Genomic DNA, 55,945 nt, shown 5'->3' with positions numbered 1-55,945 from the left:
GCTGGTGCCGCTCATCATCAAGGCGACCGGACGGTCGGATTTCTACTACACCCTTACTTCCGTAGCCCTTCTCTCCGTCGGTGCCGCCGGTGTCTGGCTGACGTTCTATATCGGCCGCATCAATATCGGCCAGGGCGCCTATGCGCTGGTGGGCGGCTATGTCTCGACCATCCTCGTCACGCAGGCCGGTGTCTCGTTCTGGCTGACATTGCCGCTGGCCGGCCTGTTCTGCGCGCTGATCTCGGTCCTGATCGGCCTGCCGATCCTGCGCCTGCGCGGCGTCTACTTCGCCATGGTGACGCTGGTGCTGACAGAAGTCGCGCGGCTCACGGCGCTTGCTCTGCCGATCACCAATGGCGCCAAGGGCATCACGTCCATTCCGCTGCCGGGCGAGTTCTCGCTCTTCGGCATCACGATCATCCCGGCCTTCGGCTCGCTCGCCAATCCGCGTTTCGGCTTCTACATCATGGCCGTCGTGCTGATGATCGTCACCTATCTGGTGCTCTGGCGCATCGTGAACTCCAGGCTTGGCCACCTCTGCCGCAGCCTCCAGCAGAATGAGGAACTTTCGGCGTCCATCGGCGTCAACACGGCCTATCTTCGGGTGCTCGCCTATGCGATCTCCTCGTTCTTCGGCGGCATCGCGGGCGCCATGTTCGCCTCCATCGCCCAGTCCATCTACCCGTCGTCCTTCGTGGTCGCGGACAGCGTGAACTTCATGCTCTACTGCTTCCTCGGCGGCCTCGGTTATGTCTTCGGCCCGATGCTTGGAACGCTGCTGCTCTATTTCGGCTGGGACCTGCTGTCGATCGCCCGCGAATACCAGCTTCTCATCTATTCCGGCATCATGATCCTGCTCATGCTGGTCCTGCCGAACGGTGTCCTCAGCCTTCTCGACAAGAAGGAGGGCCGCGCATGAGCCCGATCCTGCAAATCCGCAACATCACCAAGCGCTACGGCGGCCTGACGGCGGTCAACGACGTCTCCTTCGACGTCAACAAGGGCGAGATCCTCTCGGTGATCGGCCCGAACGGTGCCGGCAAGTCGACGCTGTTCAAGCTGATCTCCTCGTTCGTGCCTGCGACATCGGGCGAGGTCATCTTCAACGGGGAGCGCATATCGAGCCTCGCCCCGCACAAGGTGGCCCGCATGGGCGTCGTGCGGACCTTCCAGGAAACGACGATCTTCCGCTCGATGACGGTGCGCGAAAACATCATCGTTTCCCACCACTTGCGTTCGAAGGCGAGCCTCCTCGGCTTCTTCCTCGGCACGAAACAGGCGAAGGAGGACGAGGACGCCTTCGCGGCCTCGGCCGACGATATCGTCGACTTTCTCGGCCTTCAGGCCATCCGCAACGAACTCGCCTCCAACCTGCCGCAGGGGCATCTGCGTGCACTCGGCATGGCCATCGGCCTTGCCACCGATCCGAAGGTCATCCTGCTGGATGAACCCTTCGCCGGCATGAACCACGACGAGACCATGAAGATGGTCGCGCTCGTGCGGCGCCTGCGCGACGAACGCGGCGTCACCGTGCTGCTCGTGGAGCACGACATGCCTGCGGTCATGAAGATCAGCGACCGGATCGTGTGCATCAATTTCGGCCAGAAGATCGCCGAAGGCACGCCCCAGGAAATCCGGGAGAACGAGCAGGTCATCGAGGCCTATCTCGGCTCCGAAGATGCAGCGATCGGGATGTAAGCCATGACGAACATATTGAGCGTTGAGAACATCGAACTCTATTACGATCACATCTATGCGCTGAAGGGCGTTTCCATCGATGTGGCCGAAGGCGAGACCGTCGCGCTGATCGGCGCGAACGGTGCGGGCAAGTCCTCGATCCTGCGGGCAATCACCGGGCTTCGGCCCCTCAAGTCCGGGCGGATCCTCTATCAGGGCGAACGGCTCGATGGCGCATCGGCGTCGGATATCGTCCGCCGGGGCATTTCCATGGTGCCGGAAGGCCGTCGCGCCTTTCCGCTGATGTCGGTGAAGGACAATCTCCTGATGGGCGCCTTCACCCGCACCGACAAGGCCGAGATCGAACAGACCCTGGAAAGCGTGCTGACGCGGTTTCCGCGGTTGCGCGAACGGTATCACCAGCAGGCCAGCACCATGTCCGGCGGCGAACAGCAGATGATGGTGATCGGTCGCGCCCTGATGGCCCGCCCCAAGCTCCTGCTTCTGGACGAACCGTCGCTCGGTATCGCCCCGAAGCTCGTGCAGGATATCGCGCGCGCCATCGTCGCGATCAGCCGCGACGAGAAGGTTTCCATCCTCCTCGTCGAGCAGAACAGCCGCATGGCGCTGTCCATCTCCAATCGCGCCTACGCGCTTTCCACCGGATCCATCGCGCTGTCAGGCAATTCCAGGGAACTGATGAACGACGACCGCATCAAGGCTGCCTACCTGGGAGGCGAACTCTGACATGAAAATTCTCGTCATCAATCCCAACACGACCGCTTCGATGACGGCGCATATCGGGAAGGCGGCGCGTGCCGCCGCCTCTCCCGGCACGCAGGTGACCGCGATCAATCCCGTTCACGGCCCCGTTTCGATCGAAGGCTATTTCGATGAGGCGATGAGCCTGGCCGGCCTGCTCGACGCGATCCGACGCAACCCGGATTGCGATGCGATCGTCATCGCCTGTTTCGACGACACCGGCCTCGACGCCGCCCGCTGCCTGACCGACAAGCCGGTGATCGGCATCGGCGAGGCCGCCTATCATTTCGCGTCGATGATCTCGAACAAGTTCACCGTCGTGACCACGCTGGCCCGCTCGGTGCCGGCGCTGGAACACAATCTCGCCCGCTACGGACTCGATGTGCGTTGCGCCCGCGTGCGCTCCTCGGAAGTCGCCGTGCTGGAGCTCGAACAGCCCGGCTCCAACGCCCGCCAGAAGATCAGCGCCGAGATCGGGCTGGCCATCGGCGAAGACCGTGCAGAGGCGATCGTGCTCGGCTGCGCCGGCATGGCGAGCCTCGCGGCGGACCTTGCCGCCGAACATGGGCTTCCCGTCCTCGACGGCGTGTCCTGCGCGGTGAAGCTGGCCGAAGCGATGGCCGGCCTCAATATCCGCACATCCCGCCTCGGCGGTTATGCCCCGCCGCCGCCCGCCAAGCTGGCGGGTGTTTTCCCCACCGTGGCCAGCTAGGCGTCATCCCGCCACGCATCCCCGAAATCGCCGAAGGCGGTCCAACCGCCATCCACCGGCAGGACGGCGCCGGTAATGCCCGACGCTGCCGGCGACGCGAGAAAGGCCACGGCCGCCGCCACTTCCTGCGCGGCGATCAACCGGCCGATCGGCGTGCGTCGGCGCAGCGTCGGCAGGTCGATGCGCCCCGCATCGGCGAGCGTGCGGACAAGCGCCGTTTCCACGAAGGCCGGCGCGACCGCATTGACCCGCACGCCCCTGCCCGCCCATTCGCAGGCCATGGCCCGTGTCATGGCGACGATGCCGGCCTTGGCGGCGCCATAGGCGTTGCGCTTCGGCAGTCCGGTGATCCCTGCGATGGAGGACAGGTTGACGATGGCGCCCGATCCTCGCGCAACCATGCCCCTGCCGACCTCGCGCGACATCAGGAAGGTGCCCGCCAGATGCACGTCGAGCACCTTGCGGAAGGTGTCGATGCCCTGCTCCAGCGTCGGCAGGTGGCTGTCGCCGATGCCCGCATTGTTGACGAGAACGTCGAAGGGTGCGGCGGACGCCGCCGCAATCGCATGCGCCTCGTCGGTGATGTCGCAGGCAAGGCCCCGATGCCCCTCACCCAGCGCGAGTGCCCGCGCCGCCGCCTTCTCACCGTCGAGATCGGCGATGGTGACGCGATAGCCGGCATCCGCCAGCGCCTGTACTATGGCAAGCCCGATGCCATCGGCGCCGCCGGTGACGAGCGCGTGTTTTTCCTCACGCATAGCCGGGCCTCGGCACCAGCCCCATCAGCGTCTGCGACAGTCCCCCATCGACCACAATGTCCTGCCCGGTGACATAGGAGGCACGCGGCGAGGCGAGGAACAGGGCGACATCCGCCATGTCCTTCGGCTCGGCGATCCGCCCGAGCGGCACCATGGCCTCCCGCTTCGCCTTCACCTCCGCATCGCGATAGAAGGGTTCGGAGAGGGGCGTTCGCACGAGGCCGGGGCTGACGGTGTTGGAACGGATCCCATTCGGACCCCATTCATAGGCAAGTTGGCGCGACAGCATCAGGATCGCCGCCTTGGAGGCCGAATAGGCGCCGCTCGCCGGCTGCGGATGCGTGCCGGCAATGCTCGCCACATGGACAAGCGTGCCGCTGCCGCGCGCGATCATGCGCCTGCCGAAGGCTTGCGCGGCCGCGAGATAGCCATTGAGATTGACCGAAAGCATGGCCGACCAGTCGGCCTCGCTCACGCTTTCGAGCGGGCCCGGCCGCAGGATGCCGGCATTGTTGACGAGAATGTCGGCCCCGCCTTCCGCCTCCACCGCCTCCGCAGCGGCGGCGATCTCGTCGCCTTTGGAGAGGTCGCAGGACAGCACGAAAGCGCCGTTGCCGAGTTCGTCCGCAAGCTCCCGGATGCGCTCCTCGGTGCGGTCGAGCAGCACGACACGCACGCCCTCGGCCGCAAAGGCCCGCGTCAGAGCCTGGCCGATCCCGCCTCCCGCGCCGGTGATGACGGCGGTCTTTCCATCCAGTCCAAGCCAGCTCATGCGGCTTCCTCCCTGTTCGTCGCATCGGGCGCGATGCCCGCAAGGTAGCGGCCGGTGATCCAGCCGAAGGTCATGGCCGGGCCGAGCGTGATGCCGGCGCCGGGATAGTTGCCGCCCATGATCGACGCGCGGTCGTTGCCGACGGCGAATAGGCCGGGGATGACGGCCCCCGCGCGATCCAGCACTTCGCCGGGCACGGTGGTCTTCAGGCCATCGAAGGTGCCGAGATCGCCCATCTCCAGCTTCACCGCATAGAACGGCCCCCGTTCCACGGGCGCAACGCAGGGGTTCGGCTTGTTTTCGGGATCGGCGAGATAGCGGTTGAACGCGGTCTCGCCGCGATGGAACGCCTCGTCGCGCCCCTCCCGGGCACCGCGGTTGAAGTCGGCCACCGTCGCCTCCAACGCGGCGGGCTCGATGCCGCAGGCCTGCGCGAGCTCTGCCAGCGTGCGGCCCTTCTTGAGATAGCCGGAGCGCAGCCAGAGGGAGAGCGGCATCGGCGCGGGCTTGGCATGGCCGAGGCCGTATTTTCGGATCGTACGGTGATCGCAAATCAACCAGGCGGCGGCCTCACCCGAGGCGATCATCGCAGCCCCCACATCGTGATAGCTCTCGCTCTCGTTGGTAAAGCGCTTGCCGTTGGAAAGCACGGCGATCATGCCCGGTTTGTAGCGATCGAGCAGATGCGGAAAGACACCCTTTCCCGGCACGCGGCTGACCGGCATCCAGGCTGCGGGTTGGGGAAATTCCGCATCGAAGGCGCCGCCCGCCGCCTCGCCAAGACGGATGCCATCCCCGGCATTGCCCTCCGGCACCGGCGAATAATGCCCCGCCTGGCTGGACCTCAGATGGGCATAGACATCGGCCCGCCGGGCGAGATCCTGCGCATAGCCGCCGCAGGCCAGCACGACGCCACGCCGGGCGGTAATGGTGCCAGGCTCGGCGCCACCCACCTCCGCGCCCGTCACGCGATCGCCTTCCTTGACGAGACGAAGAGCCGGCGTTTCCGTCAGAATCGGGATACCGAGATCGAAGCAGCTCTTGGCAAGCCGGGCGGCGAGCGCATTGCCGCTCGTCACCTGCACGCCACGTCCATAGCGCGCCACCTCCCCCGCATGGGCGGCAAGCCGCTTCAGCACATAGGTGAACGACGTCAGTGATTTCGTGGCATTGAAGAAATGCTTGATGTCCGCATTGGACGAATTGAACATCATGCCCATGAAGGTGATGGTCGAGAGCGGCGGGCGCAGGCGCTTCAGGTTGTCACCAAGCGCGCTCGTGTCGAAGGGTTCTGCAAGCACGGAGCGCCCGACATCAGCGCCGCCATCCACCGTCGGATGGTAATCCGGGTAGAGCGTCGGCACGAATTTGACTGTGGTCTGCCTCTCAAACCAGTCGAGCATCTTCGGCCCGGCATCGAGGAAGGCATCGACGGCGCCCTCATCGAACCAGTTTCCCGTCTCCGCCTTCATGTAGCGGCGTGCGGCCTCGCGTGTGTCGGCGGGATTGTTGACCTTGCCGTGGCGATTGCCGGGTATCCAGAGAACGCCACCGGAGAAAGCGGTGGTTCCGCCGAACACCGGCTCCTTCTCGATGACGATGACGGAGAGACCATGTTTCTTCGCGACGATGGCCGTGGCGAGACCGCCGGCACCCGAGCCTATGACCAGCACGTCGCAGACGCGCCCCCTCTCCTCAAGCCGCTCCATCGGTTCCTCCCTGTCATGAATGGCAGGACATCTTGCTACGCTGCGGCCCGGGCAGAACCAATGGACGCACCCGTGGAATTGTTGCACAATTCAATCGGGAGAAACCGGGGAGGAGAAATGGCGAACGGCACCGGGCGCAGCATTCCGCACTATTATCTCTATGGCGATCAAGGCGCGGACGTCGAACTCGACTTCCTGCACGTCGAGCCGATCCGCGACCGCAGCGGCCCCAACGATTGGAGAATTCGTCCGCATTCCCACCCCGATCACATGCAGGTTCTGCTGGTGAAAAGCGGCGGCGGCTCCATCCGCATGGAAGAACAGGTGCTGTCGATCCCCGCCCCCGGCATCCTCGTCGTGCCGGCGGGGATCGTGCACCAGATCGACTTCAACCCCGGCACCGACGGCTTCGTCGTCACCGCCGCGCTCGGCTGCCTCAAGGCCGCCTCGGCATCGGATGCGCGCCTGGCGCACGCATCGGAACGGCCGGCCGTCTATCCGCTGGAGGGCACCGGCGTTTCCATACCCGCCGTCATGGAAACCTTCGAATGGATGCACCGCGAGTTCATCTGGTCGGCACCCGGCCGACGCACGGCCATCATGGCGCAGTTCATGCGCGTGCTCGTCGTGGTGCTGCGGCTGAATGTCTCCCATGACGATCCGGGCATTGCCGCACCCGACCGCGACTACGACCTCCTCGTTCGCTATCGGGGCCTGCTTGAGGAGCATTTCCGCAACGAACGCTCGCTGGCCTTCTATGCCGGCGATCTCGCCGTCACGCCGGCGCGCCTGAACGCGGCCTGCAAGGCCAGGGCCGGCAAGACGGCCTCCGACCTCCTCTATGAGCGCATCGTGATCGAGGCGAAACGTTACCTCGTCTATACCGAAAGCAGCGTAGCGCAGGTGGCGCATCTCACGGGCTTCGACGATCCCGCCTATTTCAACCGCTTCTTCACCCAGCGCGTCGGCCTTTCGCCCGGCGCCTTCCGCAAACAGGCGCTGCATCACGACAGCTGACGGCCGACCGGGTATCGTCCAATCTTTCCGACGCTCCGTCCATTTCCCAAATCGGTCCCCATGGTCAGTTTGCGCACCATGGGAGACAGACATGATCCATGAGTGGCGAAGCTATCGCCTGAAGCCGGGCGCGGCGGGCGATTATCTTGCACTGCTGGCCGACGAGGGACTGCCGCTGGTCACGCGGCACCTGCCGCTTGCCGGCTACTGGCTGGGCGAGACCGGTCCGCTCAACACCATCCACCACCTCTGGTCCTATGCCGACTGGGCCGAACGCGAGACCTGCCGCGCGTCGCTCGCCACCGAGGCGGCCTGGATTGAAGGCTTCATTCCCAAGGCCTTCGCGCTGGTAGAGGAGCAGGAAAACCGCTTCCTTCAAACGGTCGCATCCTCCGCTGCCTTCGAGGCTGTCGTTGCGGATAGGCGAAAGCCGCATCCGGCGCGGGCAGCGGGCGCGCCGCTCTTTACGCCGGCCTGCGCCGCGCTCGTTTCCGGCGAGCCGATCGACGGCGCGGTTGCGACATGGACGGTGCTTTCCGGCCGGGCGGCGGGATCCCTCTCGCTTCTGCCCCGCAGCCCCGATCCCGTTCCGTCCATCCCTCTGGCGGGGGGCAGCAGCCATATCGTGCTGCGCCCGCTTGCCTTTTCACCGCTGTAATTTCGGGAGCGAACGCACCATGCGTCATCAGGTCGTCATCATCGGCGGCGGGCCTTCGGGCCTGTTGTTGTCTCTTCTTCTGCGTCGCAAGGGGGTGGATGCCGTCGTACTGGAACAGCGCACCCGCGCCTATGTGCTCGCCCGCATCCGGGCGGGCGTGCTGGAGCAGGGCCTCTGCGACCTGCTGCGCGAGGCCGGTGTCGGCAAGCGGCTGGATGCCGAGGGCTTCGTGCACGGCGGGACGCTTCTTGCTGCCCATGGCAAGCAGGTCCATATCGATTTCAAGGCCCTGACCGGCAATTCCGTGACGATCTACGGCCAGACGGAAGTCACGCGCGACCTCTATGACGAACTGGACCGCACTGATGCGCCGATCTACCACGAGGCGGAAGGCGTGGAGATTCACGGTGCCGATAGCGACGCGCCCTATGTGACCTTCACCCATGGCGGAACGAGCCATCGCATCGACTGTGATTACATTGCCGGCTGCGACGGCTTCCACGGCGTCAGCCGCAGGACGATCCCCGAGACGACGCGCCGCGACTATGAGCACATCTATCCCTTCGGCTGGCTCGGCATTCTCTCCGAAACGAGACCGCTGCAGCACGAACTGGTCTATGCCGGCTCGGACCGCGGTTTTGCGCTATGTTCCATGCGCAATGCCCATCTCAGCCGCCACTACCTGCAAGTGCCGCTGACGGACAAGCCGGACGACTGGAGCGACGACGCCTTCTGGGCGGAACTGCGCCGCCGCCTGCCGGCGGACCTGGCGGAAAGCCTGGAAACCGGCCCCTCGATCGAAAAATCCATCGCGCCGCTCAGAAGCTTCATCTCGGAGCCGATGAGCTGGGGAAGGCTGTATCTGGCCGGCGATGCCGCCCATATCGTGCCGCCGACCGGCGCCAAGGGCCTGAACCTTGCCGCCTCCGATGTCTATTACCTGTCGCGGGCGCTGATCGCCCACTATGCCGGCGACGATGATCATCTCACATCCTATTCCGCCACGGCGCTCGCCCGCGTCTGGAAGGCCTCCCGGTTCTCCTGGGCGATGACGCGGATGCTGCATGTCTTCCCGGACGAAGGCGAATTCCTTCGCCGCATGCAGGGGGCGGAAATGGACTATCTCGCAGGCTCGCAGGCCGCCCAGACGGCGCTCGCCGAGAACTATGTCGGCCTGCCCTACTGATCAGGCCAGCATCGATGCAAGTTCGGCCTGCCGCTTCAAGAGCGCCGGCAGGTAGCGCTCGACGATGGCCGCCATCGGCTCCGCGGTCGCGGCAAGGCCGACATTGAGCGCGGCGATCGTTTTGCCGCGCGACGTGCGCAACGGCACGGCGATGGAGCGCAGGCCGGTTTCCACCTCCTGATCGATGGACGCGAAGCCGAGCCGGCGCACATCCTCCAGCGCCGCCATCAGCGCGGACATGTCCGTCACCGTGCGCTCGGTCCGGGCCACGCGCGGCGAGGCCTCCAGCAGCGCCCGCGCCTCTTCCTCTGCGCGCGCAGCCAGCAGCACGCGCCCCATCGACGTGCAATAGGCCGGCAGTCTCGAACCCGGCATCAGCGCGATGGACATCACCCGCTGTTGGGCGGCGCGGGCCACATAGACGATTTCCCATTCGTCGAGGATCGATACCGACGTGCTCTGGCCGATCTCCTCCGACAGACGGTCGAGCGTCGGCTGGACGATGCGCGGCAACGGCATGGTGGCAAGACAGCCCGTGCCGAGGCGCAGGATACGCGGGGTGACCGTGAAGAACTTGCCGTCATAGGCGGCATAGCCGAGTTCGGAAAGCGTCAGCAGACAGCGCCGCGTGGTGGCGCGGTCGAGCCCGGCGATGTCGGCCGCTTCGGCAATGGAAAGGCGCGGGCGCTCGGCGCTGAAAGCTTCGATCACCTTCAGCCCCTTGGCGAGGCCGCCCATCATGTCCCGTTCCTTCACCGTCATCAGGAGCGCCCCACTCGTGCGATATTCGAACAAAAGTCATATAACGCACAAATTGATTGCCGTCGAACGCTTTTGCGCCTTTAGTCCCACGCGAAAACGATGGCTCATCGACCAGCCGTCGCATGGAGGTTTTAGACATGGACAAGACAATTGCGAGTGCGGCCGAGGCCGTCGCCGGGATCGGCGATGGCGCAACCGTCATGATCGGCGGCTTCGGCGGCTCGGGCGCGCCGATCGAGTTGATCCACGCCCTGATCGACAAGGGCCCGAAGGATCTGACCGTCATCAACAACAATGCGGGCAACGGCCGTATCGGCATTGCCGCGATGATCGATGCCGGTCTGGTGAAGAAGATGATCTGCTCCTTCCCGCGCTCGTCTGACCCCCGTGCCTTCACGGAAGCCTATCTCGCCGGCAAGGTGGAATTGGAGCTCGTACCGCAAGGCACGCTCGCCGAGCGCATCCGCGCCGGCGGCGCAGGTATTCCCGCCTTCTACACGCCAACCGGCTACGGAACGGAACTGGCCGAAGGCAAGGTCATCGCCGAATTCGATGGCCGCGCCTATGTGCAGGAGCGCTGGCTCAAGGCGGACTTCGCCATCGTGAAGGCGCATGTCGGCGACATCCACGGCAACCTCACCTACAACAAGGCCGCGCGCAATTTCAATCCGCTCATGTGCATGGCCGCGGCCAAGACCATTGCGCAGGTCTCGAAGATCGTTCCGCTCGGCGGCATCGACCCGGAGCATGTGGTGACACCGGGCATCTTCGTCGACGGCGTCGTCGAAATCGCCAATCCGCAACAGGAAGAAGTCCTCATCCGGACGGGAGCCGTCTACGCATGACCGTCGAAACCACCGAAGACCTCAAGCTTTCCAACGCCCAGATCGCCTGGCGCGCGGCGCAGGACATCCGCGACGGCGCCTATGTCAATCTCGGCATCGGCTTTCCCGAAATGGTCGCGCGCTACCAGCCGCCCGGCCGGCAGGCCATTTTCCACACGGAGAACGGCATCCTCGATTTCGGCGAACCGCCGGCCGAGGGTGAAGAGGACTGGGACCTGATCAATGCAGGCAAGAAGGCCGTGACGCTGAAGCCCGGCGCCGCCTTCTTCCATCACGCCGACAGTTTCGCCATGGTGCGCGGCGGCCATCTCGACGTCGCCATTCTCGGCGCCTACCAGGTCGCGCAGAACGGTGACCTCGCCAACTGGCGCGTCGGCTCCAAGGGCGTGCCCGCCGTCGGCGGCGCCATGGACCTCGTGCACGGCGCAAAGCAGGTCTTCGTCATCACCGAACACGTCACCAAGGACGGCAAGCCCAAGCTGGTGGAAGCCTGCACCTTCCCGCTGACCGGCGTCGGCTGCATCACGCGCGTCTATACCAGCCTCGCCGTGATCGACATCGTGGACGGCCGCTTTGTGCTGCGCGAAAAGCTGCCGGGCCTCTCCTTTGAGGATCTCCAGGCCAAGACCGGCGCAAAGCTGCACACCGATGGCCCCGTCGCCGACCTCGTCGCCCCGGAACTGTGAGGATATCTAGATCATGACCGACGTCTTCATCTGCGATTACATCCGCACCCCCATCGGCCGTTTCGGCGGTGCGCTGTCCTCCGTGCGCGCCGACGATCTCGGCGCCCTCCCGCTCAAGGCCCTGCAGGAACGCAACACGTCCGTCGACTGGGAAGCCGTCGACGACGTGATTTTCGGCTGCGCCAACCAGGCGGGCGAGGACAACCGCAACGTCGCGCGCATGTCGCTGCTTCTGGCGGGCCTGCCGGTCTCGGTGACCGGCACGACCGTCAACCGCCTGTGCGGCTCGGGCATGGATGCGGTCATCATCGCCGCGCGTGCGATCAAGGCCGGAGAAGCCGATCTGATGATCGCCGGCGGCGTGGAAAGCATGAGCCGGGCCCCCTTCGTCATGCCCAAGGCCGATAGCGCCTTTTCCCGCAAGGCCGAGATCCATGACACGACCATTGGCTGGCGCTTCGTCAATCCTGTCATGAAGGCGCTCTATGGCGTCGATTCCATGCCGGAGACCGGCGACAATGTCGCCATCGACTACAAGGTCTCGCGCGAGGATCAGGACGCCTTCGCCGTCCGCAGTCAGGAAAAGGCGGCCGCCGCACAGGCCAACGGCCGTCTCGACAGGGAAATCGTGCCCGTCAGCATTCCCCAGAAGAAGGGGGATCCGCTGACCGTGGCGCAGGACGAACATCCGCGCGCCACCAGCCTGGAGGCGCTCTCCAAGCTGAAGCCGGTGAACCGCATGGACGGCGCGACCGTCACCGCCGGCAATGCCTCCGGCGTCAATGACGGCGCAGCCGCCCTCATCATCGCCTCGGCGGCGGCCGCGAAGAAATACGGCCTCACCCCGATCGCCCGTATCGTCGGCGGCGCGACGGCGGGTGTTCCACCCCGCATCATGGGCATCGGCCCGGCACCGGCCTCGCAGAAGCTGCTGAACCGCATCAACTGGACGGCGGGCGATCTCGACGTCATCGAACTCAACGAAGCCTTTGCCTCCCAGGGCCTTGCAACGCTCCGCCAGCTCGGGATCGCCGATGACGATCCGCGCGCCAACCCGAACGGCGGAGCGATTGCGCTGGGGCACCCGCTCGGCATGTCCGGCGCGCGCATTGCCGGCACGGCCGCTCTCGAACTCTCGCTTACCGGAAAGTCGAAGGCGCTGGCGACGATGTGCATCGGCGTCGGCCAGGGCATTGCCATCGCCCTCGAAAGGGGCTGACGACCCGTTTTCAAGTCCGTTCCATTGATCGCCGCACGCGGTTTCCGCGTGCGGCCTTTTCGTACCTGCTTGCCGTGAGGAAAGACCTTGACTGCACAGCGCGCAAGGTCAAAATGGAATAACAATCCATATTGGAACGCGCATGAGCACGCTTGAAAAATCCCTGAACATCATAGAGCTTTTGGCTGCCAAGCCGGGTGGGCTTTCTGTTTCCGCCATCGCAGGCAAGGTCAACCAGCCTGCAAGCGGGGTGCACCGCACGCTCAACGAGCTGATACGGCTCGGCTATGTCCGCCAGGTGCAGGATCAGGGCGATTATGCGCTGACCATGAAGCTTGCAGCCCTCGGCGTTGGGTTCCTCGGCAGGACCGGTGTTGGCGATGTCGCGCAGCCCATTCTCGACCGGCTCGCCCAGGCCAGCGGCGAACTCATTCGTCTTTCCGTGATCGACGGCGACGACCTCATCTGGGTGGCTGTGGCGCAGGGTGCGACAGGCGGCCTGCGCTATGACCCGGGCCAGGAACAGGGCGTGGTGGTGCATCTCGCCTCCAGCGCGGGTGGGCAGGCCTGGCTGTCGGCGATGAGCGACGAGGAAGCGCTGGAAAGGGTTTCGCGACAGGGGCTGATCGATTCCTCCAAGCCCACGGGACCGGGCGCACCGAAGACGATCGCGGAGCTGCTGACCGTTCTCGCCGAAACCCGCAAACGCGGCTACGCGGTATCGATCGACAGCTATATCGTCGGCATGGCGGCCATGGCCGTGCCGGTCTTCGGCAACGACCGGGTGATCAGCTGCCTGTCGATTGCCGGTCCCGCCGTGCGCATGACGCCGGAGCGCATGAAAGAGCTGGCGCCGCATCTCGAACAGGCCGCACGCGAAATCGGCATGTCCGCCACCGGCTCGCGCTACTTCCCCGGACTGCACAAGCGGGCCTGACGCCGCAACGAAAACGCCCCCTCCATCCGGAAGGGGCGCTTTTATTGGTATCAGATCCTTATTTCAGCGGCGAGTTTGCCGTCGGGAAGGCGATGGTGGACTGCATGTCCGTCGTCAGCCACTCCGGTCCGCCCTTTGGCGGCCACACACCCTGCGTAACGGAATCCGCACGCACCTGCCCGCGCTCGTTGACCGAGGCGAAGGGCCAGATATGCGTCATGCGCGGCTTACCGTCGATGCCGTACATGCAGATCGTCAGTTTCGACAGTTCGGTGCGCGCCGGCACCGCCGCTTCCCACGCCCGGATCGTCGGCTCCAGGCCACCGGTCTTCAGGACATAGGTGCGGAACTCGTAGGCCGGGCCGAAGCGACCGGTCTCGACCGGCGGCAGGAACGGAAAGGGCGCGTATCCTTCCAGCGTGAGCCCCGTCAGCCATTCGGCGGAACCAAACGGGTTGGAAGCCTTGAGCGTGCGCTCGCGCTCTCCGTCATAATCCGCCACCGTGTCGAAGCCGCGCAGCACGAGCACGCGGTTGAGCACGCCGATATCGGCATAGAAGATGCCGAGCAGCCTGCCGTTGCCCTCATCGGCAAAGGCTTCGATGGCCGGCGCGGCCTTGGCCGCAGCGCCCATGGTGGTCGAGAGTGTCGCGATTTCATAGCGTTGCATTCTGTTTCCTTTCATCCGTCATTGCGCCGGCACTGTCGGCCAGCGCGCCGGCGGCGTGCTTGGCCACACGCCAGCCGAAAACCAGGGCCGGGCCGAGCGTCGTGCCCGGGCCGGGATAGGTGCCCCGGAAGATCGAGGCGAGATCGTTGCCGCAGGCATAGAGGCCGGTGATCGGCTCGCCGTCCTCATCGAGCACCCGGCCGAATTCGTCGCCCGAGAGGCCTGCACTGGAGGCGAGATCGGCCGGACGCACCGCCATGGCGTAATAGGGTCCCGCGCCCACCGGGCCGAGGCAGGGATTCTTGCCGCCCGACGCCGCGTCGCCATTGAAGCGGTTCACGACGCTCGATCCGCGCCCGAAGTCTTCATCGACACCCGAGGCGGCAGCGCGGTTGTAGCTTTCGACAGTGGCGGCCAACGCCGCGGGGTCGCACTGGATCCTGCCGGCAAGCTCCGTAAGCGTTTTCGCCTCGATGACATAACCGGCCTTCACCATCGCCATGAGGTTTCTCGCGCCGGGCAGGATCATGCCCATGCCGTAGCGGCGCATGAACGCGGCGTCACAGACGAGATGCGCCGGAACGGCGCCCGTGGCGATCTGGCCCATGGCGAAGTCATGATAGGAGTTGGCCTCGTTGACGAAGCGCCGGCCCTTGCCATCGACGGCGAACAGTCCGGGCTTGGCGCGATCGAGGATGATATGCGGCCAGACGGCCAGCGTTCCATCGGGCCGGCGATAGGACGAGCAGGGCATCCAGAGGGCGGGGCTGTCGCCGCCATCCTCGAAGCGCGCGCCGATGGCCATCGCTACATCGGCGCCGTCGCCGGTATTCGTGACCGGGCCGAGCGCATAATCGCGCGTCCCCTGCGGAAACAGCCGCGCGCGGAGGGCCTTGTTCCAGCACACGCCGCCGGTGGCCAGCACTACCCCTTTGCGCGCGCGAATGCGGCGCGGGCCCGAGGCTCCCTCCAGAACGGCGCCGACGACGCGTCCGTCCTCGACGATCAACTCTTTCACGCCCGTCTCGAACAGGATTGGAACCTTCGCCTTGCGGAGGCTGAACAGCAACCGGGCCACCAGCGCATTTCCCATGAGCAGCCGCGTACCGCGCCTGTATCGCAGCCGGTCGAGCATGTAGCCGCCGACGATGGCGATGGTGGTGCGAAGATTGGCGATGGATGCGAAGGGCGCAAGCAGGGCGCCAACCTCGGCACGTCCCACCATCATGCCGCCCAGCCCCAGGAATTCGCCGCGCGGCGGACGCACGCGCTCGAAATCCTCCCGGCTGAGCAGACGGCCGTCGAAATTGATCGGGCCAAGCGCCCGGCCGCCATAAGCGGCACCGGGACCGTCGAGATAATCGGGGTGGGCCGCCGCGGCGGCGAATTTCACGTCGGTCCTGCGGTCGAGCTCCTCGATTGCCGCGCGGCCGGATGTGAGGAAGGCTTCGCGCAGCCGCGCGCCGCCACGATTTGCGACGACGGACTCCAGGAAGGCCCGCGCGTCGTCCACACTGTCGGGAACACCGGCAAGCTCGGAAAGATGCGTACCGGGCACCCATGTCGTGCCGCCGGATGTCGAGGTCGTGCCGCCGACCTGCGCGGTCTTCTCCGCGAGGACGACATCCAGCCCTTCCAGCCGTGCGACGAGAGCGGCCGTCATGCCGCCGGCCCCGGCGCCGCAGACGAGAAGATCGACCTCCTCCAGACCGTCAGGATTGCGATTGGACGGCATCTTGCTCTCCTTCATGCCTTGCCTCTTGCGCCGCATCGCCCGCGGCAATGGTCTCGGCGGCCAGGAAACCGAATGTCATGGCCGGCCCGAGGGTGATGCCGCCGCTTGGATAATGGCCGCCCATGATGCTGTTCATGTCGTTGCCGGCTGCATAGAGCCCCGGCACCGGCCGCCCTGCCCCGTCCAGCACCCGCGCCTTCGCGTCCGTTTCGATGCCGGCGAAGGTGCCGAGGCTGCCGGGCACGATCTTCACGGCGTAGAACGGCGCCTTGACGATGGGCGCGAGACAGGGGTTCGGGCGATGATCGGGGTCGCCCTGCGCCCGCTGGTACGGCGTCGTCCCGCGATGAAACTCGGGATCTTCCCCTCGCGCCGCGTTGCGGTTGAAAGCCTCGACGGTCGCGGCAAGCCCGGCCGGATCGATCCCGCAGCGTTCCGCGAGTTCCGCGATGGTCGGCGCCTCGATGAGATAGCCGTTGCGCAGCCAACGGCCGAACGGAACCGGAGCGGGCTTCACGGCCCCCAGGCCGTAGCGGCGCAGAAAATGCCGGTCGCAGACCAGCCACGAGACGGCCGGCGTTCCCGGTACCGTGGCGGCGATCATCTCACGGACATAGTCGTGGTAGGGCCCGCCCTCGTCGGCAAAACGCCGGCCGGACGCCATGACCGCGATGATGCCGGGTTTGCCGCGTTCGACAAGATGCGGGAAGCGTCCCAGGCTGCCATCGGGCCGCGGCACCAGCGAGACGGGCGCATAGGCGGCGGCATCGGTCATGGTACGCGACACGCGGCCGCCCGCGCTTTCCGCGAGCCGCAAACCATCGCCGCTATTGGTGACGGGTGCGGCCGAATAGTGCGGCGTGCCGTCCTGCACATGCGGCAGAAGCGCCTGGAGGCGATCGGCATCGTTCGGAAAACCGCCCGTCGCCAGAACGACACCGCGCTTGGCCACGACATGGACGGGGCCATCGGCCGTTTTCAGAACGGCCCCGGTCACATGGGGACCGTCACGAAGCAGGTCATGGGCCCCGGCATTCGGCCACAGCCGGACCCGCCGGTCGGCGGCGGACCGCAGGAGCCGGCCGACCAGCGCATTGCCGTTGACGAGCTGCATGGCACGGCGATGAAAGGCCAGATCGCGCGCATGCTTGAGCACGCGGCCCGTCGCATAGGCGAAGGCCCGAAACGATCGGGTCGCCGTCAGGAACATGCGCATGTCCACGCCCGAGCCGATGCCCATGCCGAGCAGCGTGGTCTCCGGAATGGGTTGGCGCAGACGCCCGGCGAGCCCGCCCAGCGCCCGCCCGTCATAGGGCGCAGCGACGACGGAGCGCCACCCCTTGGCGGCGCCGGGCAGATTGCCGTGGAAATCCGGCATGGCGCTGCCCGGCAGGAAGTGCACGGCCGTGTTCTTCTCGAAGAAATCCAGCATGCGCGGCGCAGCCTCGAGATAGGCGTCGATCATGCCGGCATCGTATCGGTTGCCGAGGATGTGGCGCAGATAGGTCCGCGGCCCTTCCGGACCCTCGCCCTTGCCGGCCGCAACGGCATGCGGCGCGTTGGGCACCCACAGCCAACCGCCGGAGAAGGCGGTCGTTCCCCCGAAAGTCTCCGTCTTCTCGGCGACGATCACATCCAGGCCGTGATGCGCGGCAGCCACGGCAGCGGAAAGACCGCCCGCACCGGAGCCGATCACCAGCACATCGCATTGCGCATGGCGTGACATCTTGGCGCGTGGCGCGGCCTTATCGGCACGCCCGTCATCATCGGACCGCGCGTCCATTGCCTTCATCCCTGCCTCCTCCGAAGGCGTGGCTGCGCACCCACCCTTCGGGGCGGCGGCGTCCTGATTTGTCCGGAAGGTGTCGCTGGCCGTCGTTCACGCGCCTCGGCGCCTTCGACGACCAGCTATACACAAAATGGAATTATATTCAAAATAATAATTTCATTCCAAATCATAGCCGGCGATGACGGCCTTGCCGGCAGCAAGTGCCTGCACCGCGCGTGCGCGGGGCGACAGGCTGGAATTGAAACCGGCATTCGCAATCTCGATGCTGACGGGCACCGTCTCGGGCAGTGCCTTGATAAAAGCCTGAAGATCGATGCCGCCCTGTCCCGGCAGCAGGCGGCCGCCGCGTGCGATTTCGATGAGCCCGGCGTCGCTCGGGTCGTATTCGGCCGGTGCGTCACAGAGTTGAAAATAGTGGATCGTCTCCGGCGGGATGAGTGCGAGGTCCTCAATACGCCCGCCGGTGCGATCCCAATGCAGGGCATCGGCCAGCACGCCGCCATTCGCCTGGCCAGCCGCCTTGACGATCGCAACTGCCTCGGCGGCATTTCGAACGCCGGTCCAGGGCATGAATTCGAGATCGGCCGTCATGTCGTAACCCGCCGCAAGCTCGGCAAAGGATGCGAAGGTCTGCGCGAGGCGCGCATGATCCGTATCGTCGCCCGCGACCAGAATGTTGGCGGCCCCGAGCGCGGCCGCACAATCCAGGAAGGGTATGAAGTCCGTCGCCTTCGTTTCCGGCTTCAGCCGTACGATCTCGACATCGCCAACCCGCATGCCGGTGTCGGCCAGCGCGGCGCGGGCTTCGGCCAGCACGGCCTTGTCGGTCAGGACGGGATAGGGCGCCTCCCCGCTCGCAGCGGCCGGAAGCAGCCGCAGGCCGACGCTTGAATATCCCGTCTCGGCCGCAATGCGGATCGCCTCGGCGGGTGCGACGTCCGGTATCGTCAGGAAGGCGAGTGCATACTGTCTTTCCATGGTGGCCTCACCTCGCGCTCAGATAATCGACCATCAGGTCGCGGACTTCGACGAACATGTCGACGCCGGTAATCGCGCGGCAGCCCATAGACCGCGCACGCGCGACCAGCGGCGAGACCGCCGGCTTGGTGATGACCTCGCCGATGAACATGTCGGGCGTCAGCTTGTCGCCATCGAAGGGCAGCGGATCGCCGTCCTTCATTCCCGACGGCGTCGCATTCACGACCACATCGAAGCCGGTCGGATCGGCACTGCCGGCGAATACCTTCGCCATGCCGAGCGAGGAGAGGCGCGCGATGAGCGCGGTGCGCCTGACATCGTCCATTTCATGGATGGCAAGCTCGGCAACACCCGCCAGCACCAGCGCATGCGCAATGGCGCTGCCCGCGCCGCCTGCGCCCGCCAGAATGGCGCGCTTTCCTTCAAGCACGCAACCGGCCTTCCGCAGCGCAGAGACGTGCCCGATGCCGTCGAACATATCGCCTTCCCAGCCGGTTTGCGTGCGCCGGAGCGTATTGACGGCGCCGAGGAACGCGGCACGCTCCGACAGCCGGTCGACCATATGCACGGCGGAAATCTTGTGCGGCACGGTCACGATCACGCCATCGAGGTTCTTGAGCGTCTTCAACCCCGCCCAGAACACATCGAGGTCCTGTGGCGCGACGTGGCCCGGAATGCACAGCGCGTTGTGCCCGCGCGCCTGCAGCATCTCGCTGACCCCCGCCGGCGACTTCACCTGCGCGATCGGATCACCGATCACGAAATGGAGGCGCGATGCGCCGTCGAGTTCCAGATTCATGATCCCTCCCATAAAACTGAATGATATTCTATTATGGAATACACATCCAATATTATCAGGTCCAGAGGGAATCGTCGCTTCTGCGAATAGCGCCCGTGGCGCTACGTGCCCTTCGCCGCCATCTCGGCGGCAACGGTGCGGATCGCCTGCATCAGCAGGGAGAGCGGAAGCGACGGCGGCGTGTCCGCGCGCATCGTCAACCCGACCGGACCGCGCGTTTCCACCGTCTCCAGCGGCAGTGCCGCGAGCACGCCATCGGCGATATCGCCCGCCACCACGCCTTCCGAAATGATCCAGACCGCATCGCTCATGCGCAGATAGGCGCGGCCGAAGGCATCCGACACCGTCTCGATCTGGACGGGCGGCGCAGGGATGCCGTGCGCGATCATGAACTGTTCGACGATCGGGCGAATGACGGAGTTGCGCGTCGGCATCAGCACGGGATAGGCGCCAAGCCGGTCGAAGGCGTTGGCACGGGCATCGAGGAGCGGGTGGCCGGTGCGCGTGACGAACAGCACCCGCTCCGAATAGAGATGTTCGAAGGAGAAGCCGGCCATCTTCTCCGGCGCGGCGAGGCGGCCGACGACGAGATCGAGATCGCCGACCCGCAATTGCTCGAGGAGGACGGCGTTCTCACCCGTCACGATCTTGACCGGACCGACGGTCCCCCCGGCAAGGAAACGGTTCATCGCCTGCGGCATGATGCGGGCGGAGACCGTCGGCAGTGCACCAATCCGCACGGGAGGACCGGACAGCGCAGCCTCCTGCGAAACGGAATCCACCGCCTGGCGAAGCGCCGTCAAGGTCGCGCCTGCATGGCGCATGAAAACCTCGCCGTAGCGCGTGGTCCGGGTGCCGCGCCCGTCGCGCTCGAAGAGTGCAACGCCTAGAATGCCCTCCAGTTCGCGGATCGTCTTCGTCACCGCAGGCTGGCTGACATGCAGCAGTTCCGCCGCGCGGTTGACGCTTTTTTGACGCGCCACCTCCAGAAAGGCCTGCAGATGGCGAAACTTGATCCGGGGGTCGATTGGTGAAACCATAACTCTCAGGTTATATTTATCGCCGAAAATCTCATTTTACTTAACCGTTTTACAATTGCTACACCCGGATCAGGAGGAGCGCCATCATGAAGTTTCTGCACGTCGGCGATGCCGCGATCCACTATCGCACCGCAGGCATCGCGCAGGGCAAGCCCGTCATCGCCTTCATCAACTCGCTCGGCACCGATTTCCGCATCTGGGATGCGGTCATGGAGGCGCTGGGTGATGATTACGGCTATGTGCTGCACGACAAGCGCGGCCATGGGCTTTCCGGCACCGGCACGCCGCCCTATTCGATCGACGACCATGCGGACGATCTCATCATCCTTCTCGACCACCTGAAGGTCGAAAAGGCGATCGTCTGGGGCCTTTCCGTCGGTGGCCTCATCGCGCAGGCGGTGCATGACAAGCGCCCCGGGATCGTAGAGGCGCTGGTCCTGTCCAACACCGCCCACAAGATCGGCACACCCGACATGTGGAACACGCGCATCGACACCATTCTGGCCAACGGCCTTGGCGGCATGATCGACCCGATCATGGAACGCTGGTTCACGCCGCCGTTCCGCACGGCCGACAACGCGCTTTATGCCGGCTGCCGCACCATGCTCGCCCGCCAGCCCGTCGACGGCTATTGCGGAACCTGCGCGGCCATTCGCGATGCCGACTATACCGAGGCCGCCGGACGGATTGCCGTGCCGACCCTGTGCGTCGTGGGTGATCAGGACGGCTCCACCCCGCCTGACCTGGTCAGATCGCTTGCCGGCCTGATTGACGGCAGCGCCTTTGTCGAAATTCCCGGCTGCGGCCATATTCCCTGTATCGAGCAGCCGGCCGCCTACAGCGCCGCCGTCCGCACCTTTCTGACATCCCTGCCGGAGCATCGAGCATGACCGAACCCGCACAGCCCTCCGAACGCTACACCGAGGGCATGGCGACCCGGCGCGCCGTGCTGGGCGATGCGCATGTGGACCGCGCAAGCGCCAATGCGACGCCCTTCGACCAGCCGTTCCAGACGTTGATCACCGAAGCCGCCTGGGGCACCGTCTGGTCGGGCAGCCAGTGGACCAAGCGCGAGCGCTCGATGGTCACGATCGCGCTTCTGGCCGCACTCGGACAGGATGAGGAAGTGGCCATGCATGTGCGCGCCACCGCCAATACCGGCGCCACGGAGGAAGATATTCGCGAGGCGCTGATGCATGTCGCGATCTATGCCGGCGTGCCGGCGGCCAACCATGCCTTCAAGATCGCCAAGCAGACGCTTGCCGGCATGCGCGCCGAAAACACCGAGAAGGAGGGAGTGAAATGAGCAACCGGCCGCCCGAAACAGGGCCTTTCTTCGCACGGGACCGCGACATCCACCCGCCGGCCTACACGCCCTGGTACAAGACCTCCATCCTGCGTTCCCCGCAGCGCGCGCTGATTTCGCTTGAGGGCACGAAGAGCGAAATCACCGGGCCGGTCTTCGGCCACGGCATGCTCAATCCGCTCGATAACGACCTTATCCTGAACTATGCCAAGCCCGGCGAAATGCCGATCGGCCCGCGTATCCTCGTGCACGGCCGCGTGCTGGACGAGCGTGGCGCAGGCGTTCCGGGCGCCCTGGTCGAGTTCTGGCAGGCCAATGCCGGCGGTCGCTACCGCCACAAGAAGGAAACCTACCTGGCCGCGGTCGATCCGAACTTCGGCGGCGTCGGACGCACCATCACGGACGAGACCGGTTACTATTGGTTCAAGACGATCCAGCCCGGCCCCTATCCCTGGCCGAACGGCGTCAACGACTGGCGCCCGGCGCATATCCACTTCTCGATCTTCGGCCACGGCTTCCAGCAGCGCCTGATCACGCAGATGTATTTCGAAGGCGACCCGCTGATCTGGCGTTGTCCCATCGTCAAGACGGTCCCGGACGAGGACGCGATCCGCCGTCTCGTCGCCCCGCTCGACATGAACGCGACCATTCCCATGGACATGCGCGCCTACAAGTTCGACATCGTGCTGCGAGGCCGCCGTTCCACCTTCTTCGAGAACCGCCCGGAGGGAAACTGACATGGTTCAACCGCTCGGCTATATCAAGGAAAGCGCCTCGCAGACCGCAGGCCCCTATGTCCATATCGGCTGCACGCCGAACTTCGTCGGCATTCACGGCGTCTTCGACAGGGATCTCGGTTCCGGCGCGCTCTATAACGACGAGACGCGCGGAACCCGCGTCACCATTCGCGGCACCGTCTATGACGGCGGCGGTTATGCGCTGAGGGACGCGCTCGTCGAAATCTGGCAGGCGGACGATGCCGGCTTCTACAACAGCCCGAGCGAAACGCGCGGCGAAGCGGATCCGAATTTCCTCGGCTGGGGCCGTTCGCCCGGCGACATGGATACCGGCGAGTTCGTGTTCGAGACGATCAAGCCCGGCCGCGTTCCCTTCAAGGACGGCCGCTGGATGGCGCCGCACATCACCTTCTGGATCGTCGCGCGCGGCATCAATATCGGCCTGCATACCCGCATGTACTTCCCCGAGGACGAAGCGGCCAATGCGGAGGATCCGGTTCTCGCCCGCATCGAGCACAAGGACCGCATCCCGACGCTGATTGCGAAGAAGGAAGGCGACAACACCTACCGCTTCGACATCCGGCTGCAAGGCGAAGGCGAAACCGTGTTCTTCGACATCTGAAGATGAGCCTCACCCCGTTCGAGCACCCTTTCCTTTCCGGCCTGATGGGCGACGCCGAGATCGTGCCGCTCTTTTCGGCCGCGGCCGATATCGCCGCCATGCTGCGTTTCGAGACGGCGCTGGCACACGCCGAGGCGGAGCACGGCGTCATTCCCGGGGATGCGGCGGCGTCCATCGCCTCCGCTCTGTCGGAGTTCGCGCCCGACATGGATGCTCTGGCAAACGGGGTGGCGCGCGACGGCGTCGTGATCCCGGAATTCGTGCGGCAGTTGCGCCGGACGGTCGGCGGCGCAGCGTCCGAAAACGTCCATTTCGGCGCGACAAGCCAGGACGTCATCGACACCAGCCTGATGCTCCGGCTGAAGGCCGCAACAGGCGTTCTCGCAGGGAGGCTGGCATCCGCAATCGCTGGCTTCGACGCCCTTCAGGCGCGCGACGGCGAAAACGCCCTGATGGGCCACACCCGCATGCAGGCGGCCATTCCCATCGCCGTCGCCGACCGGGTTCAAAGCTGGCGCGCGCCGCTTGATCGCTCCGCACGGCGGCTGGCGCATTTCAGCGCCGAAGGCTTTGCCGTACAGTTCGGCGGGGCCGCCGGCACCCTGGAAAAGCTCGGCGACAAGGGTGCGGATGTGAGGGCGGCTATCGCTCGCAGGCTCGACCTTGCCGACCGGCCGCAATGGCATAGCCAGCGCGACGGATTGGCGGAGCTCGCCGGCATCCTCTCGCTCATCTCGGGAAGCCTCGGAAAATTCGGGCAGGATGTGGCACTGCTGGCAGAAGTCGGCGGCGAGATCCGCCTGTCCGGCGGCGGCGGTTCCTCCGCCATGCCGCACAAGCAAAACCCGGTTGCGGCCGAACTTCTTGTCTCGCTCGCGCGCTTCAACGCCGTGCAGCTTTCCGCCATTCACCAGTCGCTTGTGCACGAACAGGAACGATCCGGCGCGGCCTGGACGCTAGAATGGCTGGTGCTGCCGCAGATGGTCACGGCGACGGGCGTCGCACTTTCGACAGCCATCCGCCTTCTCGGCCAGATCGACCGGCTGGGGCGTGCAACGCATGCTGGATGAGGCGGCTTAGGCGCCAGGACGACCATGCTCTACCCGGACGTAGCGCAGCACCATATCGGCGACATGGCCGGACAGCGTCTCCTGGCCGTCAGGTGTAAAGAGCGCGTCGCCGAAGAGGAAGGAAAAGGTGGCGGCATTCGACACGTTGAAGAACGACAGCGCGCTGATCTGCCAGTGCAGTTCCAGCGGATCGAGCCCCTCGCGGAACAGGCCGGCCTCCTGCCCGCGTTTCAACACGGCTTCCAGCGCCTCGATCGCCAGGCGGTTCAGCCCCCGGATGTTTTCCGAAAGCTGCATGTGCCGGCCATGATGGATGTTCTCGATCATCACCATGCGGATGAAGGACGGATTGCGGCGATGGTGGTCGAAGGTATAGCGACAGAGCTTCACCAGCGCCGCGACAGGATCGAGCCCTTCCAGCTCAAGCTCGCTCTCACCGCCGCGCACCTTTGCGTAGGCCTCTTCCAGAACGCGCTGGTACAGGCCTTCCTTGTCGCCGAAGTAATAGTAGATCATGCGCTTGGATGTGCGCGTGCGTGCCGCGATCTCGTCGATGCGCGCACCGGAGAGGCCGTTCTGCGAGAATTCCTCCATCGCAACCGCAAGAATATCGCGACGCACGCCTTCAGGATCCCGCTTGGCTTGCCGGACCTGTTTCTTTTCGCGCGTCGCGGCACCCTGTTTCATCGTCATCCATTGCCGGCCAAGCCGGCGCATGTCACATTATTAACTGAATCGTACATAACGCCCGAAAGGAAGGCAATATGGCCCCCGTCGACACAGCCAAGGCTCGCGTGGCAATGAAGACCTCGATCGCCACTGTCTCCATCAGCGGCGAATTTCCCGAAAAGCTGGCGGCCATCGCGAAGGCCGGCTTCACGGGCGTCGAGATCTTCGAGAACGATTTCCTGACCTATGACGCCTCGCCGCGCGAAGTGGCGCGGATGGCGGCCGATCACGGGCTCGACATCACGCTGTTCCAGCCCTTCCGCGATTTCGAGGGCATGCCCGAGCCGCACCGTGCCCGCGCCTTCGACCGCGCCCAGCGCAAGTTCGATATCATGGGCGAGCTCGGCACCGATCTCATCCTGATCTGCTCGAACGTCTCGCCGATCTCGCTGGGCGGCATCGACCGCGCCGCGGCCGACTTCCATGAGCTTGGCGACCTCGCCGCGCGCCACGGCGTGCGCGTCGGCTACGAGGCGCTGGCCTGGGGCCGCCATGTCAGCGACCACCGCGACGCATGGGAAGTGGTGCGCCGGGCCGATCACGCCAATGTCGGCATCATCCTCGACAGTTTCCACACCCTTTCGCGCAAGATCGATCCCAACTCGATCCGCTCGATCCCCGGCGACAAGATCTTCATCGTGCAGCTGGCCGACGCGCCGCTGTTCGACATGGACCTGCTCTACTGGAGCCGCCACTTCCGCAACATGCCGGGCGAAGGCGACCTTCCGGTCGTCGACTTCATGCGCGCCGTCGCCGCCACCGGCTATACCGGCCCGCTCTCGCTCGAAATCTTCAACGACCAGTTCCGCGGCGGCTCGGCGCGCGCGCTTGCTGAGGACGGCCATCGTTCGCTCGTCTACATCATGGATCAGGTCCGGCGGCTGGAGCCCGACATCGCCATCACGGCACCCGACATGCCCGACCGCATTCACGCGCAAGGTGTCGAGTTCGTCGAGTTCACGACGGCGGCGGAGGACAAGGACGATCTCGCCGCCCTGCTTTCCACGCTCGGCTTTTCCCGGTCGGCCCGTCACCGCAACCGCGATGTGGACCTCTTCACACAGGGCGACATCCGCATCGTGATCAACACGGATACGGACAGCGACAGCTTCGCCAGCGCCTCCTATTCCGTGCACGGCACCAACGCCTATGCCTTCGGGATCAAGGTGGAGAATGCCGCGGATGCGCTGAAGCGTGCGGCCGCACTGGGTGCGCCCACCTTCGCCGAACCGCGCCAGCCCGGCGAGGCCGCCGTGCCTGCCATCCAGGGCGTCGGCAACGGGGTGGTCTATTTCCTCGACGACACGCCGGCACTGTCAAGCATCTGGGACAACGAGTTCGTTGCCGTCGACACGCAATCCGACACCGCCGCAAGCGCCGGCCTTACCCGCATCGACCATCTGGCGCAGACGACCCGATACGACGAGATGCTGACCTGGCTTCTTTTCTATACGTCGATCTTCTCGACGCGTCGCACGCCGATGGTCGATGTGGTCGATCCGGGCGGCCTCGTGCGCAGCCAGGCCATCGAGAGCGTTCCCGAGCCGGCGTTCCGGCTGACCATGAACGGCGCCGACAGCCGCAAGACCTTTGCCGGCAAGTTCCTGGCGGAAGGCTTCGGCACGAGCATCCAGCACATCGCGCTGGCAACCAACGACATCTTCACCACGGCGAAGCAGTTGGAAGCCCGCGGTTTCCAGGCGCTGCCGATTTCACGCAACTACTATGACGATCTCGAAGCCCGCTTCGGCCTCGAGCCGGAATTTTCCGATGCGCTTCGGGCGGCAAGCATCCTCTACGACCGCGACGACAACGGCGAGTATTTCCAGATCTACAGCCGCACCTTCGGTGAAGGCTTCTTCTTCGAGATCGTCGAGCGGCGCGGCGCCTATGCCGGCTACGGCGCGATGAACGCGCCGTTCCGCATTGCCGCCCAACGGCGCCTCCTGCGCCCCGAAGGCATGCCTAAGAGCTGAGCGATGCGCGGCCCGGAAGCCACGTCCGCGTCAGCCAAGCGCGGAGAGATCGACCGCGACCGTCCGTCCGCTTTCCGCAGCCGCACGGATCGCATCGAGAACGATGAGGTTTGCGGTCGCGTCACGCGCCGACACGAGCGGCGCACCGCCATCGCGGACCAGCGTGGCGAAATGCGCGATCTGCGCCTCGTAGGGGTCTTCCGCCGCAACCGTCAGGACGGACGGCTTGAGCTTTCGTGTCCAGTCCGGTTCGCCGTCGGGCTCCCACAGGGTCAGGTCGGGCAGGGAAAGCCCCGCACGGCTGCCGGCATAGTGATGAGCGCTGACCGGATGGGCCGGGAAGCGCACAAGGTTTTCGCCCGCGGTGAGGTCCCAGGCCCAGGGACCGGTCGCCGCATCGGAAATGCACAGCGTGGCAAGCCCGCCGCGCTTGAAGGTCAGCGCCACCGCTGCCGTATCCTCGACCGCAAAGCCCCGCCGCGCGTTGCTGGAAATCGCTTGCACGGTGGCGATCTCGCCGAAGAAATGGCGCATCAGGTCGATTTCGTGAACGAGGTTGATGAGAAGCGGCCCGCCGACGCCGGGTGCACGCCGCCATCCCGCGTCAAAATAGGAGGCGGGCTTCGCCAGCGCACAGGTGACGGTCGCCATGACGAGATCGCCGATCCGGCCGGCATGGATTGCGGCATGGGCGGCACGGATGATCGGGTTGTGACGGCGGTGATGGCCGATGAGAAGCGGCACGCCGGTTTCCTCGGCAACAGTGATAAGCCGCAGCGCGGAGGCAAGGCTCTCGGCAACGGGCTTTTCCAGCAGGACCGGGATGCCGGCTTTCATCAGCGCCTCGGATACCGGCAGATGGGTTTCATTCGGCGTTGCGACGATCGCCGCCTGCGCGAGCCCGGAATCGATGAGCGCGGTCACATCGGGCAGGCATGGCACGCCATTCGCCTCGGCAAGCGCACGCCCCGCGGGTGCCGGATCGACAAGGGCCGAAAGCTGCACGCCGTCCATGCGGGCCAGCGTATCGATATGCGTCTTGCCGATGACGCCCGCACCGATAACCGCGACGGCGATCTTTTCTGTCATAAAGTCCTCCCTGACTACGATGGAAACGTAGCAGAACAAAAATAAATTGGAATTCAAGTTTAATATTGAACGTCATTCCATTTTTTGCAATGATCAAGACAGATCGAAACGCGCTTGCCGGAGGAGGAGGCCGCATGCAGCAGTTTGAACCAGCAGAAGAGCCCCGGCCGCGCCGCGTCCGAACCGGCGGAATATGGGCGTGAGCCGCGTTCTCGTCACCGGAGGCACCGGCTTCGTCGGGCTGCGCGCGGCGGCTGCGCTCGCCGCCGCTGGCCATTCCGTGCGGGTCTTCGACCTTGCGCCCCGCCCCGAACGGCTCCCGCCGGGGATCGATGCGGAGATCGTCGCGGGCGATATAACGGACACTGCATCCGTTATCGAGGCAGCGCACGGCTGTGATGGAATTGTCCATCTCGCGGGGCTGATGACCGTGGACTGCGCCCGCGACCCGGTGCTCGGTGCGCGCGTCAATCTCATCGGCAGCCTCAACGTCTTCGAGGCGGCAAAGGCCCGCCGCCTGCCGGTCGCCTATCTCTCGACGGCCGGTGTGTTCGGTCCGGAAGACGCCATCCACCCGAAGCCCATGACGATCTACGGTGCGACCAAGCTTGCGGTGGAAGGCGCGGCCCGCGCCTTCCATCTCGACCATGGCGTGCCGAGCCTGGGCCTGCGTCCCTACATCGTCTACGGGCCGGGCATCAGTGCGGGCATCGCTGCCGGCCCGTCGATCGCTCTTGCCGCGGCTGCGCACCGCAAACCGGCGCAAATCCGCTTTTCCGGCCGTGTCGGGTTCGTCTTCGTCGATGACGTCGCCCGCCTGCTCGCCGCGGCGATGACCGCGCCGCTGACGGGCGCGACCGCACTCACGATGGCCGGCGATACCGCCGAAATGGACGACTTCGTGACCGAACTGTCGCAGCAGTCGGGCTGGTCCGACATCACCATCGACGGGCCGCCATTGCGTATCCCCGCCGACCTCGCTTCGGACCCGGTTCCGCCCGCGCTCGGCGCTCAGCCGATCACCGATATCAAGACCGGCATCCGCCTGTCGCTGGCCGAACTGACGGGCGCAGCGGCCGTGGAATCGTCCAATGTTTAACCCCCATCGTCCATTTCCCCGCCACCGATGGCATGGTCTTGTCAATCATCAAGACGACCGCCTGTCGGACAAGACGAACCGTCGTGCCCAGATATGGAGCGAGGTGGGGCAAGAATAAGCAAATCGCGGCCTGCCGGGGAGGAGACCTGGAGACTGCGTTTCGAAAACGAACCATTCGGGTGCGCTTTCGGATTTTCGGCATATGATCATTCAAGGGAGGAACACGATGATCAAGAAACTGCTTTCCGCAACGGCAATGGTGCTGGCGCTTGGTGCTGCACCCGCGCTCGCAGATCTCAAGGTCGGCTCGATCGTCGAGCTGTCCGGCCCCGGCGCCGCCGCCGGCACGAATTTCCGCGATGGCGTGAAAATGGGCTTCGAGGAGATCAACGCCGACGGTGGTATCCTCAAGGAGCCGGTCAGCGTCATCGAATATGACAGCCAGACCGATCCGCAGGTTTCCCGCGCCATGGTCCAGAAGGCGATCGATGACGAAGTCTACGCCATCATGGGCACCGTCTTCTCGTCTTCGACCGTCGTGAACATGATCGTCGCCAAGCAGTATGGCATTCCGCAGTTCACCGGTTCCGAGGCGCCCTCCATCACCGCCAAGGGCAATCCCTACATCTTCCGCACTGCCTTCGGCTCGCAGAAGGGCGTGCCGAAGATGGTGAAGTACATGGTCGAGAAAATGGGTGTGAAGAAGGTCGGCGTCGCCTGGGCGAACACCGAATTCGGCAAGGGCGGTCATCAGGCCTTCATCGACGAAGCGGCCAAGGCCGGCCTCGAGATCGTCGTGGACGTTCCCTCCGAACAGGCCCAGGCCGATTTCTCCGCCGACGTGCTGAAGCTGAAGAACTCCGGTGCCGATGCCTTCTTCGTCTATTACACCGAGGAGGAAAGCGCGCGCTTCCTGCGCGAGGCCCGCAAGCAGGGCATCGAAAAGCCGCTGATCGGCGAAACCACCCTGATCGGCCACAAGGTGATCGAGCTTGCCGGCGATGCCGCAAACGGCGCCATGGGCCATGTCGGCCTGACGCCGGATGCCGATGTGCCCGCCCTGAAGGACATGGTCGAGCGCTTCAAGACCAAGTTCAAGTACACGCCGGATCACAACGCCATCAAGGGCTACACCGCCGCCTGGACGCTGAAATACGTCACCGAAATGGTCGGCTCGCCGGACAGCAAGGCCATCGCCGAAAAAATGCATGGCCTCACCCTCAAGGCTGCCGAATATCCCGGCGTCCTCATGGATGTGAGCTGGGACGAAACCGGTGAAATGTCGCGCGAGAGCTTCTTCGTGAAGGTCGAGAACGGCAAGCAGGTGGTTGAGGCCATCCTGCCCCCGAACTGACCGCCCCGACTGGTTCCTGGCCGGCGGCGCATTCCGCCGCCGGCATACCTATCCAACATCGCCAAGCCGACCACCAGCCCTTGAGGACTTCATCATGGCCGAGCTTCTCCAAATCCTGATCTCCGGCCTCGCCGCAGGTTCCATCTACGCGCTTGCCGCCGTCGGCTTCACGCTGCTCTGGCAGGCGTCGCAGACGATCAACTTCGCCCAGGGCGAATTCGTCATGCTGCCGGCCTTCTTCGTCCTCATCGGCATGACCATGCTCGGCCTGCCGATGTGGACATCCGTCATCCTCGCGCTGGTGCTGTCGCTCCTCATCCTCGGCGTCGCCTTCAAGCGGCTGATCGTCGAGCCCATGCTACCGCATGGCACGCTGCCGCTGGTCATCGCCACGATCGCGCTCGGCCTTCTGATGAAGGAGAGTGTGAAGGAGTTCTACGGCGCGACCGCCCAGCCCTTCCCCGCCATCTTCCCGCAGGATGTCTATCACATCGCAGGCGCCAGCGTTTCCGTGCAGGATATCGGCAATCTCGTCGTCTCCATGCTCGCCATCGGCGGCCTCCAGCTCTTCCTCAGCCGCACCCGCACGGGCCGCTGCATGCAGGCGAGCGCGCAGAATCCGGCCGTCGCCGAAATCCTCGGCGTCAACGTCAAGCGCATGGTGCTCTACACATTCCTGATCAACGCCACGCTCGCCACCATCGCCTCGGTCCTCATCTCGCCGATCTATCTGGCGAAATTCTCGAACGGTGAAACGCTCGGCCTCGTCGCCTTCATCGCGGCCATCGTCGGCGGCTTCAACCAGATCCGCGGCGCTCTCGTCGGCGGACTGCTGATCGGCGTCATCGACAATCTCTCGGCCGTCTACATCTCCGCCCAGTATCGCTCGGCCATGCCGCTCATCCTGCTCATCGTCATCATTCTGCTGCGCCCGCAGGGCCTGCTCGGCACTCCGGAAGGGAGAACCGTATGACCCGTCTTCGCCCCCTTCTTTTGCTTGCCGGCGTCGCGGCCCTCATCCTGGCGCCCATCGGCCAGGGCAACTACATCGTCTACACGCTTTGCTCGTGGCTCCTGTTTTCCATCGCCGCCATGGGCCTGAACCTCACGCTCGGCTATGCCGGCCAGGTCAGCCTGGCGCAGGCCGGCTTCATGGGCATCGGCGCCTATATCACCGCGCTGATGACGCTTGCCGGCATGCACTGGGGCGTGGCGGTCATCGCCTCGATCCTCTCCAGCTTTGCCGTCGGCCTCTTGCTCGGTTACCCGGCCCTGCGCGTCCAGCATCACTTCCTCGCCTTCGTCACGCTTGCCTTCAACACCTTGCTGTTTCTCGTGCTGCGCAACGAGGAAGACATTACCGGCGGCTCCTTCGGCCTCAGCGGCATGGAGCGCCCATCCTTCTTCGGCTTCTCGACGGACAGCAACCTCGCCTTCTACTACTTCTCGCTGGTCTGCTTCCTGATTGCCGCCTTCTCGATGTGGTGGATCCTGCGCTCGCCCTGGGGGCGCGCCTTCAAGGCCTTGCGCGAGAACCCGATCCGCGCCGAAAGCCTCGGCCTCAAGGTGCGCCGCCAGACGCTGCTCGCCTTCGCCATCGGCTCGGCCTTCGGCGGTCTCGCCGGTGCGCTCCAGTCGCCGCTGGTGCAGTTCATCGAACCGTCGAGCTTCGCCCTCATGCATTCGCTGAAGCTGCTGCTTATGGTCGTCGTCGGTGGCGCAGGCTTTTTCTTCGGGCCCATGCTGGGCGCCGCGGTGGTCATCCTGCTGCCGGAAGTGTTGCGCTTCACCGAGGGCTATTACCTCATCATCTACGCCTTCCTCGTGATCGTTCTCATGGTCTATTCGCCGAACGGCCTGATCGGCCTCGCGCAGAAGCTGTACGAGAAGCTGAAGCCGAAACATGAAGCCCGTCGCGATCTGAAACAGGGAGTCCAGCTGTGAACATGCGCACCAGGCAACACGACGGCCCCATCCTTTCGGTCCGCAACATTTCCAAGCAGTTCGGCGGCATCCGCGCGGTCAACGGCGTGAGCTTCGATGTCCAACGCGGCGAGATCCTCGGCCTGATCGGCCCCAACGGCTCCGGCAAGTCGACGCTGTTCAACTGCATCCTCGGCCAGCTGCGCCCAACGGAAGGCCATTGCGAGATCGCGGGGCGGTCGACGGACGGGGTGCGCCCCGCAGACCTTTCCCTGATGGGCGTCGGGCGCACCTTTCAGCAGCTTTCGGTCTTCCCGAAAATGTCGGTGCTCGACAATGTCATCCTTGCCGGGCAGGAACATGAGGGCTCGATGCTCTCGCGCCTCTTCGGCAAATCGGATGCGGGGCTCACGGAAAAAGCCGAGCAGTTGATCGAGTTCTTCCGTCTGACGCCATACCGCGATACGGAGGCGGGTTCGCTGTCCTACGGCCAGCAGAAGCTCGTCGACGCCGCCATGGCCTTCATGGCCGGGCCCGGCATCGTCCTTCTCGACGAGCCGGCCGGCGGCGTGAACCTCACCATGCTCGGCCACCTCAAGGAACGGCTGATCACCTATAACCGCGAACACGGCACGACCTTCGTCGTCATCGAACACAACATGGAGTTCGTGATGTCGCTGTGCACGCGCATCATCGTGCTGGCGCAGGGCGAGATCATCGCCGAGGGGAGCCCGGACGAGATCCGGTCGAACCAGATGGTCATCGACGCTTATCTCGGAGGCTGACATGCTGGAGCTGAAGACCATCACCGGCGGTTACGGCCGGATCACCATCCTCAACGGCACCTCCTTCTCTATCCCCAAGGCGTCGATCACCACGGTGATCGGCCCCAACGGGGCGGGCAAGTCCACCGTATTCAAGGCCATTTTCGGGCTTCTCAACATCCAGTCCGGCGAAATCCTGCTCGACGGCGAGACCGTCACCCGCAAGTCGCCGGCCGAAATGATCGCCCGCGGCGTCACCTACGTGCCGCAGGGCCGCAACGTCGTGCCGCAGCTCTCCGTCCTGCACAATCTCGAGCTCGGCGGGATAACGTCGAAAGACCAGACCAAGGTGAAGCGCCGCATGGAAGAGGTCATGGACCAGTTCCCGATGTTGCGCGAGCGCAAGGACCAGAAGGCCATCGAGCTGTCCGGCGGCCAGCAGAAGCAGTTGGAAATCGCCCGCGCCCTGCTGCTCGACCCCAAGCTGATCCTGATCGACGAGCCCTCCATCGGCCTGTCGCCCAATCTCGTGCAGGAGGTGTTCCAGACGCTCATCCGCCTGCGGGACCAGGGCGTGACCATTCTCATGGTCGAGCAGAACGCCAAGGCGGCGCTCGCGATGTCCGACTACGGCCTCGTGCTCGAACTCGGCCAGACACGCATGTTCGACAAGGCCGATGCGCTTTTGAAGGATCCTCGGGTGGGGCAGCTTTTCCTCGGCGGCCACATCGAGGACGCCGCCTGACGCTCCTCCGCAGGCGCGACGCGTGAAAGGCCCGGCAGGATCACCCTGCCGGGCCTTCTGATTTCGGCGCGGGCGCTTCGCAATTTGTGACGGGAAACGAGCGAACCCCGCGATACGCGCAAGCTAAAATCACTATTATATATAAAATTAGTAGATTGTTTCTTATCCCGGCTGCGCAGTCCTTTTAGGTTTGACTAAAGTCCATATGCCCTGAAAGGAGTTCGAGAATGACGGCATCGCGGCCTGTCCCGCCCGCTTTGCGGTTGCGCTCGGTCAACAAGTCCTACGGCCCGACCCGAGCGCTGAGTTCTGTCGATCTGGATGTGCATGCCGGTGAAATCGTCGCGTTGATGGGCGCCAATGGCGCAGGCAAGTCGACGCTGATCAAAATCCTCTGCGGCATTCAGCGGGCGGATTCCGGCGCGATCGAAATCGAGGGCCGCTCCGTCGATATCGCATCTCCCGCACAGGCGCAGGAACGCGGCATCGTCGCCGTTCACCAATCCATCGCCGACGTCGGTGTCCCGACGCTCAGCGTCGCGGAAAACCTGCTGCTGGATCTCTTCTGCACCGGCGCGGGCCCGCTGGTGGCCACGCCCGCCAATGTGCGCCGCCGCGCGCAGGAGCGCGCCGAAAGGATCGGCCTGGACATCGACCTCGATGCGCAGCTCGCCGACGTGTCGCTGGCCGACCAGCAACTGATCGCGATAGCGCGTGCCGTCAGCCATCGCCCGACCGTCATGCTGTTCGACGAACCGACCGCCAGCCTTTCCGCAGGCGAAACGGAAAAGCTCTTCCGCGTTATCGAAGGGCTGCGGGCAAGCGGTGTCGCTATCATCTATGTATCACACAAGACCGCCGACATACGCCGGCTTGCCGACCGGGTGGTCGTTCTGCGCGATGGCCGCATTTCGGCAAGCTTCGGACGCCCTGTCGAGATCAACGCGGCCATTCGCGCCATGATCGGCCACGATCTGCCGGCGGCGCGGCCACGGGCGACGAGCGACGGACCGCCGATTTTCCGGATCAGGAACGCCCGCCTGAGAAAGCGCGAAGCCAGCTTCGACCTCGATGTCGGCGCCGGCGAGATCATCGCCGTCACCGGCCCGCTCGGGTCCGGCAAGAGCGCGCTTGCCGGCGCGATCTTCGGGCTGTGGCCTCTTGCAGAGGGGCAAATGTGGTTGGAAGACCAGCCGTGGCGGCCTTCCGGACCCGCCCAGTCGATCGCCTCGGGCGTCTTTTATGCCGGGGAAGACCGGTGGCGGACATCGTTCTTTCCCTCCACCGTGCCCTTCGCCTCGGTTGCGGGCACGATCAGCTTTCCGTTTCTGCGCCGTTGGCGCGCCTTCGGCCTGCTCCCCATCCGCCAGGAAGGCAGGGTTGCTGACAACGCCATCGCCACCTTCGGCATCAAGGCGCAGTCGCGCGACGTACCGCTCACGGCGCTTTCGGGCGGCAACCAGCAGAAGGTGGTGCTCGCGCGCTGGCAGGCGGAGCCCGCACGGCTACTGCTGCTCGATGAACCCTTCCAGGGCGTCGATGTCGGCGCGCGCGACGACATCATCCGCGCCATCAGGACAAGCAGCGCCGGCCGCGCGACGATCGTCTTCGTCAGCGACTACGAAGAGGCGCTGGAAGTCGGCGATCGCATCCTGACCATCGAAAACGGCGCAATCCAGGCAGATCCGGCCGCCGAGACCGCCATCCCTGCATCATCCCCGGCGGCGGAGCCGCAGTTGGAAACAGTCTAATGTCCATCACAGCATCGTCCTCTCCCGACCATACCGCCGCGGCAACCGGCTGGCCCTGGCAGACTATCGTCATAAAGTCGGGCATCTTCGTCCTGCTCGCAGCCATGATGATCATCTTCCAGCTGAACGAGCCGGCGTTCCTCAGGGTCGCCAACATCTTCAGCATCCTTCAGGCTGTCGCGATCGTGGCGCTGCTTGGCATCGGCGTCACGGTAAGCTGCGCCATCGGCGGCTTCGATCTCTCCGTCGGCGCGCTGGCGGCCCTCAGCCAGATGGCCGCGGCCTATATTCTCATCGTGCTCAACGGCTCCGCCTTCGAGGCGATCGCCGGCACGCTGCTGATCGGCGTGCTGGTCGGCCTTTTCAACGGGCTGCTCATCGTCATCCTGCGCGTTCCGGATCTGCTGGCGACACTCGGCACGCTGTTCCTGCTTGCCGGCGCCCAGCTCATCCCGACGGGCGGGCGCTCCGTCGCTCCCGGCATGGCGCTGCTCGACGGCAGCGCCGCAACGGGGTCCTTCACCGAATTCTTCCTGGCGCTCGGACGCTACAGGGTCGGCGGCGTGGTGCCGGTTCCGGTGATCGTGCTTGGTGTCGTCGCGCTGGTCTTCTGGTTCATCATGGAAAGAACGCGCTGGGGACGCGTCTTCTATGCCGTCGGCGGCTCACCGACCGCGGCCCACCTCGCGGGCGCGCCGACGAAGACCTACCGCTTCACCGCCTATATCGTCTCGTCCGTGCTCGCAGCCCTCGGCGGCATCCTGCTTGCCGCCCGCCTCGGCCGCGGCGATGTCAGCGCCGGCAACTCCCTGATGCTCGACGCCGTCGCAGCCTGCCTTATCGGCTATGCGGTGCTTGGCGCCAACAGGCCCAATGTCTTCGGCACGGTCGTCGGCGCCGTCTTCGTGGGCGTGCTTCTCAACGGCCTGACCATGCTCAACGCCCCCTATTACATCCAGGACTTCGTGAAAGGCCTCGTGCTGATCGGTGCCCTCGCGCTCACCTTCAGCCTGTCGCATCGCCGAAACTGAAACGACAACCGCACTGACATCTCAACATCAGCCCAGACGGGCATCAAAATCGGAGAAACACATGAAACGACGTACTCTTCTCGGTCTCGCAACCGGCGCGCTTCTGGCCGCCTCCGGCATCATGAGCGGCATAGCCAGCGCGCAGGGCATCAGCGGCGCGCCCGCACCCTTCGACAAGGGCGGGGTCAAGGTCGCGCTCATCGTCTACCTCTCGGGCGGCGACTACTACCAGAACTACGAAGCGGGCGTGAAGCGCCAGGCCGACAAACTCGGAATCGAACTGCGCTCTTTCCAGGGCCGCCAGAAGCCTGACGAACAGCGCGAGCAGATCCGCCAGGCCATCAATCTCGGCGTCAGCGGCATCATCATCGCCGGCGGCAAGGGCGAGGCGGTATCCGACGTGGTGCAGGAAGCCCTGGATGCCGGCATCAAGATCGCCGTGCAGAACATCACGCTGCCGCAGAAGGAGATCATCGTCATCGACCAGGACGAAAGCAAGCAGCTGAACCTCGTGCTGGAGCAGGCGGTCAAGGACAACGGCGACGACTTCAAGGCTGGCTATATCTACGTGGAAGGCTTCCCGGCTCTCGACAAGCGCGACGTCGCCTGGCAGGCCTTCAAGAAGAGCCATCCGGACGTGAGCCAGCTTGCCCAGTGGGGCGCGGTCGACGACACGCCGGCACAGACCGTCGCAAACCAGACCGCTGCCGTCTTCCGCGCCAATCCCGACATCAATGTCGTTCTGGCACCGTGGGACGAGTTCGCGCGCGGTGCGAAGATCGCCGTGGACGAAGCCGGTCTCAACGACCAGGTGAAGATCTACAGCGTCGACGTCTCGACGTCGGACATCCAGGCGATCCGCGAACCGAACAGCCCATGGGTCGCGACCTCGGCCATCAGCGCCGCCGGAACCGGCGCGGCTGCGTTGCGCGCCATTGCCCTGTCGCTGACCGGCGAACTCAAGGAAACCAACATCCTTCTGCCGCCGACCCTCATCACGCGCCAGTTCCTGCTCGATAACGATGTGAAGACGGAGGAAGAGCTGAACGCCAAGCTGCCGGAATTCGCGCTTGAACATGCGGTGACGGCCGAGTGGATTACGAAGGCTGCCGCCCCCTCGAATTGAAGCGACGCGCAAACTCTGCAAAAATAGGGGCCGCATCGTCGGCCCCTAATTCGTTGGACCGTTCGAGTTGACAACTCCGGCCCGGCCTAACGGCGCACCGCACTCGCCATCGCGTTCAGATGATGTATTCCGGCTCGCTCAGGCTCTGGTCCATGGTCACGCCCGGCAGAGCCGTGTGAGGTTTTCCCACCGGTCGCGCCGGAACGCCGACGACGGAGGTGTACGGCGCGACCGGAGCGAGGACGACGCTGCCGGCGCCGATCTTCGCGCCGACACCCACCTCGATATTGCCGAGAATCTTGGCGCCCGCCCCGATCAGCGCGCCGCGGCGAACCTTCGGATGACGGTCGCCGGTCTGCTTTCCGGTTCCGCCGAGCGTGACGTTCTGGAGAATGGAGACATCATCCTCGACGACCGCCGTCTCGCCGATGACAAGACCGCTGCCGTGATCCAGCATGATGCCGCGGCCCATGACGGCCGCGGGATGAATATCGATCGCGAAGGCTTCCGAAATCCGGCTCTGGATGTGGCGCGCAAGGTGCCGGCGACCCATCGTCCAGAGCCAATGTCCGACGCGATAGGCCTGCAATGCGGAAAAGCCCTTGAAATAAAGAAATGGCGTCAGAACCTCGCCGTTGCTGGGATCACGATCCTTGACCGCCTGGAGATCGGCCGCCGCCGCACCGAGCAGCCCCGGCTTGTCGGAATAGGCGCCGTAGATCAGGGCCAGCAACTCGTCGCGGTCGACATCGTGGTCGGCGAGCTTGATCGCGAGCCTATGGGAGAGCGCATGGCCGAAACTGGCATGCATCAGCACGGCCGAGTTCATGGCGCGCGCCAGCGCCGGATCGCGTTGCACGGCCGCGGCCGCCTCCTCCCGCAGCGTCTGCCACAGCACGGCGACCACGCCGCGGGCAGCATCCTCGACGGGGAAGAAAACGACATTGCTTTCGGTTCCGGTCATGGCGCAGCCTCCTTGGCGCGAGCAGGCCTCTCAAGAGAACGATGGCGGATGCCGGCACACGGCAGTCCCGGCATGCCGTGCAACCCGCCGCCTAAACCGCCTCCAGGATCTGTCGCTGGAGATCGACGGCACGCGGATCCGCAAGTTCCCGCCGGGGCCGGTCGAGATCGACAGCAATATCGAGCGAGATGGCGCCGCCGCTGAGCACGACGACCCGGTCAGCCAAAGCAACGGCCTCTGCCACGTCGTGGGTGATCAGGACCGTCGTGAAGCCGCGGTCCGTCCATATCCGCTCCAACAGGCGATGCATCTCGATGCGCGTCAACGCATCCAGCGCGCCGAAGGGTTCGTCCAGCAGCAGGATTTGCGGCTCGCTGACAAGGGCGCGGGCCAGCGCCACGCGCTGCCGCTGGCCGCCGGAAAGGACGCTCGGCCAGTCGTTCTCGCGGTCGTCGAGCCCGACATCGGCCAGCGTCCGCCGCGCTTTTTCCTGCCAGTCCGGGCCGCGGGCAATGCCGACATTTTCCCCGACACGCTGCCAGGGCACCAGGCGGGCCTCCTGGAACAGCAAGCGCACAGAGGGATGGAGCCGTTCGACCGTGCGCCCGCCGATGGCGACGCGGCCGCTGCTCGCCGTGTCGAGCCCGGCGATCAGGCGCATCAGCGTCGATTTCCCGCCGCCCGACCGGCCGACGACGGCAAGGAACTGGCCGGCCGGAACGTCGAGATTGAAATTTCCCAGCACGCTCAGCTTGCCGAAGGTTTTCCCGACGCGCGACAACGAGATCGGAAGACCCGCCTCGCTCTCCGGCACGTAGAAGTCGGCGGCGCTCATCGTCCGCCCTCCTGCCCGCCCTGGTAGGCGGGGTGCCAGACAAGCACGCGCTTTTCGATCGCGCGGGTCGCGACATCGGCAAGCTTGCCGAGGAGGGCATAGACGATGATGCCGAGCAGGACGACATCGGTCTGCAGGAACTCGCGCGCGTTCATCGTCATGTAGCCGATGCCGCTGGTGGCGGAGATCGTCTCGGCAACGATGAGCGTCAGCCACATGAAGCCCAGCGCATAGCGCAGGCCGACGAGAATAGAGGGCAGTGCGCCCGGCAGGATGATCCTCGTGATCAGCGCCTTGCGGTCGAGCCCGTAGACCGAGGCCATCTCGACGAGTTGCGGATCGATGGTGCGCACGCCGTAGAATGTGTTGATATAGATCGGGAAGAAGACGCCGATCGAAACGAGGAAGATCTTCGCCGTCTCATCGATGCCGAACCAGAGGATGACGAGCGGGATGAGCGCGAGATGCGGGATGTTGCGCACCATCTGCAGCGTGCTGTCGAGCAGCGTCTCGGCCGGTTTCCAGAGCCCGTTGACGACGCCCGCGATGAAACCGAGCCCGCCGCCGATGGCAAGGCCGATCAGCGCGCGCTGCGTGGAGGCGAGCGTGTGGACGATGAGCGAGCCGTTCAGCAACGACTTCCAGAAGGCAGCGGCAACGGTCGTCGGCGCCGGCATGAGACGCGCCGTCACGAGGCCGGTCCGCGCAGCGATCTCCCACACGACCAGAAGCACGATAGGAAGGGCCCAGGGTAACAGGGCGCTTCCCAGACGTTTGAAATTGGGCTTACTGCGGGTATCGCCGGCAGCATAACCGGCCACCGACGTGTCCGCCATCAGGCACCACCCTTGCGCACGACATCCGCAATCGAGATCTTCTCGGGGATCAGGCCAAGTTCGAAGAACGTGTCGGCGATCGCCTGCTGCTGCTTGACGACGCTCTCGTCGATCGCCTTGACGCCATAGGACTGGCGCTCCAGCGCGACGGCAAGCACATCCTCGGGAATGCCCACGGACGGCGCCAGTTCAGCGGCGGCCGCAGCGGTATTGGCCTTGGCCCATTCATCGATCTCGCCGACAGCCTCGATCACCACGTCGACCGCTTCGGGATTGTTGTCCACGAAGCTCTTCGCACCGAGATAGAACTGATGGTTCGGCACGATGCCTTCCCCATTGCGCAGCTCACGCGCCTCGATCGCCACTTCCGCGGCCGCCTGGAACGGGTCCCAGATGACCCAGGCATCGACCGCGCCCTGTTCGAAGGCGGCACGGGCATCGGCCGGCGGCAGGAAGGAAGTCTTGATGTCGGTATACTTGAGGCCCGCCTCTTCCAGAGCCTTGACGAGCAGGTAGTGCACGTTCGAGCCCTTGTTGAGCGTCACCGTCTTGCCCTTGAGATCAGCCACGGTCTTGATGGGGCTGTCCTTGGGCACAAGGATCGCTTCGCCGCGCGCTGCCGGCGGCTCATGCGCGATGTAGACCAGCGGCGCGCCGGCGGCCTGTGCAAAGATCGGCGGCGTTTCGCCGGTTGTGCCGAAATCAACGGCGCCGACATTGAGCGCTTCCAGGAGCTGCGGACCGGCAGGGAACTCCGTCCAGGTCACGGTATAGCCGATCTTCTCCAGCTTCTTCTCGAGAAGGCCCTTGCCCTTGAGCAGGACGAGTGTGCCGTACTTCTGGTAGCCGATGCGGACCGTCTTGTCGGCGGCCTGCACCAGCCCTCCGCTCAACAGCGGCAAGGCGAGCACGGCGGCAAGGGCCGTCGAGAAAAGGCGGCGTGAAATCGTCATGGCGTTCCCCTGTACCGAAATCTTTGGACTATATATATAATCTATAGATTTCTAGCTATTTCGAGGACGCCCATTCCAAAGCTATCCGGATCTTGTAGTTTTTTCTCCTAGCGACAGATCGGAACGCGTGATGTCGGCGGTCGTTAACGGGCTCTCGCCCGGCCCTGCCGGCGCACCGATGCAGGCATCACAGATGCCACAACCATCATCGTCAATCGCTTGATCGGCCCGCCCGCAACAGATACAGGCCGCGGCCTTTGGAACAGCTTTGCCGCACCGGTGCGGCGGCAGGATTTCGACCGAGCCGTCGAAGAGATTTTCGGTCTGATTATGTGCCATCGCGGGTATCTCCAACGAGAGTGCTGAAGAGATAGGAACAGCCCAACGCTTTGCAATGGCCGGTCAACTTCTCGGACGTCACCATCTTGCTGCAGGTGACGGGAGCGCTATCTGCCCAACAATCCTCAGGTGGAGCTGTCGATTTTCATGGATGATCCTTTCCAGCTCAAGCGGTTCGTCGACGCTCAGGAGCTTGTCTTTAACACCGCTCTTGCGGAGCTGCGTGCCGGCCGCAAACAGACGCATTGGATCTGGTTCATCTTTCCGCAGCTGCGCGCCCTTGGCCGCTCGGCAACCGCGGAATTCTACGGCATAACCTCTCTGGACGAAGCACGAGCCTATCTCCAGCATCCTCTTCTGGCAGACCGGCTGACCCGCGCCACCGATGCGGTTCTCGTTCACCGCGACCGAACGGCCCATGACATCTTCGGCTCGCCCGACGACCTCAAGTTCCGATCGTCGATGACGCTGTTCGACGTGGCCTCGAACCACGAAAACGCGCGGTTTCCGATTGCCCTGGAACGCTATTACGACGGGAGACCGGACGAGCGCACGCTTGAGCTACTTGCGCGCCAGAACGATTGAAACGCCGGAGGCCGCCGCGTGAAGCTCGCCACCTATAATGTCAACGGTATCAACGGCCGACTTCCCGTCCTGTTGCGGTGGCTGGAAGAGGATGCGCCCGACGTCGTCTGCCTGCAGGAGCTCAAGTCGCCGAACGAGCGGTTTCCGCAGCGCGAGCTTCAGCGCATGGGATACGAGGCCGTCTGGCACGGGCAGAAGAGCTGGAACGGCGTCGCGATCCTGGCCAGGGGCACGCCGCCAATCTTGACGCGACGTGGACTGCCCGGCGATCCGGACGATACCCATAGCCGCTATATCGAGGCCGCCGTCGATGGCCTGCTGGTCGGCTGCCTCTACCTTCCGAACGGGAACCCCGCGCCCAGCGCGAAATTCAGCTACAAACTGCGTTGGTTCGAGCGGCTCCAGTCCTATGCGGTCGAACTGCTGTCGCTCGACGTTCCGGTCGCGCTCGTCGGGGATTTCAACGTGATGCCCACGGATCTCGACGTCTATGCGCCACAACGCTGGCGCGATGACGCGTTATTCCGACCCGAGGTCCGGGATGCCTATGCCGATCTCCTCGCCCAGGGTTGGACCGACGCCGTCCGCCATCTCCATCCGGACGAACGCATCTACACGTTCTGGAAATACTGGCGCAACGCGTTCGAACGCGATGCAGGCCTGCGCATCGACCACCTCCTCCTGAGCCCGACGCTGGCGCCCTGGCTGAGAACGGCGAGCGTGCGCCGCAGCCCACGCGGCTGGGATCATACCAGCGACCATGCGCCTGTCATGATCGAGATCGAGCCACCGTCGCGCTGAGCCGGAGAGCCGCTAACGATCCGCTCCAGCTTCATCGGCTATCCGGGAGATATCGGCTTCGAGCACAAACGTGACACCGTCCGGGTCGTAAGCCAGGCGGGCCTCCCCTTTCAGCTCGGCCGCCAGAAGACGCTCGATCAGCGTGGTCCCAAAACCCTTGCGGGTGGGCGGAACGACCTCGGGCCCGCCCGATTCTTTCCATGTCATGCGCAGGAACGGGTCGGTCAGCGGGTCGCATTGCCAGGTGATGGACACGCGTCCATCCGGGGTCGACAGCGCGCCGTACTTTGCGGCATTCGTTGCCAGTTCGTGAAGCGCGAGCGCAAGGGAAATCACGACTTTCGGCGGGAGCGAGACCGTCGGCCCGTTGATACGGAACGCATCTGCCGGATACGGCGATGTCGCCTGTTCCACGATCGCCCTGAGGTCCGCTTTCTGCCAGTCCCTGTGGACCAGAAGGTCCTGCGCCCGGCTGAGCGAGGCAATTCGGCTCGTGAAGGCCTCGATATCGTCGTTGTTGGCCTTGTCCTTGCCAATCGTCTGCCTCGCGATCGCAATGACCGTCGCGAGGATGTTTTTGACACGATGGTGCATCTCGTTGACGAGCACGGACTGAAGGCGATCGGCTTCTTTCTTGACTGTGATGTCATGCGCCGTTTTCGAGGCGCCCACGACACGGCCGCTGGCATCGTGGATGGGCGATACACTCAGCAGAACCTCCACAGCCCGGCCATCCTTGCGCAGGCGCACCGTCTCGTAGGGCTCGACAATACGGCCCGCGCTGATCTTGGAGAGAATCCTCGGCTCTTCGTCCTTGCGGTCCTCGGGAACCAGCATCAGCACCGACCTGCCGATGACCTCGTCTGCGCGATAGCCGTAGAGTTTTTCGGCCGCCGCGTTCCAGCTGTTTATCCGCATGTCGAGGTCGATGCCGAGGATCGCATCGTTCGACGAGGCGATCATCGATGCCAGGTGCTTCTCGACATTTTGCGTGCGCCGGCGCTCCCCGATGTCGATGGCGATGGCGACCGCCTGCACGATCTTGCCTTTCTCATCGCGGATTGCCGACACGGAGTCTGAAACCCAGACAAGGCTGCCATCACCGCGAATGTATCGCTTCTCGATCTCGAAACTTTCGCCGGTTTCAACGAGCCGTTTGAAGAGACGCTCGTTCTCCTCGAGGTCCTCCGCGAACGTCATGTCCTGCATCCGCGTGCCGATCACCTCTTCCCTGGTGCGGCCCACGATTTCGCAGTAACGGTCGTTTACATTGATCAGCGTGCCGGAAAGCTCGCCCAGGGCGATACCTGCCGCAGACTGCGAAAAGATAGCCCGCAGGCGCTCCTCGCTCTCTCGCACGACCGCATCGGCCTTAACGCGGTCGGTGGTCTCGTTCACGATGCAAAACACACCGCAGATCTTCCGCGCTTCATCCCGAACGGGAGAATAGGAGATATCGAAGTACACCGTTTCCGGATAGCCGAACCGCTCGATGTAGAACGGCCGATCCTTCGCCGCCACGGTCTCGCCGTCCTCGAAAACACGTTTTAACAGCGGTTCGAGATCGTCCCACAGTTCCGCCCAGTATTCTCGGCCGGGTCGTCCGAAGGCGTGCGGATGCTTGTCGCCGATCGTGGGCGCGTAAACGTCATTGTAGAGTGCCACGAATTGAGGGCCCCAGAACATGACGATCTGAGCCTGCGACGGCACCATGATGTCGATTGCGGCGTGCAGACAGGCGGGCCATTCCGTCTTCGGACCAAGCGGCCCCGACGCCCAATCCACGGTATCGAGAAGCTCGGTTACCGAGGTCATTGGTGACAGCTGCGCTTCGCGATCCACCCCTGTCATCCCTTGTTCGATATTCGATATACGCCAAGACGCTCATTTTAAACGGAAACAAACATTATAGCACTTCCCGGCGACGGCAAGGGAGCACACCAGGGTTCGTGTAGTTTCACAAAATATCGTTTCGATGGCGCCTTCGGTCTTTCGAAATAGAACCGGAACGCTAATTCAACCATTGGACACATGTCATCTTCTGGAACGATCAAACATGAGCAGTCGGCGATGCACGCGATGCTGGCGACAGGCTGATCGCGACGCAGCTGTCGGAAAATCCCTTTTCGGCGGCGTTCAAGGCGACGCGTATGCCGATGTTGATTACCGATCCGCACCACGACGACAACCCCATCATCTTCTCGAACAAGGCTTTCTCCGAATTGACCGGCTACGCGCCGGACGAGCTTGTGGGGCGAAATTGTCGCCTGCTGCAAGGCCCCGAAACGAGCGGTGAGAGCGTGGCGAAGCTCAGGGACGCGGTCCAGGGCGAATATGACGTCTCGGTCGACATCCTCAATTAAAGGAAAGACGGCAGCGCCTTCTGAAACGCGCTCTTCGTGAGCCCGGTGCGAAGCGCCGGCGAGGTGATGTACTTTTTCGCCTCGCAACTCGACTTCACCGACATCAAACGGCAGCACGAGCCACCGCACATTGTCGGCGACCTCCTGCAGTCGGAGATCGCCGAGAAGCAGGCACGCTCAATCCGCTACCAGCTCAGCATCACCAAATTGCCGTTGGCAAAAGACATCGACGACTTCGACTTCGCCGACACGCCTGTCAATGAATCCCCGGTGCGGGAACTGGCCACCGGCACCTTCGTCGCCGACCAGCGCAACGTCGTCCTCGTCGGCGGCACGGGAACCGGCAAGAGCCATCTGGCTATCGCGATTGCCCGTGTGCTCATCCGCAACGGCACGCGTGGACGCTTCTTCAATGTCGTCGATCTGGTCAATCGCCTGGAAACGGAAACGCGCAACGGCAAGCAAGGTCGGGTGGCCGACTACCTCACACCCCTCAACTTCATCATCCTCGGCGAACTCGGCTATCTGCCGTTCGCGCAGGCCGGAGGTCAGCTCCTCTTCCACCTTATCAGCAGGCTCTACGAGCGCACCTCCGTCATCGTCACGACGAACCTTGCCTTCGGCGAATGGCCGTTGGTGTTTGGTGATGCCAAGATGACGACGGCTCTCCTCGACCGCCTGACCCATCACTGCGAGATCGTGGAAACAGGGAACGAGTCCTGGCGCTTCAAGAACCGTTCTCAAAGCTAAAGCCGAAGATACCCATCACCCCCACCTGGCCTACCCTCTGCAACCCCGGCCAGCGCCGGGCAGGCCAAGCGCTGAGCGCCTACAGGGGGGGGGGGGTGAATATTGGACGCCGATAAGGGGTCAACATTCCGCGCCGATTGACAATGAAGACTGGCAAAGCGCGCAATGCCGATTGAGGCAACCGATATGAGCACCGCTGCCAAGGCAAGTTTCTTTGAAAGAAACATCTCTCATCCCCCATGAGACCGGTTCAACACCCATGCTCGCCGGAGCGTCCTCCCTCCCGACGATTGGGTCGAATCGGCGATGCCTCTAGCTGCAAATGAGGTGCGCACCTCAAATCAAGAAGCTCCGACAGAGAATAGTCCTCGCTTTAAAGATTTTCCTTGAGAAGGACCTCGATCCTAATCCGCTCCTGAGCGGCGAGCGGCTCACGCGCGTCGGAGCGCGCCCTCATGATTCGGATTGCGCTTCGAACTGCATGTCCCGGATCCTGCGCGATAACAGCGTCGATCCGATTGTCGCATAGCGCCGCTTGAGTGAAGGGAGTCCGCTCGTGTGCCACCACGACGAGATTGACAAGATCCACTTTGGCCGCCGCCGCAACCAACGGAACGCGCGCTTCCGAACTCAAGACATAAATAGCGACAATATCCCTGTTGTTATCGAGCACGCGGGGAATAATCTGCCCTGCGCGCGCCTCATCCGCATGCGTTTCGATCGACGGGAGGCACTGAAGATACGGAAATTGCTCGTTTATTTTAGTGTCGAAACCGTGCCTGCGCTGGATGCTGTCCATTGACTGCATCGTCTCGGCAACGACCATCACCTTTCCGGGCTTGCCGCAGGTGAAGCGACCGATCAGCTTTCCAGCGGTCGCGCCCGCGGCAAAGTTATCAACCCCCACGAAGTCCGCTTCCGGGAGTTTCTCTTGGCCGGACAAAAACTGGACAACCTTTATGTTTCGCTCCAGGAGCCGCGCGACCGCATCGCGGACCTGTGGCGACTCCGGCGCCATGAGCGCGACGCCATCAATCTCCTCCTCATCGATCCCCTGGAGATACTTGGCGACACCATGGGCGTCATCGACGGAGATCTGAACGTAGTCCACCTCGGTCAAGTCGGCCTTGAGGACCGCCTTCAGCTCCTTCACGCGCTGGGACAGCTCGCGAAGATAGAGATCCCCCGACCTGGGCAACACAAACCGGAAGCGATAGCTTTTGTTTCGCGCCAGACTGACGGCTGCCGGATTCCGAATAAATCCAATTCGTTCAATGGCTTCGTTGACGCTTCGAACTGCCTTTTTGCTGACATTCGGTCGGTCGTTCAAGACGCGGTCGACGGTCGCAAGGCTGACGCCGGCGGCTTCTGCAAGGTCTTTCGCTGTCGGCCGCATAGGGGCTCCTAACTCGATTTGGGCGGCCTACGTTTCCCGCAAAAACGCAAAAAACGCAAGAATTGATGTGCGGACCTCAAAAATCGCTTGCCCTGAGGTGCGTACCTCAGTTATGCATATATTGTGACGACCCAACGGCAAGGCCGGAAAGGATAGTCGGGAGCCAGGCGCCGCGCGCTGTTTCACCACACGCCACCGCCAAATACTTGCACTTACCCCTCTCGATGGAGGTCGAGAGGTTCAACGGGAGGAACCCTAGTTATGAAGTCTCTTTTGACGAGCTCGGCACTCGCTGCCGGGATGTATGTCGCTGTGTCCGCGACGACGGTTTCCAGCGCCGAAGCTGCCGATCTTACCCTTTGCTGGGCCGCATGGGATCCCGCCAACGCCCTCGTCGAGCTCAGCAAGGATTTCGAGGCGAAGAGCGGCAACACGATGCGCTTCGAGTTCGTGCCGTGGCCGAATTTCGCCGACCGCATGCTCAATGAACTGAACTCCGGCGGCAAGCTATGCGATCTGTTGATAGGCGACAGCCAGTGGATCGGCGGCGCGGCGGAGAACGGTCAGTACGTCAAGCTCAATGATTTCTTCGACAAGGAAGGGATCAAGATGGACGACTTCATTCCGGCAACCGTCGTCGGTTATGCCGAATGGCCGAAGAACACGCCGAACTACTGGGCGATGCCGGCCTTCGGCGACGTCGTCGGCTGGACCTATCGCAAAGACTGGTTCGCACGCCCCGAACTTCAGGCGGAGTTCAAGCAGAAATACGGCCGTGACCTCGCCGTGCCGAAGAACTGGGCCGAACTGACCGATATCGCAGAGTTCTTCCAGGGCCGCGAGATCGACGGCAAGAAGGTCTATGGCGCGGCCATTTATACCGAGCGCGGCTCGGAAGGCATCACAATGGGCGCCACCAACGCGCTCTACAGTTATGGCTTCAAGTATGACAACCCGGAAAAGCCTTACGAACTCGAAGGCTTCGTGAACTCGCCTGGCGCGGTCGCCGGTCTCGAGGCCTACAAGAAACTCTACGATTGCTGCACGCCGCCGGGCCATTCGGACGCCTACATGACCGAGGACGTGGATGCCTACAAGTCCGGTCAGGTCGCCTTGCAGATGAACTTCACCTTCACCTGGCCGGGCATCAACGCCGACGCCAATGTCGGTGGCGACAAGTCGGGCTATTTCCCGAACCCGGCCGGCCCCGATGGCGTGCAGTTCGCGCAGCTCGGCGGCCAGGGTATCTCGGTGGTGGCGGCCTCCGAGAAGCAGGCCGAGGCGCTTGCTTACATAAAGTGGTTCTCGCAGCCCGAGATCCAGCAGAAATGGTGGAAGTTCGGCGGCTACTCGGCCCTTCGCGCCGTCGTGGAAGACCCGAGCTTTGCTTCCAGCCAGCCCTACGCGAAGCCGTTCCTCGACTCGATGGCGATCGTGAAGGACTTCTGGGCGGAACCGTCTTACGCCTCGCTCCTGCAGGCCTCGCAGAAGCGGTTCCACGACTATGTCGTCGCGAACCAGGGCACCGCGAAGGACGCGCTGGATGGTCTCGTGAAGGACTGGACCGCGGTCTTCGAGGACGAAGGCAAATACTGACGCTTACGCCCGCTTCCTCCTAGCAGTGAGCGTCATGCAGGGCCGACCCCTAGCGGACCGAGCCGGCCCTGCAATTCTTCATTTTTATGCCCAAGGAGACGGACATGCTCCAATCCCAGATCGATCGGATCGCCAGCGCGACCCCGCCTGCTATCGCCGCGCGCGTCAAAGGCCTATCCGATCGTGCCATAGCCTGGCTCTTCGTCGCGCCGTCGATCGTGTTGCTGCTTGCCATCAACATCTTCCCTCTGATCTGGACGATAAGGCTTAGTTTTACGAATTTCCGCGTGAACCGGCCCAATGCTCAAGTCGAGTTCGTCGGCCTCAGGAACTACATCAACATTCTGACGGATAGCGATATCTGGCTCAGCATGCAGGCGACCGCTCACTTCCTGATCTGGACCATCGTCCTGCAGGTGCTGATCGGTTTCTCGCTGGCCTATCTGATCAACAAGAAATTCCGCGGCAACGATCTGTGGACTACGATCATCGTGTTGCCGATGATGCTGAGCCCGGCCGTCGTCGGCAATTTCTGGACCTTCCTGTACCAGCCGCAGATCGGCCTGTTCAATTATGTCGTCGGCTTTCTGACCGGAAGCGACCCCTCCAGTTTCTCGATGATAGCGAATACGTCGCTCGCGCCCTGGGCCATCATCATCGTCGATACCTGGATGTGGACGCCCTTCGTCATGTTGATCTGCCTTGCGGGCCTTCGCTCCATTCCGCCGAGCATCTACGAGGCCGCCGAATGCGACCGCGCCAGCAAATGGCGCCAGTTCTGGACGATCACCATTCCGATGGTGTTGCCATTCCTGATGCTCGCCGTGCTCTTCCGCGGCATCGAGAACTTCAAGATGTTCGACCTCGTCGTGCAATTGACGGGCGGTGGACCGGGCTCGATCACCGAACTGACGTCGATCAATCTCAAGCGCGCGGCATTCGAGCAGTGGCGCACCGGCTATGCGTCCGCCTATGCCGTCATCCTTTTCGTCACCGTTTTCGGCCTCGCGTCGATCTACGTGAAAGCCCTGAACAAGGTCAAACAACGATGAGCACCTATTCCGTTACCGAGCCGTCGGGACGTCAGAAGTGGTTCGCCGGTATTCTGGTCGTTCTCTACGCCGTCATCACCCTTCTTCCCTTGTTGTGGATCATCGGAACCGGCTTCAAATCTCCCGCGGACGCCATCGCCTATCCGCCGAAGATGATCTTCGAGCCAACCGTGGAGGGCTACGTCAATCTCTTCACGACCCGGACCCGCGTGCCTGAGGAGCAGCTGAAAGAACTGGGCGAGCCGACCACCTGGTATGACAAGCTGGTCCGCAAGGACGGCGTCATCATCACCGGCGCATCACGCTTTGCCGAACGGTTTACTAATTCCGTCATCATCGGCTTCGGTTCAACGGTCCTTTGCATCGTGCTCGGTACGGCGGCTGCCTATGCCTTCTCCCGCTTCAAGGTGCCGTTGAAGGACGATCTCCTGTTCTTCATCCTCTCCACGCGCATGATGCCGCCGATCGCCGTCGCCATCCCGATCTTCCTGATGTTCCGCTCGCTCGGGCTCAGCGACACCCATGCCGGCATGATCCTGCTCTATACGGCGGTGAATCTCTCGCTATCCGTCTGGCTGCTCAAGGGCTTCATCGATGAGATCCCGGTCGAATACGAAGAGGCGGCCCTGATCGACGGCTACACGCGCTTCCAGGCCTTCTACAAGGTCGTGCTGCCGCAGGCCGTCACCGGCATTGCCTCCACCGCGATCTTCTGCCTGATCTTCGCCTGGAACGAATATGCCTTCGCCGTGCTCCTGACCTCCGGCAATGCCCAGACGGCGCCGCCGTTCATTCCGACGATCATCGGCGTCAGCGGCCAGGACTGGCCTGCGGTCGCCGCCGGCGCCACCATCTTCCTCGTCCCGGTCATGGTCTTCACCATCCTGCTTCGCAAGCATCTCCTGCGCGGCATCACCTTCGGAGCGGTTCGCAAATGACGACGTTTCTCAATCGCCTCCTTCGCCTGCGCCGCGACGCATGGGAGATGGTCGCCTCGGTCCTGATCGCGCTCGGCGTCGTCATGCTGATGCAGCCCCTGTCGCTGACGCTCTTCTCGTTTTCCTTTCTCGTGACGCTGGTGGGAACGGTCATGTTCATCATCGTCAGCCATTTCCCGGAGTGAACCATGGCACAGATCAGAATTGAGAATCTGCGCAAGGATTTCGGGGCCTTCAACGCCGTGAAGTCGTCCAGTTTCACGGTCGAAAACGGCGAGTTCTTCATGCTGCTCGGCCCGTCCGGCTGCGGCAAGACCACGACCCTCAGGATGATGGCCGGGCTTGAACTTCCTACCAGCGGTGAAATCTACATCGGCGGCGAGGAAGTCGGGATGAAGAGGGCAAGCGAGCGCGACATCGCCTTCGTTTTCCAGATGTTCGCCCTCTACCCGCATATGAACGTGCGCAAGAACATATCCTATCCGCTCGTCAGCCAGGGCCTGAACAAGGCGGAAGTCGCCTCGCGCGTTGCCGAGGTCGCAAAGATCCTGAGGATCGAGAACATCCTCGATAAGCCCGTCGGCGGGCTTTCGGGCGGCGACCGACAGCGCGTGGCGCTCGGCCGCGCCATCGTGCGCAAGCCGAAGGCCTTCTTCATGGACGAGCCGCTAGGCGCACTCGATGCTGAGTTCCGCGAGCACATGGCGGAAGAGTTGCGGGCGCTGCACGATCGCATGGGTGCCACCACCGTCTATGTGACCCACGACCAGCTCGAAGCCATGCAGATGGGCGACAAGATCGTGGTGATGAACCATGGGGTCGTCGAACAATTCGGCAAGCCGCAGCAGATCTACGACTGGCCGGCGACGAAGTTCGTCGCGAAGTTCATCGGCTCGCCGCCGATGAACTTCCTGGAGTTTGACGGCGCAATCGATATCGGCGGTGATGAGGTCAACCTCTCCGGTACATCGGTAAAAGTACCGGTGTCTCGTGACAAGCGACTCGGCAAGCTGGCGCTCGGCGTGCGGCCGGAACATGTCCGGTTCAGGGACGGCGCGGCACTCGCCGGGCGGGTGATTGCCGTCGAGTATCTGGGCACGACACAGATCGTGACATTGGAAACGCCGCACGGAGACATCAAGGCACGCACACCTTCGAACCAGGCTGCACGCGTCGATGAGCTGATCGGCCTGGAGTTCGACGCCAGAACGCTGACGGTTTTCGATTCAATCTCCGGAAAAGCTCTTGTTTCCGAGGCCAACGAGGGAGTGCTGCGCCGTGGCTGAGGTCATCCTGCAAAACATCACGAAGTCGTTTTCGGGAAACCGTGCCCTCGACGACGTCTCCATGATCGTACCGGACGGTTCGTTCGTCGTGCTTCTCGGGCCGACGGGCGCCGGCAAGACGACGACGCTGCGCATGGTTTCAGGTCTCGATACACCCGACAGCGGTGATGTCATCATCGGCGGGCAATCGATGCGTGGCCTGACGCCGGCGCAGCGCAACGTCGCGATGGTGTTCCAGCAATATTCGCTCTATCCGCATCTGTCGGTGCGGCAGAACCTCGAATTTCCACTGAAGTCGCCGCTTCTGAAGACACCTCAGCGGGTGATTGACGAAAAGGTGAACGCGGTCGCGGAAACCCTGCAGATTTCCCACAAGCTCGACAACAAAGCGACGGCTCTTTCGGGCGGAGAAATGCAGCGCGTGTCGATCGGGCGGGCGCTGGTGCGTAATCCGCAAATCTATCTGATGGATGAGCCTCTCAGTTCGCTCGATGCGAAGCTTCGCTCCGACCTGCGCATCGAACTGAAGAACATCCAGGCCAAGTCAGGCGCGACGCTGCTCTATGTCACGCACGACCAGATCGAGGCCATGACGATGGCGACCCATGTCGGCGTTCTCCATGAGGGCAGACTTGTCCAGTTCGGTTCACCCCGCGAAATCTATGAGGAGCCGATCAGCATCTACGCGGCCACCCGGCTCGGACAGCCACGCATCAACGTGCTTCCCGCGGAACTCTTCCCCGGCGCGCCGGCGAAGGCGAAGTCGATCGGCCTGCGCCCGGAACACATCTATCAGGGCGAAGGACAGAACGCGACGGTCATGCGTGTCGAACACCTAGGCGACCAGACGCGTCTGCATCTCTCGTTCAAGATGCACAATCTCATCACTGTCACCGACGCCCATACCGAGCTCAAGGGCGGCGAAACCGTAAAAATCCAGCCGAGCAGGCCGCTCTACTTCGACGCCGCCGGCATGCGTTTAGTTTAAGGGAGGCGAGAATGTCGCAGTTTCTCAACAGCAAGGAAAATGCAGTCACCGAAGCGATCGACGGTGTGCTGGTCGCCTCCGGCGGCGCGCTGAGCCGGCTTGACGGCTACCCGCATATCCGCGTCGTCGTGCGGTCGGATTGGGACAGGAGCAAGGTCGCTATCGTCTCGGGCGGTGGATCGGGACATGAGCCTGCGCATGCAGGTTTTGTCGGCAAGGGCATGCTGACGACCGCCGTGTGTGGCGATGTGTTCGCCTCGCCCAGCGTGGACGCCATCCTCGCCGGCATCCTGGCTGTCACCGGCCCGGCCGGCTGCCTGCTCATCGTGAAGAACTACACCGGCGACCGGCTGAACTTCGGCCTTGCGGCAGAGCGTGCCCGTGCCTACGGGCTGAATGTCAGCATGGTCATCGTCGATGACGACATCGCCCTACCTGATCTGCCGCAGGCACGCGGTGTGGCCGGCACGCTGTTCGTGCACAAGATCGCGGGCGCTCTGGCCGAACGTGGCGCGGATCTGGAGACCGTCACCAAGGCGGCCCGCCGAGTCATCGAGAATACGAGCTCGATCGGCATGTCGCTGGATACCTGCACCGTGCCGGGCTCTCCCAAGGAGAACCGGATTCCGGAGGGTCATGCCGAACTCGGCCTCGGCATTCACGGCGAAGCCGGCGTCGAGCAGGTCGAATATACCGGGGCAAAGGGTGCGGTCGCCGCTATGGTCTCGCGTCTTGCGGCCTCGATGGACGACCAACCTCACGTCGTGCTCGTGAACAATCTTGGTGGGACGTCCGTGCTGGAAATGTCGGTCGTCGTGCATGAACTGGTCAACTCGGCCATCGGGAGCAGGATCTCGCATATCGTCGGCCCGGCGCCGATGATGACCTCGCTCGACATGCAGGGTTTTTCGATCTCGGTCTTCCCGGCCAACAAGGCGGAGCTGGAGTTGCTTTCCACCCCGGTGGTAATGCCTGCCTGGCCGGGCATGACGGCCATCGTCCCCGCGACCGTCATATCGCTACCGGATGGCCTGACGCCGATCGCACCTTTACCCTCCAGGCATGAACCCACGCGTCAGTTTCTCACGGATTGCTGCACCCTTCTTATCGGCGCCGAGAAGGATCTGAACGCTCTCGATGCGAAATCCGGCGACGGCGATACCGGCTCGACGCTGGCGGGGGCTGCACGTGCGCTCATCGAGGCTCTTGATCGGCTCCCTCTTTCCGACCACACGCAATTGTTCCGCGCAATGGGGCAGGAGCTCAGCCAGACGATGGGCGGTTCGTCCGGCGTGCTGCTGGCGATCTTCTTCGCAGCGGCCGGTGATGGTGCGTCCAGCGGCCTGACCATCCGGGAAGCTCTGAAGGCAGGCCTTTCCCGTATGCAGGAGATCGGCGGCGCGCGCCTTGGTGATCGCACTATGGTCGACGCACTCGCGCCGGCACTGGACGCCCTTGACCAAGGGTTTATCCCCGCCGCCGACGCGGCCCGCGCGGGTGCGAACCTGACCGCAACGCTTTTGCACGCCAAAGCGGGACGGGCAGCCTACATCAACGCAAAACAGCTCGATGGCCATATCGATCCGGGCGCCGAGGCTGTGGCGCGGTTGTTTGAGTATCTCGCCGCTCGGGCCGATGCTGCCAGTCCGCAGGCGGACGGGCAATCGGCTGGCGCGCGCATAACGGGCTGATTTATCTACAATGGCAACTGAACGCGACATCAGCCTGAACGATTATCTTCGTGCCAGGAAGATTGACCCCGCGCTTGCGTCCCTGGTTGAACACATCGCCAAGTCCGCAATTGTCATGGCTGACCACCTCAAGGCCGCGGCATTCCACGATCAGATTGGAAACGCCGGCACGAGGAACGTGCAGGATGAAGAGCAGAAGCTTCTCGACGTCCTGGCTGACAGAGTGTTTCGGGAAACATGTGCCGAAGCGGCTTCGCTTGCGGCATATGTCTCCGAAGAGGTCGATGATGTCGCGTGGCTGAAGGCACCGTTGGCGGGGGATCTCATCCTGTATGTCGATCCCCTGATCTACCTGTCTAATGAGCAGATACGAGCGTCGCGCCGCCTCGCGGCCAATCCGCGGACGGTCGTGCGTGGAGCGGCCGGTACGGGCAAGTCGGTTATCGCGCTGGAACGAGCGCGCCAGCTCGCCGCTAATGGCAAGCGCGTATTAATGCTCTGCTTCAATCAGCTATTGGCCGCCCATGTGCGAAAGGGGT

56 protein-coding genes and 1 pseudogene (1 of these 57 cut by a window edge) are annotated in these 55,945 nt (G+C 63.9%); 38 read left to right on the top strand and 19 right to left on the bottom strand.

All coding sequences use genetic code 11. The annotated features are described in order from the left end of the window. The 4 genes in view from GR158_RS21930 to GR158_RS21915 are tightly spaced (at most 3 nt apart) and all read left to right on the top strand, a layout consistent with a single transcriptional unit that may run on beyond the window. Window positions 1-919: the 3' portion of a branched-chain amino acid ABC transporter permease gene (locus tag GR158_RS21930; RefSeq protein ID WP_160872590.1), read on the top strand. The gene continues 53 nt to the left of window position 1, outside the view; the window shows 919 of its 972 coding nt (coding positions 54-972); its start codon lies off the left edge, out of view; the stop codon is at window positions 917-919. After that, window positions 916-1,698 carry an ABC transporter ATP-binding protein gene (locus tag GR158_RS21925; protein WP_160872589.1) on the top strand — a complete coding sequence of 261 codons (783 nt, stop codon included), beginning with the start codon at window positions 916-918 and terminating at the stop codon, window positions 1,696-1,698. Before GR158_RS21930 ends, GR158_RS21925 begins: the two co-directional genes overlap by 4 nt. Before the next feature lie 3 nt (window positions 1,699-1,701). After that, window positions 1,702-2,424: an ABC transporter ATP-binding protein gene (locus GR158_RS21920; protein ID WP_134646193.1), complete on the top strand. Its 723-nt coding sequence runs from the start codon at window positions 1,702-1,704 to the stop codon at window positions 2,422-2,424. A gap of 1 nt (window position 2,425) precedes the next feature. Further along, entirely contained in the window at window positions 2,426-3,151 is a 726-nt protein-coding gene (locus GR158_RS21915) for an aspartate/glutamate racemase family protein (RefSeq protein ID WP_160872588.1), read from the top strand. On the opposite strand, the gene GR158_RS21910 is transcribed toward GR158_RS21915, so the two are convergent. The 3 genes from GR158_RS21910 to GR158_RS21900 are packed head-to-tail and all read right to left on the bottom strand — an operon-like array spanning window position 3,148 to window position 6,390. After that, window positions 3,148-3,909, bottom strand: a complete 762-nt coding sequence (locus GR158_RS21910; RefSeq protein ID WP_160872587.1) for an SDR family NAD(P)-dependent oxidoreductase — start codon at window positions 3,907-3,909, stop codon at window positions 3,148-3,150. The two genes, GR158_RS21915 and GR158_RS21910, sit on opposite strands and share 4 nt — an antisense overlap. Continuing rightward, window positions 3,902-4,681 carry an SDR family NAD(P)-dependent oxidoreductase gene (locus GR158_RS21905; RefSeq protein ID WP_160872586.1) on the bottom strand — a complete coding sequence of 260 codons (780 nt, stop codon included), beginning with the start codon at window positions 4,679-4,681 and terminating at the stop codon, window positions 3,902-3,904. Before GR158_RS21905 ends, GR158_RS21910 begins: the two co-directional genes overlap by 8 nt. Further along, window positions 4,678-6,390: an FAD-dependent oxidoreductase gene (locus tag GR158_RS21900; RefSeq protein WP_160872585.1), complete on the bottom strand. Its 1,713-nt coding sequence runs from the start codon at window positions 6,388-6,390 to the stop codon at window positions 4,678-4,680. Before GR158_RS21900 ends, GR158_RS21905 begins: the two co-directional genes overlap by 4 nt. 117 nt (window positions 6,391-6,507) lie before the next feature. Between GR158_RS21900 and GR158_RS21895 the strand changes: the two genes are divergently transcribed. The 3 genes from GR158_RS21895 (at window position 6,508) to pobA (ending at window position 9,251) form a co-directional block, all read left to right on the top strand. Beyond that, window positions 6,508-7,407 (top strand): helix-turn-helix domain-containing protein, encoded by a 900-nt coding sequence (locus GR158_RS21895; RefSeq protein ID WP_134646203.1) that lies wholly within the window; start codon window positions 6,508-6,510, stop codon window positions 7,405-7,407. A gap of 91 nt (window positions 7,408-7,498) precedes the next feature. Then, window positions 7,499-8,065, top strand: a complete 567-nt coding sequence (locus tag GR158_RS21890; RefSeq protein ID WP_160872584.1) for an NIPSNAP family protein — start codon at window positions 7,499-7,501, stop codon at window positions 8,063-8,065. 19 nt (window positions 8,066-8,084) lie between these two features. Next, window positions 8,085-9,251 (top strand): 4-hydroxybenzoate 3-monooxygenase, encoded by a 1,167-nt coding sequence (gene pobA, locus GR158_RS21885; protein ID WP_160872583.1) that lies wholly within the window; start codon window positions 8,085-8,087, stop codon window positions 9,249-9,251. Here the strand turns inward: pobA and GR158_RS21880 are convergent, their stop codons facing one another. Then, complete coding sequence (locus GR158_RS21880) at window positions 9,252-10,013, bottom strand: IclR family transcriptional regulator C-terminal domain-containing protein (protein ID WP_160872582.1); 762 nt, start codon at window positions 10,011-10,013, stop codon at window positions 9,252-9,254. 137 nt (window positions 10,014-10,150) lie between these two features. On the opposite strand from GR158_RS21880, the gene GR158_RS21875 reads away from it, so the two are divergent. The 4 genes from GR158_RS21875 (at window position 10,151) to GR158_RS21860 (ending at window position 13,700) form a co-directional block, all read left to right on the top strand. Beyond that, window positions 10,151-10,858 carry a 3-oxoacid CoA-transferase subunit A gene (locus tag GR158_RS21875; protein WP_160872581.1) on the top strand — a complete coding sequence of 236 codons (708 nt, stop codon included), beginning with the start codon at window positions 10,151-10,153 and terminating at the stop codon, window positions 10,856-10,858. Next, on the top strand, window positions 10,855-11,544 hold the full coding sequence (locus GR158_RS21870; protein WP_134646213.1) for a CoA transferase subunit B: 690 nt from the start codon (window positions 10,855-10,857) through the stop codon (window positions 11,542-11,544). Before GR158_RS21875 ends, GR158_RS21870 begins: the two co-directional genes overlap by 4 nt. Window positions 11,545-11,557: 13 nt before the next feature. Continuing rightward, the gene (gene pcaF, locus GR158_RS21865; RefSeq protein ID WP_160872580.1) at window positions 11,558-12,763 is read left to right on the top strand and encodes a 3-oxoadipyl-CoA thiolase; all 1,206 of its coding nucleotides are present in this window, start codon (window positions 11,558-11,560) and stop codon (window positions 12,761-12,763) included. Window positions 12,764-12,905: 142 nt separating this feature from the next. Then, window positions 12,906-13,700 carry an IclR family transcriptional regulator gene (locus GR158_RS21860; RefSeq protein ID WP_160872579.1) on the top strand — a complete coding sequence of 265 codons (795 nt, stop codon included), beginning with the start codon at window positions 12,906-12,908 and terminating at the stop codon, window positions 13,698-13,700. 58 nt (window positions 13,701-13,758) lie between these two features. Here GR158_RS21860 and GR158_RS21855 read toward each other — a convergent pair whose 3' ends face one another. The 6 genes from GR158_RS21855 to pcaQ all read right to left on the bottom strand — a co-directional run bounded on the left by GR158_RS21855 (window position 13,759) and on the right by pcaQ (window position 20,711). Beyond that, a complete protein-coding gene (locus tag GR158_RS21855) occupies window positions 13,759-14,370 on the bottom strand; it encodes an NIPSNAP family protein (protein ID WP_160872578.1) in 612 nt (203 codons plus the stop codon). After that, window positions 14,357-16,120 (bottom strand): FAD-binding protein, encoded by a 1,764-nt coding sequence (locus GR158_RS21850; protein ID WP_246665748.1) that lies wholly within the window; start codon window positions 16,118-16,120, stop codon window positions 14,357-14,359. Before GR158_RS21850 ends, GR158_RS21855 begins: the two co-directional genes overlap by 14 nt. Further along, window positions 16,083-17,831 (bottom strand): FAD-dependent oxidoreductase, encoded by a 1,749-nt coding sequence (locus GR158_RS21845; protein ID WP_160872631.1) that lies wholly within the window; start codon window positions 17,829-17,831, stop codon window positions 16,083-16,085. Before GR158_RS21845 ends, GR158_RS21850 begins: the two co-directional genes overlap by 38 nt. A gap of 219 nt (window positions 17,832-18,050) precedes the next feature. After that, on the bottom strand, window positions 18,051-18,872 hold the full coding sequence (locus GR158_RS21840; RefSeq protein WP_160872577.1) for a sugar phosphate isomerase/epimerase: 822 nt from the start codon (window positions 18,870-18,872) through the stop codon (window positions 18,051-18,053). 7 nt (window positions 18,873-18,879) lie between these two features. Then, window positions 18,880-19,671, bottom strand: coding sequence for a shikimate dehydrogenase (locus GR158_RS21835; RefSeq protein WP_160872576.1), 792 nt, complete (start codon window positions 19,669-19,671; stop codon window positions 18,880-18,882). Window positions 19,672-19,772: 101 nt separating this feature from the next. Beyond that, the gene (gene pcaQ, locus GR158_RS21830) at window positions 19,773-20,711 is read right to left on the bottom strand and encodes a pca operon transcription factor PcaQ (RefSeq protein WP_160872575.1); all 939 of its coding nucleotides are present in this window, start codon (window positions 20,709-20,711) and stop codon (window positions 19,773-19,775) included. A gap of 86 nt (window positions 20,712-20,797) precedes the next feature. Between pcaQ and pcaD the strand changes: the two genes are divergently transcribed. The 5 genes from pcaD to GR158_RS21805 are packed head-to-tail and all read left to right on the top strand — an operon-like array spanning window position 20,798 to window position 24,446. Further along, the gene (gene pcaD / locus GR158_RS21825) at window positions 20,798-21,601 is read left to right on the top strand and encodes a 3-oxoadipate enol-lactonase (RefSeq protein WP_160872574.1); all 804 of its coding nucleotides are present in this window, start codon (window positions 20,798-20,800) and stop codon (window positions 21,599-21,601) included. Further along, window positions 21,598-22,017, top strand: coding sequence for a 4-carboxymuconolactone decarboxylase (pcaC, locus tag GR158_RS21820; protein ID WP_134652254.1), 420 nt, complete (start codon window positions 21,598-21,600; stop codon window positions 22,015-22,017). The genes pcaD and pcaC overlap by 4 nt, the downstream gene beginning before the upstream one ends. Continuing rightward, a complete protein-coding gene (pcaH, locus tag GR158_RS21815; RefSeq protein WP_134652252.1) occupies window positions 22,014-22,754 on the top strand; it encodes a protocatechuate 3,4-dioxygenase subunit beta in 741 nt (246 codons plus the stop codon). Before pcaC ends, pcaH begins: the two co-directional genes overlap by 4 nt. Window position 22,755: 1 nt before the next feature. Next, window positions 22,756-23,376, top strand: a complete 621-nt coding sequence (gene pcaG, locus GR158_RS21810) for a protocatechuate 3,4-dioxygenase subunit alpha (protein WP_160872573.1) — start codon at window positions 22,756-22,758, stop codon at window positions 23,374-23,376. A 2-nt stretch (window positions 23,377-23,378) separates the two neighbouring features. After that, window positions 23,379-24,446 carry a 3-carboxy-cis,cis-muconate cycloisomerase gene (locus GR158_RS21805; RefSeq protein ID WP_160872572.1) on the top strand — a complete coding sequence of 356 codons (1,068 nt, stop codon included), beginning with the start codon at window positions 23,379-23,381 and terminating at the stop codon, window positions 24,444-24,446. Between the two features lie 6 nt (window positions 24,447-24,452). Here GR158_RS21805 and GR158_RS21800 read toward each other — a convergent pair whose 3' ends face one another. Next, window positions 24,453-25,133 (bottom strand): TetR/AcrR family transcriptional regulator, encoded by a 681-nt coding sequence (locus GR158_RS21800; protein ID WP_160872630.1) that lies wholly within the window; start codon window positions 25,131-25,133, stop codon window positions 24,453-24,455. 113 nt (window positions 25,134-25,246) lie between these two features. Here GR158_RS21800 and GR158_RS21795 point away from each other — a divergent pair, with 113 nt between their 5' ends. Continuing rightward, entirely contained in the window at window positions 25,247-27,151 is a 1,905-nt protein-coding gene (locus GR158_RS21795) for a bifunctional sugar phosphate isomerase/epimerase/4-hydroxyphenylpyruvate dioxygenase family protein (RefSeq protein WP_160872629.1), read from the top strand. Between the two features lie 30 nt (window positions 27,152-27,181). Here GR158_RS21795 and GR158_RS21790 read toward each other — a convergent pair whose 3' ends face one another. Continuing rightward, on the bottom strand, window positions 27,182-28,240 hold the full coding sequence (locus GR158_RS21790) for a Gfo/Idh/MocA family protein (RefSeq protein WP_160872571.1): 1,059 nt from the start codon (window positions 28,238-28,240) through the stop codon (window positions 27,182-27,184). Window positions 28,241-28,439: 199 nt separating this feature from the next. Between GR158_RS21790 and GR158_RS21785 the strand changes: the two genes are divergently transcribed. The 9 genes from GR158_RS21785 to GR158_RS21745 all read left to right on the top strand — a co-directional run bounded on the left by GR158_RS21785 (window position 28,440) and on the right by GR158_RS21745 (window position 38,033). Then, complete coding sequence (locus GR158_RS21785; protein WP_160872570.1) at window positions 28,440-29,339, top strand: NAD(P)-dependent oxidoreductase; 900 nt, start codon at window positions 28,440-28,442, stop codon at window positions 29,337-29,339. A gap of 226 nt (window positions 29,340-29,565) precedes the next feature. Further along, entirely contained in the window at window positions 29,566-30,693 is a 1,128-nt protein-coding gene (locus GR158_RS21780; protein WP_160872569.1) for an ABC transporter substrate-binding protein, read from the top strand. Between the two features lie 94 nt (window positions 30,694-30,787). After that, window positions 30,788-31,666, top strand: coding sequence for a branched-chain amino acid ABC transporter permease (locus GR158_RS21775; protein ID WP_134652240.1), 879 nt, complete (start codon window positions 30,788-30,790; stop codon window positions 31,664-31,666). After that, entirely contained in the window at window positions 31,663-32,637 is a 975-nt protein-coding gene (locus GR158_RS21770; protein WP_160872568.1) for a branched-chain amino acid ABC transporter permease, read from the top strand. The genes GR158_RS21775 and GR158_RS21770 overlap by 4 nt, the downstream gene beginning before the upstream one ends. A 2-nt stretch (window positions 32,638-32,639) precedes the next feature. Continuing rightward, window positions 32,640-33,401, top strand: coding sequence for an ABC transporter ATP-binding protein (locus GR158_RS21765; RefSeq protein WP_160872567.1), 762 nt, complete (start codon window positions 32,640-32,642; stop codon window positions 33,399-33,401). A gap of 1 nt (window position 33,402) precedes the next feature. Then, a complete protein-coding gene (locus GR158_RS21760; RefSeq protein WP_160872566.1) occupies window positions 33,403-34,125 on the top strand; it encodes an ABC transporter ATP-binding protein in 723 nt (240 codons plus the stop codon). Window positions 34,126-34,352: 227 nt separating this feature from the next. Then, the gene (locus GR158_RS21755; RefSeq protein ID WP_160872565.1) at window positions 34,353-35,876 is read left to right on the top strand and encodes a sugar ABC transporter ATP-binding protein; all 1,524 of its coding nucleotides are present in this window, start codon (window positions 34,353-34,355) and stop codon (window positions 35,874-35,876) included. Then, window positions 35,876-36,907, top strand: coding sequence for an ABC transporter permease (locus GR158_RS21750; RefSeq protein ID WP_160872564.1), 1,032 nt, complete (start codon window positions 35,876-35,878; stop codon window positions 36,905-36,907). Before GR158_RS21755 ends, GR158_RS21750 begins: the two co-directional genes overlap by 1 nt. A gap of 61 nt (window positions 36,908-36,968) precedes the next feature. Further along, window positions 36,969-38,033 (top strand): substrate-binding domain-containing protein, encoded by a 1,065-nt coding sequence (locus GR158_RS21745; RefSeq protein WP_160872563.1) that lies wholly within the window; start codon window positions 36,969-36,971, stop codon window positions 38,031-38,033. Between the two features lie 115 nt (window positions 38,034-38,148). On the opposite strand, the gene cysE is transcribed toward GR158_RS21745, so the two are convergent. From cysE to GR158_RS21720, 5 genes are all read right to left on the bottom strand, one after another. Further along, complete coding sequence (cysE, locus tag GR158_RS21740; protein WP_160872562.1) at window positions 38,149-38,997, bottom strand: serine O-acetyltransferase; 849 nt, start codon at window positions 38,995-38,997, stop codon at window positions 38,149-38,151. Between the two features lie 91 nt (window positions 38,998-39,088). After that, the gene (locus GR158_RS21735; RefSeq protein WP_160872561.1) at window positions 39,089-39,832 is read right to left on the bottom strand and encodes an ABC transporter ATP-binding protein; all 744 of its coding nucleotides are present in this window, start codon (window positions 39,830-39,832) and stop codon (window positions 39,089-39,091) included. Continuing rightward, window positions 39,829-40,668, bottom strand: coding sequence for an ABC transporter permease subunit (locus GR158_RS21730; RefSeq protein ID WP_160872560.1), 840 nt, complete (start codon window positions 40,666-40,668; stop codon window positions 39,829-39,831). The genes GR158_RS21735 and GR158_RS21730 overlap by 4 nt, the downstream gene beginning before the upstream one ends. Next, window positions 40,668-41,621, bottom strand: a complete 954-nt coding sequence (locus GR158_RS21725; RefSeq protein ID WP_160872559.1) for a sulfonate ABC transporter substrate-binding protein — start codon at window positions 41,619-41,621, stop codon at window positions 40,668-40,670. Before GR158_RS21725 ends, GR158_RS21730 begins: the two co-directional genes overlap by 1 nt. Window positions 41,622-41,702: 81 nt before the next feature. Next, the gene (locus tag GR158_RS21720; RefSeq protein ID WP_160872558.1) at window positions 41,703-41,960 is read right to left on the bottom strand and encodes a hypothetical protein; all 258 of its coding nucleotides are present in this window, start codon (window positions 41,958-41,960) and stop codon (window positions 41,703-41,705) included. A gap of 147 nt (window positions 41,961-42,107) precedes the next feature. Here GR158_RS21720 and GR158_RS21715 point away from each other — a divergent pair, with 147 nt between their 5' ends. Together GR158_RS21715 and xth are read left to right on the top strand one after the other, a co-directional pair. Then, window positions 42,108-42,545 (top strand): DUF1810 domain-containing protein, encoded by a 438-nt coding sequence (locus GR158_RS21715; protein ID WP_202402392.1) that lies wholly within the window; start codon window positions 42,108-42,110, stop codon window positions 42,543-42,545. A gap of 18 nt (window positions 42,546-42,563) precedes the next feature. Then, window positions 42,564-43,346 carry an exodeoxyribonuclease III gene (gene xth, locus GR158_RS21710; protein WP_160872557.1) on the top strand — a complete coding sequence of 261 codons (783 nt, stop codon included), beginning with the start codon at window positions 42,564-42,566 and terminating at the stop codon, window positions 43,344-43,346. 12 nt (window positions 43,347-43,358) lie between these two features. Here xth and GR158_RS21705 read toward each other — a convergent pair whose 3' ends face one another. Next, entirely contained in the window at window positions 43,359-45,161 is a 1,803-nt protein-coding gene (locus tag GR158_RS21705; protein WP_246665746.1) for a PAS domain-containing sensor histidine kinase, read from the bottom strand. Window positions 45,162-45,496: 335 nt separating this feature from the next. On the opposite strand from GR158_RS21705, the gene GR158_RS25450 reads away from it, so the two are divergent. Further along, window positions 45,497-45,709: a PAS domain-containing protein gene (locus GR158_RS25450; RefSeq protein ID WP_246665745.1), complete on the top strand. Its 213-nt coding sequence runs from the start codon at window positions 45,497-45,499 to the stop codon at window positions 45,707-45,709. A 66-nt stretch (window positions 45,710-45,775) separates the two neighbouring features. Further along, window positions 45,776-46,459, top strand: a complete 684-nt coding sequence (gene istB / locus GR158_RS21700; RefSeq protein ID WP_246665744.1) for an IS21-like element helper ATPase IstB — start codon at window positions 45,776-45,778, stop codon at window positions 46,457-46,459. 373 nt (window positions 46,460-46,832) lie between these two features. Here the strand turns inward: istB and GR158_RS21695 are convergent, their stop codons facing one another. Next, window positions 46,833-47,855 (bottom strand): LacI family DNA-binding transcriptional regulator, encoded by a 1,023-nt coding sequence (locus tag GR158_RS21695; RefSeq protein WP_134653041.1) that lies wholly within the window; start codon window positions 47,853-47,855, stop codon window positions 46,833-46,835. 261 nt (window positions 47,856-48,116) lie between these two features. Between GR158_RS21695 and GR158_RS21690 the strand changes: the two genes are divergently transcribed. The 8 genes and pseudogenes from GR158_RS21690 to GR158_RS21655 form a co-directional block, all read left to right on the top strand. Beyond that, window positions 48,117-49,451, top strand: a complete 1,335-nt coding sequence (locus tag GR158_RS21690) for an ABC transporter substrate-binding protein (protein WP_160872555.1) — start codon at window positions 48,117-48,119, stop codon at window positions 49,449-49,451. Window positions 49,452-49,555: 104 nt separating this feature from the next. Continuing rightward, on the top strand, window positions 49,556-50,503 hold the full coding sequence (locus GR158_RS21685) for a carbohydrate ABC transporter permease (protein ID WP_160872554.1): 948 nt from the start codon (window positions 49,556-49,558) through the stop codon (window positions 50,501-50,503). Further along, on the top strand, window positions 50,500-51,441 hold the full coding sequence (locus tag GR158_RS21680; protein ID WP_134653047.1) for a carbohydrate ABC transporter permease: 942 nt from the start codon (window positions 50,500-50,502) through the stop codon (window positions 51,439-51,441). Before GR158_RS21685 ends, GR158_RS21680 begins: the two co-directional genes overlap by 4 nt. Next, on the top strand, window positions 51,438-51,626 hold the full coding sequence (locus GR158_RS21675; protein WP_134653049.1) for a hypothetical protein: 189 nt from the start codon (window positions 51,438-51,440) through the stop codon (window positions 51,624-51,626). Before GR158_RS21680 ends, GR158_RS21675 begins: the two co-directional genes overlap by 4 nt. Before the next feature lie 3 nt (window positions 51,627-51,629). Further along, complete coding sequence (locus GR158_RS21670) at window positions 51,630-52,727, top strand: ABC transporter ATP-binding protein (protein WP_160872553.1); 1,098 nt, start codon at window positions 51,630-51,632, stop codon at window positions 52,725-52,727. Next, window positions 52,720-53,715, top strand: a complete 996-nt coding sequence (locus GR158_RS21665) for an ABC transporter ATP-binding protein (protein WP_134653053.1) — start codon at window positions 52,720-52,722, stop codon at window positions 53,713-53,715. Before GR158_RS21670 ends, GR158_RS21665 begins: the two co-directional genes overlap by 8 nt. Before the next feature lie 11 nt (window positions 53,716-53,726). After that, complete coding sequence (locus GR158_RS21660; protein WP_160872552.1) at window positions 53,727-55,406, top strand: dihydroxyacetone kinase subunit DhaK; 1,680 nt, start codon at window positions 53,727-53,729, stop codon at window positions 55,404-55,406. 10 nt (window positions 55,407-55,416) lie between these two features. Further along, window positions 55,417-55,945: pseudogene (locus tag GR158_RS21655) on the top strand (DNA/RNA helicase domain-containing protein); the annotation flags it as partial.

The sequence above is a fragment of the Shinella sp. AETb1-6 genome (assembly GCF_009826875.1).
In the GTDB taxonomy this organism is placed as follows: Bacteria; Pseudomonadota; Alphaproteobacteria; order Rhizobiales; family Rhizobiaceae; genus Shinella; species Shinella sumterensis.
The sequence above is the reverse complement of the archived record's forward strand: the minus strand, read 5'-3'. Positions and strand labels throughout refer to the sequence as shown.

Coding starts and splice junctions, on each gene's coding strand:
- GR158_RS21925 (WP_160872589.1), top strand. CDS start 916: ATGAGCCCGATCCTGCAAATCCGCAACATCACCAAGCGCTACGGCGGC.
- GR158_RS21920 (WP_134646193.1), top strand. CDS start 1,702: ATGACGAACATATTGAGCGTTGAGAACATCGAACTCTATTACGATCAC.
- GR158_RS21915 (WP_160872588.1), top strand. CDS start 2,426: ATGAAAATTCTCGTCATCAATCCCAACACGACCGCTTCGATGACGGCG.
- GR158_RS21910 (WP_160872587.1), bottom strand. CDS start 3,909: ATGCGTGAGGAAAAACACGCGCTCGTCACCGGCGGCGCCGATGGCATC.
- GR158_RS21905 (WP_160872586.1), bottom strand. CDS start 4,681: ATGAGCTGGCTTGGACTGGATGGAAAGACCGCCGTCATCACCGGCGCG.
- GR158_RS21900 (WP_160872585.1), bottom strand. CDS start 6,390: ATGGAGCGGCTTGAGGAGAGGGGGCGCGTCTGCGACGTGCTGGTCATA.
- GR158_RS21895 (WP_134646203.1), top strand. CDS start 6,508: ATGGCGAACGGCACCGGGCGCAGCATTCCGCACTATTATCTCTATGGC.
- GR158_RS21890 (WP_160872584.1), top strand. CDS start 7,499: ATGATCCATGAGTGGCGAAGCTATCGCCTGAAGCCGGGCGCGGCGGGC.
- pobA (WP_160872583.1), top strand. CDS start 8,085: ATGCGTCATCAGGTCGTCATCATCGGCGGCGGGCCTTCGGGCCTGTTG.
- GR158_RS21880 (WP_160872582.1), bottom strand. CDS start 10,013: ATGACGGTGAAGGAACGGGACATGATGGGCGGCCTCGCCAAGGGGCTG.
- GR158_RS21875 (WP_160872581.1), top strand. CDS start 10,151: ATGGACAAGACAATTGCGAGTGCGGCCGAGGCCGTCGCCGGGATCGGC.
- GR158_RS21870 (WP_134646213.1), top strand. CDS start 10,855: ATGACCGTCGAAACCACCGAAGACCTCAAGCTTTCCAACGCCCAGATC.
- pcaF (WP_160872580.1), top strand. CDS start 11,558: ATGACCGACGTCTTCATCTGCGATTACATCCGCACCCCCATCGGCCGT.
- GR158_RS21860 (WP_160872579.1), top strand. CDS start 12,906: ATGAGCACGCTTGAAAAATCCCTGAACATCATAGAGCTTTTGGCTGCC.
- GR158_RS21855 (WP_160872578.1), bottom strand. CDS start 14,370: ATGCAACGCTATGAAATCGCGACACTCTCGACCACCATGGGCGCTGCG.
- GR158_RS21850 (WP_246665748.1), bottom strand. CDS start 16,120: ATGAAGGAGAGCAAGATGCCGTCCAATCGCAATCCTGACGGTCTGGAG.
- GR158_RS21845 (WP_160872631.1), bottom strand. CDS start 17,831: ATGTCACGCCATGCGCAATGCGATGTGCTGGTGATCGGCTCCGGTGCG.
- GR158_RS21840 (WP_160872577.1), bottom strand. CDS start 18,872: ATGGAAAGACAGTATGCACTCGCCTTCCTGACGATACCGGACGTCGCA.
- GR158_RS21835 (WP_160872576.1), bottom strand. CDS start 19,671: ATGAATCTGGAACTCGACGGCGCATCGCGCCTCCATTTCGTGATCGGT.
- pcaQ (WP_160872575.1), bottom strand. CDS start 20,711: ATGGTTTCACCAATCGACCCCCGGATCAAGTTTCGCCATCTGCAGGCC.
- pcaD (WP_160872574.1), top strand. CDS start 20,798: ATGAAGTTTCTGCACGTCGGCGATGCCGCGATCCACTATCGCACCGCA.
- pcaC (WP_134652254.1), top strand. CDS start 21,598: ATGACCGAACCCGCACAGCCCTCCGAACGCTACACCGAGGGCATGGCG.
- pcaH (WP_134652252.1), top strand. CDS start 22,014: ATGAGCAACCGGCCGCCCGAAACAGGGCCTTTCTTCGCACGGGACCGC.
- pcaG (WP_160872573.1), top strand. CDS start 22,756: ATGGTTCAACCGCTCGGCTATATCAAGGAAAGCGCCTCGCAGACCGCA.
- GR158_RS21805 (WP_160872572.1), top strand. CDS start 23,379: ATGAGCCTCACCCCGTTCGAGCACCCTTTCCTTTCCGGCCTGATGGGC.
- GR158_RS21800 (WP_160872630.1), bottom strand. CDS start 25,133: ATGAAACAGGGTGCCGCGACGCGCGAAAAGAAACAGGTCCGGCAAGCC.
- GR158_RS21795 (WP_160872629.1), top strand. CDS start 25,247: ATGAAGACCTCGATCGCCACTGTCTCCATCAGCGGCGAATTTCCCGAA.
- GR158_RS21790 (WP_160872571.1), bottom strand. CDS start 28,240: ATGACAGAAAAGATCGCCGTCGCGGTTATCGGTGCGGGCGTCATCGGC.
- GR158_RS21780 (WP_160872569.1), top strand. CDS start 29,566: ATGATCAAGAAACTGCTTTCCGCAACGGCAATGGTGCTGGCGCTTGGT.
- GR158_RS21775 (WP_134652240.1), top strand. CDS start 30,788: ATGGCCGAGCTTCTCCAAATCCTGATCTCCGGCCTCGCCGCAGGTTCC.
- GR158_RS21770 (WP_160872568.1), top strand. CDS start 31,663: ATGACCCGTCTTCGCCCCCTTCTTTTGCTTGCCGGCGTCGCGGCCCTC.
- GR158_RS21765 (WP_160872567.1), top strand. CDS start 32,640: ATGCGCACCAGGCAACACGACGGCCCCATCCTTTCGGTCCGCAACATT.
- GR158_RS21760 (WP_160872566.1), top strand. CDS start 33,403: ATGCTGGAGCTGAAGACCATCACCGGCGGTTACGGCCGGATCACCATC.
- GR158_RS21755 (WP_160872565.1), top strand. CDS start 34,353: ATGACGGCATCGCGGCCTGTCCCGCCCGCTTTGCGGTTGCGCTCGGTC.
- GR158_RS21750 (WP_160872564.1), top strand. CDS start 35,876: ATGTCCATCACAGCATCGTCCTCTCCCGACCATACCGCCGCGGCAACC.
- GR158_RS21745 (WP_160872563.1), top strand. CDS start 36,969: ATGAAACGACGTACTCTTCTCGGTCTCGCAACCGGCGCGCTTCTGGCC.
- cysE (WP_160872562.1), bottom strand. CDS start 38,997: ATGACCGGAACCGAAAGCAATGTCGTTTTCTTCCCCGTCGAGGATGCT.
- GR158_RS21735 (WP_160872561.1), bottom strand. CDS start 39,832: ATGAGCGCCGCCGACTTCTACGTGCCGGAGAGCGAGGCGGGTCTTCCG.
- GR158_RS21730 (WP_160872560.1), bottom strand. CDS start 40,668: ATGGCGGACACGTCGGTGGCCGGTTATGCTGCCGGCGATACCCGCAGT.
- GR158_RS21725 (WP_160872559.1), bottom strand. CDS start 41,621: ATGACGATTTCACGCCGCCTTTTCTCGACGGCCCTTGCCGCCGTGCTC.
- GR158_RS21720 (WP_160872558.1), bottom strand. CDS start 41,960: ATGGCACATAATCAGACCGAAAATCTCTTCGACGGCTCGGTCGAAATC.
- GR158_RS21715 (WP_202402392.1), top strand. CDS start 42,108: ATGGATGATCCTTTCCAGCTCAAGCGGTTCGTCGACGCTCAGGAGCTT.
- GR158_RS21705 (WP_246665746.1), bottom strand. CDS start 45,161: ATGACCTCGGTAACCGAGCTTCTCGATACCGTGGATTGGGCGTCGGGG.
- GR158_RS25450 (WP_246665745.1), top strand. CDS start 45,497: ATGCCGATGTTGATTACCGATCCGCACCACGACGACAACCCCATCATC.
- istB (WP_246665744.1), top strand. CDS start 45,776: ATGTACTTTTTCGCCTCGCAACTCGACTTCACCGACATCAAACGGCAG.
- GR158_RS21695 (WP_134653041.1), bottom strand. CDS start 47,855: ATGCGGCCGACAGCGAAAGACCTTGCAGAAGCCGCCGGCGTCAGCCTT.
- GR158_RS21690 (WP_160872555.1), top strand. CDS start 48,117: ATGAAGTCTCTTTTGACGAGCTCGGCACTCGCTGCCGGGATGTATGTC.
- GR158_RS21685 (WP_160872554.1), top strand. CDS start 49,556: ATGCTCCAATCCCAGATCGATCGGATCGCCAGCGCGACCCCGCCTGCT.
- GR158_RS21680 (WP_134653047.1), top strand. CDS start 50,500: ATGAGCACCTATTCCGTTACCGAGCCGTCGGGACGTCAGAAGTGGTTC.
- GR158_RS21675 (WP_134653049.1), top strand. CDS start 51,438: ATGACGACGTTTCTCAATCGCCTCCTTCGCCTGCGCCGCGACGCATGG.
- GR158_RS21670 (WP_160872553.1), top strand. CDS start 51,630: ATGGCACAGATCAGAATTGAGAATCTGCGCAAGGATTTCGGGGCCTTC.
- GR158_RS21660 (WP_160872552.1), top strand. CDS start 53,727: ATGTCGCAGTTTCTCAACAGCAAGGAAAATGCAGTCACCGAAGCGATC.